Annotated in this window: 57 protein-coding genes, 1 tRNA gene and 1 pseudogene (2 of these 59 running past the window's edge); 32 read left to right on the forward strand and 27 right to left on the reverse strand. The window is 43.6% G+C overall.

Going from position 1 to position 57,671, the window contains the following annotated elements:
- From QQL36_RS30965 to QQL36_RS30990, 6 genes are all read left to right on the forward strand, one after another.
- Positions 1 to 753, forward strand: partial view of an STAS domain-containing protein gene (locus QQL36_RS30965; RefSeq protein WP_083727152.1) — the 3' portion only. 117 nt of this gene lie to the left of the window's left edge; 753 of the gene's 870 nt are visible here — the last part of the coding sequence; its start codon lies beyond the left edge, outside the window; the stop codon is at positions 751 to 753.
- 3 nt (positions 754 to 756) lie between these two features.
- Positions 757 to 1,158, forward strand: a complete 402-nt coding sequence (locus QQL36_RS30970; protein WP_083727154.1) for an STAS domain-containing protein — start codon at positions 757 to 759, stop codon at positions 1,156 to 1,158.
- Positions 1,139 to 1,552 (forward strand): anti-sigma regulatory factor, encoded by a 414-nt coding sequence (locus QQL36_RS30975; protein ID WP_083727156.1) that lies wholly within the window; start codon positions 1,139 to 1,141, stop codon positions 1,550 to 1,552. The genes QQL36_RS30970 and QQL36_RS30975 overlap by 20 nt, the downstream gene beginning before the upstream one ends.
- A gap of 70 nt (positions 1,553 to 1,622) precedes the next feature.
- Positions 1,623 to 2,552: an ATP-binding SpoIIE family protein phosphatase gene (locus QQL36_RS30980; RefSeq protein WP_321567917.1), complete on the forward strand. Its 930-nt coding sequence runs from the start codon at positions 1,623 to 1,625 to the stop codon at positions 2,550 to 2,552.
- 4 nt (positions 2,553 to 2,556) lie between these two features.
- Positions 2,557 to 4,188 (forward strand): ATP-binding protein, encoded by a 1,632-nt coding sequence (locus tag QQL36_RS30985; RefSeq protein WP_321567918.1) that lies wholly within the window; start codon positions 2,557 to 2,559, stop codon positions 4,186 to 4,188.
- Positions 4,189 to 4,199: 11 nt separating this feature from the next.
- Positions 4,200 to 4,607, forward strand: coding sequence for a response regulator (locus QQL36_RS30990; protein ID WP_179091258.1), 408 nt, complete (start codon positions 4,200 to 4,202; stop codon positions 4,605 to 4,607).
- A gap of 3 nt (positions 4,608 to 4,610) precedes the next feature.
- On the opposite strand, the gene QQL36_RS30995 is transcribed toward QQL36_RS30990, so the two are convergent.
- Positions 4,611 to 4,769: a hypothetical protein gene (locus QQL36_RS30995; protein WP_321567919.1), complete on the reverse strand. Its 159-nt coding sequence runs from the start codon at positions 4,767 to 4,769 to the stop codon at positions 4,611 to 4,613.
- Positions 4,751 to 6,109: an alpha/beta hydrolase family protein gene (locus QQL36_RS31000; protein WP_083727162.1), complete on the reverse strand. Its 1,359-nt coding sequence runs from the start codon at positions 6,107 to 6,109 to the stop codon at positions 4,751 to 4,753. Before QQL36_RS31000 ends, QQL36_RS30995 begins: the two co-directional genes overlap by 19 nt.
- 508 nt (positions 6,110 to 6,617) lie before the next feature.
- On the opposite strand from QQL36_RS31000, the gene QQL36_RS31005 reads away from it, so the two are divergent.
- The 3 genes and pseudogenes from QQL36_RS31005 to QQL36_RS31015 all read left to right on the forward strand — a co-directional run.
- Complete coding sequence (locus QQL36_RS31005) at positions 6,618 to 7,388, forward strand: alpha/beta hydrolase (protein ID WP_083727176.1); 771 nt, start codon at positions 6,618 to 6,620, stop codon at positions 7,386 to 7,388.
- Positions 7,389 to 7,515: 127 nt separating this feature from the next.
- Positions 7,516 to 8,280: an IS110 family transposase gene (locus QQL36_RS31010; protein ID WP_321566635.1), complete on the forward strand. Its 765-nt coding sequence runs from the start codon at positions 7,516 to 7,518 to the stop codon at positions 8,278 to 8,280.
- 11 nt (positions 8,281 to 8,291) lie between these two features.
- Positions 8,292 to 8,690, forward strand: a pseudogene (locus tag QQL36_RS31015) (transposase); the annotation flags it as partial.
- A gap of 422 nt (positions 8,691 to 9,112) precedes the next feature.
- Here QQL36_RS31015 and QQL36_RS31020 read toward each other — a convergent pair.
- On the reverse strand, positions 9,113 to 10,570 hold the full coding sequence (locus QQL36_RS31020; RefSeq protein ID WP_083730652.1) for an IS1182 family transposase: 1,458 nt from the start codon (positions 10,568 to 10,570) through the stop codon (positions 9,113 to 9,115).
- 187 nt (positions 10,571 to 10,757) lie between these two features.
- Complete coding sequence (locus tag QQL36_RS31025; RefSeq protein ID WP_321567920.1) at positions 10,758 to 12,647, reverse strand: alpha-L-arabinofuranosidase C-terminal domain-containing protein; 1,890 nt, start codon at positions 12,645 to 12,647, stop codon at positions 10,758 to 10,760.
- 176 nt (positions 12,648 to 12,823) lie between these two features.
- Between QQL36_RS31025 and QQL36_RS31030 the strand changes: the two genes are divergently transcribed.
- The 7 genes from QQL36_RS31030 to QQL36_RS31060 all read left to right on the forward strand — a co-directional run bounded on the left by QQL36_RS31030 (position 12,824) and on the right by QQL36_RS31060 (position 21,502).
- Positions 12,824 to 13,543 (forward strand): hypothetical protein, encoded by a 720-nt coding sequence (locus QQL36_RS31030; RefSeq protein ID WP_321567921.1) that lies wholly within the window; start codon positions 12,824 to 12,826, stop codon positions 13,541 to 13,543.
- A 408-nt stretch (positions 13,544 to 13,951) separates the two neighbouring features.
- Positions 13,952 to 14,185 (forward strand): helix-turn-helix domain-containing protein, encoded by a 234-nt coding sequence (locus QQL36_RS31035; RefSeq protein WP_083729401.1) that lies wholly within the window; start codon positions 13,952 to 13,954, stop codon positions 14,183 to 14,185.
- A gap of 147 nt (positions 14,186 to 14,332) precedes the next feature.
- Positions 14,333 to 14,884 (forward strand): RNA polymerase sigma-70 factor, encoded by a 552-nt coding sequence (locus QQL36_RS31040; RefSeq protein WP_083729399.1) that lies wholly within the window; start codon positions 14,333 to 14,335, stop codon positions 14,882 to 14,884.
- A 60-nt stretch (positions 14,885 to 14,944) separates the two neighbouring features.
- Positions 14,945 to 15,994, forward strand: a complete 1,050-nt coding sequence (locus QQL36_RS31045; protein ID WP_321567922.1) for a FecR family protein — start codon at positions 14,945 to 14,947, stop codon at positions 15,992 to 15,994.
- A 93-nt stretch (positions 15,995 to 16,087) separates the two neighbouring features.
- A complete protein-coding gene (locus QQL36_RS31050; protein ID WP_321567923.1) occupies positions 16,088 to 19,315 on the forward strand; it encodes a TonB-dependent receptor in 3,228 nt (1,075 codons plus the stop codon).
- Between the two features lie 11 nt (positions 19,316 to 19,326).
- Positions 19,327 to 20,853 (forward strand): RagB/SusD family nutrient uptake outer membrane protein, encoded by a 1,527-nt coding sequence (locus tag QQL36_RS31055; RefSeq protein ID WP_321567924.1) that lies wholly within the window; start codon positions 19,327 to 19,329, stop codon positions 20,851 to 20,853.
- Between the two features lie 307 nt (positions 20,854 to 21,160).
- Positions 21,161 to 21,502 carry a hypothetical protein gene (locus tag QQL36_RS31060; RefSeq protein WP_083729391.1) on the forward strand — a complete coding sequence of 114 codons (342 nt, stop codon included), beginning with the start codon at positions 21,161 to 21,163 and terminating at the stop codon, positions 21,500 to 21,502.
- Between the two features lie 72 nt (positions 21,503 to 21,574).
- On the opposite strand, the gene QQL36_RS31065 is transcribed toward QQL36_RS31060, so the two are convergent.
- From QQL36_RS31065 to QQL36_RS31080, 4 genes are read right to left on the reverse strand one after another with little or no spacing between them, the layout of a single operon-like run.
- Positions 21,575 to 22,987, reverse strand: a complete 1,413-nt coding sequence (locus QQL36_RS31065; RefSeq protein WP_321567925.1) for a serine hydrolase domain-containing protein — start codon at positions 22,985 to 22,987, stop codon at positions 21,575 to 21,577.
- A 56-nt stretch (positions 22,988 to 23,043) separates the two neighbouring features.
- A complete protein-coding gene (locus QQL36_RS31070; RefSeq protein WP_321567926.1) occupies positions 23,044 to 23,886 on the reverse strand; it encodes an oxidoreductase in 843 nt (280 codons plus the stop codon).
- Positions 23,887 to 23,940: 54 nt separating this feature from the next.
- Positions 23,941 to 24,888: an AraC family transcriptional regulator gene (locus tag QQL36_RS31075; RefSeq protein ID WP_321567927.1), complete on the reverse strand. Its 948-nt coding sequence runs from the start codon at positions 24,886 to 24,888 to the stop codon at positions 23,941 to 23,943.
- 17 nt (positions 24,889 to 24,905) lie between these two features.
- Complete coding sequence (locus QQL36_RS31080; protein WP_321567928.1) at positions 24,906 to 25,136, reverse strand: WGR domain-containing protein; 231 nt, start codon at positions 25,134 to 25,136, stop codon at positions 24,906 to 24,908.
- 157 nt (positions 25,137 to 25,293) lie between these two features.
- Here QQL36_RS31080 and QQL36_RS31085 point away from each other — a divergent pair, with 157 nt between their 5' ends.
- The gene (locus QQL36_RS31085; protein ID WP_321567929.1) at positions 25,294 to 27,111 is read left to right on the forward strand and encodes a hypothetical protein; all 1,818 of its coding nucleotides are present in this window, start codon (positions 25,294 to 25,296) and stop codon (positions 27,109 to 27,111) included.
- Positions 27,112 to 27,245: 134 nt separating this feature from the next.
- Here the strand turns inward: QQL36_RS31085 and QQL36_RS31090 are convergent, their stop codons facing one another.
- Positions 27,246 to 29,558: an alpha-L-rhamnosidase C-terminal domain-containing protein gene (locus tag QQL36_RS31090; RefSeq protein WP_321567930.1), complete on the reverse strand. Its 2,313-nt coding sequence runs from the start codon at positions 29,556 to 29,558 to the stop codon at positions 27,246 to 27,248.
- Positions 29,559 to 29,782: 224 nt separating this feature from the next.
- On the opposite strand from QQL36_RS31090, the gene QQL36_RS31095 reads away from it, so the two are divergent.
- The 9 genes from QQL36_RS31095 (at position 29,783) to QQL36_RS31135 (ending at position 37,695) form a co-directional block, all read left to right on the forward strand.
- Positions 29,783 to 30,577, forward strand: a complete 795-nt coding sequence (locus QQL36_RS31095) for a Cof-type HAD-IIB family hydrolase (RefSeq protein ID WP_083729377.1) — start codon at positions 29,783 to 29,785, stop codon at positions 30,575 to 30,577.
- A 130-nt stretch (positions 30,578 to 30,707) separates the two neighbouring features.
- The gene (locus QQL36_RS31100) at positions 30,708 to 30,872 is read left to right on the forward strand and encodes an SDR family oxidoreductase (protein WP_321567931.1); all 165 of its coding nucleotides are present in this window, start codon (positions 30,708 to 30,710) and stop codon (positions 30,870 to 30,872) included.
- Between the two features lie 110 nt (positions 30,873 to 30,982).
- Positions 30,983 to 31,819, forward strand: a complete 837-nt coding sequence (locus tag QQL36_RS31105) for an AraC family transcriptional regulator (RefSeq protein WP_321567932.1) — start codon at positions 30,983 to 30,985, stop codon at positions 31,817 to 31,819.
- Positions 31,820 to 31,897: 78 nt separating this feature from the next.
- Positions 31,898 to 32,962 (forward strand): HlyD family secretion protein, encoded by a 1,065-nt coding sequence (locus QQL36_RS31110; protein WP_083729371.1) that lies wholly within the window; start codon positions 31,898 to 31,900, stop codon positions 32,960 to 32,962.
- Between the two features lies 1 nt (position 32,963).
- Positions 32,964 to 34,505: a DHA2 family efflux MFS transporter permease subunit gene (locus tag QQL36_RS31115; RefSeq protein ID WP_321567933.1), complete on the forward strand. Its 1,542-nt coding sequence runs from the start codon at positions 32,964 to 32,966 to the stop codon at positions 34,503 to 34,505.
- A 15-nt stretch (positions 34,506 to 34,520) separates the two neighbouring features.
- Positions 34,521 to 35,819, forward strand: a complete 1,299-nt coding sequence (locus QQL36_RS31120) for a TolC family protein (protein WP_321567934.1) — start codon at positions 34,521 to 34,523, stop codon at positions 35,817 to 35,819.
- Between the two features lie 3 nt (positions 35,820 to 35,822).
- Positions 35,823 to 36,515: a siderophore-interacting protein gene (locus QQL36_RS31125; RefSeq protein WP_321567935.1), complete on the forward strand. Its 693-nt coding sequence runs from the start codon at positions 35,823 to 35,825 to the stop codon at positions 36,513 to 36,515.
- 91 nt (positions 36,516 to 36,606) lie between these two features.
- Positions 36,607 to 36,879, forward strand: a complete 273-nt coding sequence (locus tag QQL36_RS31130; RefSeq protein ID WP_235643965.1) for an aldo/keto reductase — start codon at positions 36,607 to 36,609, stop codon at positions 36,877 to 36,879.
- Between the two features lie 9 nt (positions 36,880 to 36,888).
- The gene (locus tag QQL36_RS31135; protein WP_321567936.1) at positions 36,889 to 37,695 is read left to right on the forward strand and encodes an AraC family transcriptional regulator; all 807 of its coding nucleotides are present in this window, start codon (positions 36,889 to 36,891) and stop codon (positions 37,693 to 37,695) included.
- Between the two features lie 44 nt (positions 37,696 to 37,739).
- Here QQL36_RS31135 and QQL36_RS31140 read toward each other — a convergent pair whose 3' ends face one another.
- Together QQL36_RS31140 and QQL36_RS31145 are read right to left on the reverse strand one after the other, a co-directional pair.
- Positions 37,740 to 38,534 carry an HAD family hydrolase gene (locus QQL36_RS31140; protein WP_083729361.1) on the reverse strand — a complete coding sequence of 265 codons (795 nt, stop codon included), beginning with the start codon at positions 38,532 to 38,534 and terminating at the stop codon, positions 37,740 to 37,742.
- 224 nt (positions 38,535 to 38,758) lie between these two features.
- Positions 38,759 to 39,283, reverse strand: a complete 525-nt coding sequence (locus QQL36_RS31145; protein ID WP_321567937.1) for a response regulator transcription factor — start codon at positions 39,281 to 39,283, stop codon at positions 38,759 to 38,761.
- Here QQL36_RS31145 and QQL36_RS31150 point away from each other — a divergent pair.
- Positions 39,266 to 39,913, forward strand: coding sequence for a DUF1349 domain-containing protein (locus QQL36_RS31150; protein WP_321567938.1), 648 nt, complete (start codon positions 39,266 to 39,268; stop codon positions 39,911 to 39,913). The genes QQL36_RS31145 and QQL36_RS31150 overlap by 18 nt on opposite strands.
- Before the next feature lie 25 nt (positions 39,914 to 39,938).
- Positions 39,939 to 41,888, forward strand: a complete 1,950-nt coding sequence (locus QQL36_RS31155) for a glycoside hydrolase family 97 protein (protein ID WP_083729355.1) — start codon at positions 39,939 to 39,941, stop codon at positions 41,886 to 41,888.
- 27 nt (positions 41,889 to 41,915) lie between these two features.
- On the opposite strand, the gene QQL36_RS31160 is transcribed toward QQL36_RS31155, so the two are convergent.
- The 6 genes from QQL36_RS31160 to QQL36_RS31185 form a co-directional block, all read right to left on the reverse strand.
- The gene (locus QQL36_RS31160) at positions 41,916 to 42,509 is read right to left on the reverse strand and encodes a TetR/AcrR family transcriptional regulator (protein ID WP_321567939.1); all 594 of its coding nucleotides are present in this window, start codon (positions 42,507 to 42,509) and stop codon (positions 41,916 to 41,918) included.
- A gap of 171 nt (positions 42,510 to 42,680) precedes the next feature.
- Positions 42,681 to 43,001 (reverse strand): DUF3817 domain-containing protein, encoded by a 321-nt coding sequence (locus tag QQL36_RS31165; RefSeq protein ID WP_083729351.1) that lies wholly within the window; start codon positions 42,999 to 43,001, stop codon positions 42,681 to 42,683.
- 14 nt (positions 43,002 to 43,015) lie between these two features.
- Positions 43,016 to 43,381, reverse strand: coding sequence for a hypothetical protein (locus QQL36_RS31170; RefSeq protein ID WP_321567940.1), 366 nt, complete (start codon positions 43,379 to 43,381; stop codon positions 43,016 to 43,018).
- A gap of 191 nt (positions 43,382 to 43,572) precedes the next feature.
- Positions 43,573 to 44,619, reverse strand: coding sequence for a beta-ketoacyl-ACP synthase III (locus QQL36_RS31175; RefSeq protein WP_083729347.1), 1,047 nt, complete (start codon positions 44,617 to 44,619; stop codon positions 43,573 to 43,575).
- Positions 44,620 to 45,107: 488 nt separating this feature from the next.
- A complete protein-coding gene (locus QQL36_RS31180) occupies positions 45,108 to 45,833 on the reverse strand; it encodes an SDR family oxidoreductase (protein WP_321567941.1) in 726 nt (241 codons plus the stop codon).
- A 61-nt stretch (positions 45,834 to 45,894) separates the two neighbouring features.
- Positions 45,895 to 46,776, reverse strand: coding sequence for an AraC family transcriptional regulator (locus tag QQL36_RS31185; RefSeq protein WP_321567942.1), 882 nt, complete (start codon positions 46,774 to 46,776; stop codon positions 45,895 to 45,897).
- Positions 46,777 to 47,058: 282 nt separating this feature from the next.
- Between QQL36_RS31185 and QQL36_RS31190 the strand changes: the two genes are divergently transcribed.
- Positions 47,059 to 48,870, forward strand: a complete 1,812-nt coding sequence (locus QQL36_RS31190) for a glycoside hydrolase family 2 protein (protein WP_321567943.1) — start codon at positions 47,059 to 47,061, stop codon at positions 48,868 to 48,870.
- A 71-nt stretch (positions 48,871 to 48,941) separates the two neighbouring features.
- Here QQL36_RS31190 and ung read toward each other — a convergent pair whose 3' ends face one another.
- Positions 48,942 to 49,613, reverse strand: coding sequence for a uracil-DNA glycosylase (gene ung, locus QQL36_RS31195; protein WP_083729341.1), 672 nt, complete (start codon positions 49,611 to 49,613; stop codon positions 48,942 to 48,944).
- Between the two features lie 105 nt (positions 49,614 to 49,718).
- Here ung and QQL36_RS31200 point away from each other — a divergent pair.
- A tRNA-Arg gene (locus QQL36_RS31200) sits at positions 49,719 to 49,792 on the forward strand.
- Positions 49,793 to 49,900: 108 nt separating this feature from the next.
- Positions 49,901 to 51,250, forward strand: a complete 1,350-nt coding sequence (locus QQL36_RS31205; RefSeq protein ID WP_321567944.1) for a hypothetical protein — start codon at positions 49,901 to 49,903, stop codon at positions 51,248 to 51,250.
- On the opposite strand, the gene QQL36_RS31210 is transcribed toward QQL36_RS31205, so the two are convergent.
- The gene (locus QQL36_RS31210) at positions 51,247 to 51,465 is read right to left on the reverse strand and encodes a helix-turn-helix transcriptional regulator (RefSeq protein ID WP_321567945.1); all 219 of its coding nucleotides are present in this window, start codon (positions 51,463 to 51,465) and stop codon (positions 51,247 to 51,249) included. The genes QQL36_RS31205 and QQL36_RS31210 overlap by 4 nt on opposite strands.
- Before the next feature lie 6 nt (positions 51,466 to 51,471).
- Here QQL36_RS31210 and QQL36_RS31215 point away from each other — a divergent pair, with 6 nt between their 5' ends.
- A complete protein-coding gene (locus QQL36_RS31215) occupies positions 51,472 to 51,762 on the forward strand; it encodes a hypothetical protein (RefSeq protein ID WP_321567946.1) in 291 nt (96 codons plus the stop codon).
- A 285-nt stretch (positions 51,763 to 52,047) separates the two neighbouring features.
- On the opposite strand, the gene QQL36_RS31220 is transcribed toward QQL36_RS31215, so the two are convergent.
- The 8 genes in view from QQL36_RS31220 to QQL36_RS31255 are tightly spaced (at most 16 nt apart) and all read right to left on the reverse strand, a layout consistent with a single transcriptional unit that may run on beyond the window.
- Positions 52,048 to 52,551 (reverse strand): glycoside hydrolase family 73 protein, encoded by a 504-nt coding sequence (locus QQL36_RS31220; protein WP_321567947.1) that lies wholly within the window; start codon positions 52,549 to 52,551, stop codon positions 52,048 to 52,050.
- Complete coding sequence (locus QQL36_RS31225) at positions 52,529 to 53,113, reverse strand: hypothetical protein (protein ID WP_321567948.1); 585 nt, start codon at positions 53,111 to 53,113, stop codon at positions 52,529 to 52,531. The genes QQL36_RS31220 and QQL36_RS31225 overlap by 23 nt, the downstream gene beginning before the upstream one ends.
- Entirely contained in the window at positions 53,103 to 53,555 is a 453-nt protein-coding gene (locus QQL36_RS31230; protein ID WP_321567949.1) for a phage holin family protein, read from the reverse strand. The genes QQL36_RS31225 and QQL36_RS31230 overlap by 11 nt, the downstream gene beginning before the upstream one ends.
- Before the next feature lie 16 nt (positions 53,556 to 53,571).
- Positions 53,572 to 55,704, reverse strand: coding sequence for a hypothetical protein (locus tag QQL36_RS31235; protein WP_321567950.1), 2,133 nt, complete (start codon positions 55,702 to 55,704; stop codon positions 53,572 to 53,574).
- 5 nt (positions 55,705 to 55,709) lie between these two features.
- A complete protein-coding gene (locus QQL36_RS31240; protein WP_321567951.1) occupies positions 55,710 to 56,051 on the reverse strand; it encodes a hypothetical protein in 342 nt (113 codons plus the stop codon).
- A 3-nt stretch (positions 56,052 to 56,054) separates the two neighbouring features.
- Positions 56,055 to 56,309: a hypothetical protein gene (locus QQL36_RS31245; protein ID WP_321567952.1), complete on the reverse strand. Its 255-nt coding sequence runs from the start codon at positions 56,307 to 56,309 to the stop codon at positions 56,055 to 56,057.
- Positions 56,299 to 57,000, reverse strand: a complete 702-nt coding sequence (locus QQL36_RS31250) for a hypothetical protein (RefSeq protein WP_321567953.1) — start codon at positions 56,998 to 57,000, stop codon at positions 56,299 to 56,301. Before QQL36_RS31250 ends, QQL36_RS31245 begins: the two co-directional genes overlap by 11 nt.
- Positions 56,972 to 57,671: the 3' portion of a hypothetical protein gene (locus tag QQL36_RS31255; protein WP_321567954.1), read on the reverse strand. 389 nt of this gene lie beyond the right edge of the window; 700 of the gene's 1,089 nt are visible here — the last part of the coding sequence; its start codon lies beyond the right edge, outside the window; it ends in the stop codon at positions 56,972 to 56,974. The genes QQL36_RS31250 and QQL36_RS31255 overlap by 29 nt, the downstream gene beginning before the upstream one ends.

A 57,671-nucleotide genomic window follows, 5' to 3' on the forward strand; every position in this document is an offset into this window, starting at 1 on the left:
CTTAGAGAACAATCCACTGAACTCTTAGACACACTTTTAAAAGTATTATCTGAGAAAAATCTCAGCAATTTTGAATCTACTGAATTTGAACCCGTTCATGAACTCCTGGCCGGGGTATCTCATTCCCGTGCTCAACAAGGATTTACCCCTTCCGAAACTGGTGTTTATATTTTTAGTTTGAAAGATGCCCTGCTATCGACTTTACTCACTGATTTGAAGGATGATCCGGCTACCCTGGTCGATGGTGTGATCAGAATAGGTAAGCTGATGGACTATCTCAGTGTGGTTGCATTTGAAACTTTTATCAAGGGAAGAGAAGAAGTTATTCTGCGCCAGACAGATGAGATCGCAGAAATCTCCACTCCTGTGATTCGTATATGGGATGGCATTCTCGCCCTGCCTATTATTGGCACCCTGGATAGTTCCCGTACGCAGGTAGTAATGGAGAGCCTGCTGCAGGAAATTGTGGAAAGTGGCAGTACAATTGCCATATTGGATATTTCAGGTGTGGCTGCTGTAGACTCACTGGTAGCACAGCACCTGATCAAAACTGTTGCGGCGACCCGCCTGATGGGTGCAGAGTGTATTATTAGCGGTATCCGTCCTGAAATTGCACAAACAGTGGTTCACCTGGGTATCGATCTTTCCAATATTATTACCAAGGCGACACTCGCCAGTGCGCTCAAACAGGCGTTTGGTATGTTGAGACTGAGTGTAAAAAAATTGGAATTCACAAATAAAACAGCTATTTAATATATGGATCGTATTCCTATACTTCGTATGGGGAACCTGTTACTGGTGACCATACAGATAGATCTGTACGACAGGTTAGCGACCAATCTGGAGACAGATCTGGTACAAATGGTAAATAAGACCGAAGCGAAAGGTGTATTAATAGATATCTCCGCATTATCCATCGTCGATTCTTTTATGGGCCGTATTCTTGGCAACATTGGTTCTATGTCCAAAATTATGGATGCCGAAACCGTTGTTGTAGGTATGCAGCCGGCTGTCGCTATTACGCTGATTGAACTTGGGCTGGAACTCAAGGGCGTACATACGGCTTTGAATGTAGAAAAGGGAATGGAATTATTAAAGGGAAAAATTAGTAATTATGAAGATGACCTAACAGAAGACGATGAAGATAGTACTGAATAAGGACCGTATGCTAATCGAAAGAGAACAGGATGTGGTTCCATTCAGGAATCGTGTAAAAGAATATGCGGTGAAAATTGGAATGAGTCTTGTGAACCAAACCAAACTGATCACAGCCGCCAGTGAACTTGTCCGCAATATGCTGAAATATGCCAATGGTGGAATTGTGTTGATTGAGGTACTCACCCAGGGCAGAGATAGTGGGATCCGGCTTGTCTTTACCGACAAAGGGCCGGGGATTAAAGATATTTCGCTAGCTATGCAAGATGGCTATTCCTCCGGCAAAAGCCTGGGGATTGGCCTACCCGGTACCAAACGACTGGTCAATGAATTTGAAATCAAAAGTATAGTCGGCGAAGGCACAACTGTTTCAATTATTAAGTGGAAGAATGGATAAAAACATACACCTTGCGCTCAATGCATCTGAGCGAAGCTATTTTGCTATATTAAAAAAAGAAATCCATACTATGGCAATCGCTGGCGGACTTTCTGAAAAGCGGGTTGCAGAGATCGATATTATTGTGGCAGAAATAGTGACCAATCTGGTCAAACATGCAGGTGGCGGCCAGGTACTAGCTAAACTCATCCAGGAAAACGGCGAAAAAGGCATAGAACTGATCAGTATTGACAACGGCCCCGGTATGACGGATGTGACCCGGATGGTAGCAGACGGCGTATCTACAAAAAAAACACTGGGGCAGGGTCTGGGCGCCATGAAAAGGCTCTCCGATGTATTCCAGATCTATTCTAATAAGAACTGGGGTACCATCATCCTGATCAGGGTATTCAATAAGCCACCGGTCAAAGCCTTTAAAACAGAGATCAGATCCGTAATCATCCCTAAACCAGGCGAAACTGAAAGCGGAGATAATTTGTACTCTATAGTAGACAAAAACCACGTGAAATTATTCCTGGGAGATGGTCTGGGCCATGGCCCCGAAGCGGCGAAAGCCATGCGTGTAGCCGGAGAAGCATTTATGGAATGCACGCATACCAACCCCGTAGAAATCATCAGGTATATTAATTTAGCTGTCAAACGAACAAGGGGAATGGTAGGCACTGTCGCGGTTTTTGACCATGCCGCCAGGAAATGGCGCATCTGCGGAGTGGGTAATATTATCACAAAAGTGTACAATCCGGAAAGCAACAAAAACTACCTGGCGTACAACGGTATCATTGGACTCAATGTTCCCAATACCCTCAATGCCCAGGAAATTCCTTACGAAGATGGTCAGTATATCCTGATGTCAAGCGATGGTCTCAAAACGCGTTGGGAGACTTCAAAGTATACATCCATAATGCGTTACGATCTTTCTATTCTATGCGCTTCTCTCATTAAAGACTTTGCCCGCCTCACAGACGATATGTCGGTAGTGGCGTGCAAAATAAACTTGTAATCTCATGCACGAACTTGCCCGGGTGACCCTTGAGAATGAAATGGATCTCATACTTGCGCATAAGCGCTCTATGAAACTGGCAGAACTGGCCGGTCTCTCCCTGTCGGCACAAACAACTTTTGCTACTGCCGTGTCCGAGGTGTCAAGAAACGCCATCGACAGCGGCAAAAGAGGTAGTCTCATTCTAAGCGTAGAAAGCGATCTGCGGGAAAAATTCATCGTAGCCTGTCTAAAAAATGAGCAACAGAACAACGCCCGGGAAGGTCTTGAACATGCCAAAAAACTGGTTAATAAATATAAAGTATCTACTAATGGTCCGGAAACCAGCATCGAACTCTTTTATACCATCTCCCCTGCTTTCCGTATAGATATACAAAAGCTGGATGAGTGGCGGAGTCTCTTTCGCAATGAACCTTCTATCTCCCCTTACGAGGAACTGAAAAGGAAGAATGAACAGCTGCAGGAACTTTCAGAAAAAGTGCAGAAAAGTGAAGACCAGTACAAGGTGCTTACCAATTCACTCCCCCTTATGATCTTCTCGCTCGACGATCACGGACAATTGCTCTATGCCAATGACTGGCTGTTACACTACACAGGTCAAAACCTGAATAGTCTCAACAACAGCAAATGGAAAACCATCGTGCATGCTGATGATTATGACGCCTTCTGTCTGCTGTTGCAGAATGATATTACACGGGGTGCAACCACCATCAAGATACAGGCAAGGCTGATGAACAAAAGTACCAGCGATTACCTCTGGCACCAGATCTCCCTGTCACCACTCAATGGAGATAAGGAAGAGCCCAGTTACCGTATCGGGTTTATGGTCGACATCCATGCACAGAAAACGGTAGAGGAAACGCTGAAAGATAACTACGAATTAAAACAGGCGGAAAAGAAACTGAAAGATAACCAGCATACACTGGAACAGTATATTGAAGAACTGAACCGCAGTAACCAGGAGCTACAGCAATTTGCCTTTGTAGCTTCTCATGATCTGCAGGAACCGGTACGTAAATTGCTCTTTTATAGTGACTACCTGCTGAATAACTACCAGACTTCTTTTGATGAGAAAAGCCTGCATTTCCTGAACAGTATACAGGGCGCTTCCCGCAGAATGCGATCATTGATTCAAGACCTGTTACTCTTCTCACAAATCAATAAAGAACAGATTCAGTTCCAGGAAGTTGACCTGAATACGGTAGCGACAGATGCCTGCCAGGATCTGGAAATGGCGATTGAAGAAAAGAATGCCGCACTCAATATTCAATCACTGCCAAAACTCTATTGTGACGAACGTATGATGCGGCAGCTGTTTGGCAATATCATCAGCAATTCATTGAAGTATAGCAAGGATGCCCTGGCTCCTCAGATAGATATTTCTTACAAGCAGGAGAACGGGCATATTGAACTTATATTCAGGGACAACGGGATTGGATTTGATGAAAAGTACCTGCCTAAAATGTTCACCCTCTTTCAGCGCTTACATACACGACAAACGTATGAAGGCACAGGATTGGGACTGGCCATATGCAGGAAGATCGTAGAAATGCACCAGGGGAAAATATGGGCTACCTCAGAAGAGGGATTAGGTGCAACCTTTTTCATTTCTTTGCCTACACATCCGATTATTTAATTGCTTACCTTATGAAATGTGGAAAAATACTGGTTATTGACGACGACTCTGAAGATATGGCTATTATCAGAGAAGCCATGGAAATGATCAATGCTGATCATGTGATGATGTTTGCCGAAGGTGGCGAAAAGGCCCTGCAATTGCTGGACACACGCTTTAGCGCAGAACACATAGTTCCTTGTCTGATCGTACTGGACCTGAACATGCCAAAGATGAACGGTACGCAGACACTGGCAAACCTGAAGGCAGATGACCGCTTCAGGAATATTCCTGTTATCATCTACTCTACTTCTATTAATCCTTTTGAAAAAGCGAAATGTGTCACCTTAGGTGCACATGCGTATATTACCAAACCTGTATCTGTCAAAGAAAGTCTGGAAACAGCGCAGGTGTTTCTGAATTTCTGCCAGGCAGATTGATTGTTATCCCAACACTGGCAGCCACACACTCATACCACTCTTCCCCGTATTTGCCCAGGCAACATAAGGTATCAACTTTATCGTAACTGGTTTGGCGTTATCATTCAACTCCTGGTACAAGGTATTCTGCCATTTTGAGTGTCTTAACGTGGCGCATTCCATAGTTTTTCCAGTTGCGTAAATCCGTGAATAGCATGCGCAGGGAGTGTTTCTCCTTTTTCTCCAAACACATACATCGCGGCGGGTTGTTCAATAGTTATTTTGGTTTCGTCTGCGGCGGTAATATTAAGTTGTAGATATTTAGCCATAAATTCATATACTGCTTTGCGCTTGTTGCTACCAAAGTCATGGCCTTCTGCAGGCAGGTGTACATTGGATACTTTGCCGGTCTGGCCGTAGTAGCCGTAGATCTTTTGCAGGTAAGGGAAGTCGTGTTCGGGCATTTTATCTGTCCAGTCGCCGCCATCGCTGACTAACAACTGTGGTCTGGGAGCTGCCATAGCAGCGATTTCTACGTTGTCCGTTCTATTCCCGCAACCATGTATGGGCATCCCACTTTCGCAGGGGCAACCACCATAAAAATAAGAACTGATGGCCACTACAGGTGCACTCACTTTGATACGGTCATCAATAGCTGTCATCAATACCGTATGACTCCCTGCCCCTGAACCACCTGTAATACCGACTCTACTCGTATCTGCATTTTTAAGAGACAATAAATAATCGAGTATCCTGATGGTGCCAAGCGCCTGTACACTCATGGCCAGACTACGACGGTGATCGGCTTCTTCAAATTGCAACTGAGATTCACCCCATGCAAATAGATCGTAGCTGAAAGCCATAGCACCCATGCGTGCTAAGGCAGCACAGCGATATTGACAGTCCGGTCTGTATCGCTGATCTTTCCAATGCCCGTCGGGATTGAGGATCACAGGGATCTTTCCTTTGCTTTTTGCAGGTGCGTACAGTGAACCATTAATATAAACACCTGGCAGTATTTCTATGGCAATGTTACGTACAGTGTATCCATCAAACTTTCTTTCGGCAGTAATGATCGGGGCTGATGCAGGTTTAGGTGGTAATGGAGACAATTGTAATGCCTGTAAGATACAGGGTTGTAGTGTTGCTTTTCTGTTTTCCCATTCCTGTTCGTTATGATATTGCGAAGCGATCCGGTCCAGCTCTGCCCAACCATCGGCAACAGGCCAGCGATAGTATTCATAATTGGTAAGGCGGTATTGCTTATCCTTTTCCTTTCTTACTTTCAGATCGAGTGGTGCGAGTACACGTTCAAGCGTCGCCTCTGCATCCGGTCGATACCGCCAGTCCGCATAAGTCACATACTTACCGGCTACCTCTGCCTCCGTGTATCGGATTTTAATACCATAGCGGTGCTGGATATCGAGTAGTACATCCTGCAAGGGCTTCTTATATCCGCTGTCAGAGTTTTGCTGTGCATAGGCACATTGTACCAGTAACAGGCAGAAAAGCAATCTTATCATGGGAAAACATTAATAACGTGGTCACAACGGTGAATTAAGTGTCAATCAAACGAATATATTTTATTTGCCTGAAAAATCAAAATACAGGGTAAGTTGTAATAAGCGTCCTTTTTATACAAATCGTGTGAATGGTATCCAGGTGTTTTTACATCATATTTTCCGAATCCCTGAAGCTCCCGGTATAGTCATCCATTTGCCGGAATTGGCACCTGCGGTGCAATAAAATGCCCAATTGGTATTGAATTTCGGTTTCCTGGGCAGCCAGACGATATGCGCCTGTCAAAACAATAAAAAGGGGCATAATGGTCTTCTTTATAACAAAAACGTGGAGCCTGACCGGGAGTAGGATAGACAATAAAATGAATAATGGGAATTACAGCCACGGAAGGGCTCCCCATGTATACTTCACCCATATAATCATATTTCTTTCACAGTATTCACTCTTCTCTCATCAGACCGCTCTACCTGCAAGGTTTTTGTCATTACTATTAGTTATAAAATGAAACTTATGGCATCTAAAACGATATTATTTATCCATGGAATGTTTCAAAACCCTAAAAGCTGGTCTCATTGGGTAGACTTCTTTACTGAAAGAGGCTACACCTGTTTAGCGCCTCCATGGCCGTTGCATGAAGGCGACCCTGTATCATTACGCGAGCAACCACCTGCAGGCCTTGGCGAACTGAGTCTCGACACCGTTGTTAAAGCAATGGAAAAGGTAGTTGCTACACTAGCGGAAAAACCTGTGGCTATCGGTCATTCTGTAGGTGGTCTGATTGTACAGTTACTATCAGAGAAAAATTTGATTGCAGGAGGTGTATGTATCGATTCTGTGGCCCCCAATGCCATGCAGACTTTTGACTGGGGATTTTTCAAAAACAGTACACTCATTGCCAATCCATTTAAAGGCGATCATCCTTTTATAATGGACGAACAATCCTTCCATGAATCATTTGCTAATACAATGACGGATGAAGGCGCTAATGCAGCCTTTCGTGCTTTTGCAACGCACGACAGCCGGAATGTATTGAGAGATTGTCTGGGCCGTGCCGGACATGTAGACCTGGATCTGCCGCATTTCCCTTTACTATTTATTGGTGGCAGCGATGACCAGATCATTCCTGCGGAACTGAATAAGAAGAATGCGAAGGCTTATACAGATGATAAGAGTATTACAACATTCCGGGAATTTGCGCACAGGGGGCATTTCATTTGCGGGGAACCGGGATGGGAAGAAGTGGCAACATATGCATATCAATGGATTCACGCAAATATCTAATAATAAAAACCTTCATGAAAGAGGGAATTCACCAATGGGGGATGAAAACCATTTTCAGAAAAAACCCTCATGAACCGGGTTCACAAACGACTATGAAAATGGTGGTACCTTCGACAAAAGTACTACCATGGAACAATCACATATCAGTTTTGAACAGGTTGTGAGTCGCGGCTGTGGCCTCGATGTTCACCAGGAGAATGTAGTAGCCACCATCAGAGGAAATGGGTTGGAAGAACAAACCCGCACTTTTAGCACTTTCACAAGTTCACTTAGGGACCTGGTAGCTTGGCTTGAAGAATCCGGCATTACACATGTCGCAATGGAGAGCACGGGGGTTTACTGGAAGCCTGTTTTTAATATACTGGAACCTCACTTTGAACTTATTCTGGTCAATGCCCGGCATATTAAATATGTGCCGGGGCATAAGACCGATCGCAATGACAGTGCCTGGATTGCAAAATTATTGCTAAGCGGGCTACTAAAGGGAAGTTTTATTCCACCGCAATACACTCGCGAATTACGGGAATTGTACCGATACAAACGTAAAGTAATAGGACAGCGGTCCAGTGAATATAACCGGTTACAGAACATTTTAGAGACAGCCAATATCAAATTGAGCACTGTAGTCAGTGATGTATTCGGTGTAAGTGGCTGGTCAATGATCACTGCCATTATTGAAGGAGAACAGGATCCTATGATATTGGCCAATTTGGCAAAAGGTAGGCTCAAAATCAAAAAACAAGAGCTTATTCTTGCATTAGAAGGCCATCTTAATGAGCATCACCGTTTTATGCTCAGCCTGTCTAAAACTGTTATTTTACAGCTAAATGACCTACTTGGTCAGGTGGATAACCGTATAGATCAGTACTTAAAAAATGGGAGGAAGAAGTAAAATTACTTCAGACTATTCCCGGAGTACAAAAACAAACAGCTACCGCCATCTTAGCCGAAATAGGTACAGATATGCATGCGTTCCCTAATCAGCATCATTTGGCTAGTTGGTGTGGTTTATGTCCTGGTAATAATGAAAGTGCCGGAAAAAAGAAAAGTGAAAGAATCAATCATGGCAACAGATCCCTTAAAACCGCACTCGTGGAAGCAGCATGGGCTGCAGCACATACGAAAGATACTTATCTGAAAAGAAAATATTATACTTTGAGTATACGAAGAGGCAAAAAACGAGCACTTATTGCAATTTCACACAAAATCCTAATTGCCGCTTATTTTATACTCAAAAATAGAGTGCCATATATGGAACCTGATAATCAGGAGTGGCTAAAAAAAGAAAGCAGGCGCAGATAAATAATTATCTCAGACGCCTGCGCGAGCTTGAGGCATTACCCCCATCTCAATAAGATTACTAAGTTACAAAAATCGACCTTTTATTGGTGCTTTTTCAGCCTGTAGAAAAAACTGATTTAAGACTCTAAGTACAAACGATTGTTGCTATAAGCACGAAAAGAAAATTTTAATCCTATAGAGTCATATCAAATTATGGCCTGGACGAACTATTTTCAAAGAAAAAAAGGGGGCATCTTCGGGACGAGGGCACTGAAGAAGTTGCCCTTTTATGAGGGATCTCTTAAAAAATGATCAGGTAGAACACGTTTTTACCTGATCGTTTTTTTTGTACAAGAACTTGTTATTGGGCTTATATGATGATTTGTTGCGCATGATTGGTAAAATCCAAAGTTCTCCGGGCAGTTTTCACCAACTTTCGTCTTTTAGAGGTTTAGTTTGATAATTCTTTTCAGATTTACCGTGAAGATCGCCAATGCACCTTGCATTTGCATGCTATCAATCCCATAGGATATTGCCCGATTATAGCCATGTACATTCTTTAACTCACTGTTTTTTGCCTCGATCTTATATCGCTGTCTGGCCTTTTCTTTATAATATTCACTTTCTTGAAAAATCATTTGTTGCTGGTGTAAGTTTGATTGTATGGATACAGAATAGCTTTTAGTCTTTGCTTCAGGCTTATAACAATTGTCCTTCAGCGCGCAGATCTTACATTTTTCAATGTCAAAAAAATAGGTATCTACCTGATTAGTACCTACATCCTTCCTGCCATTACGGACTTTTTTAATCGCCATATGACCGGCCGGACAAACGAACATATCGGCATCCTTATTATAATCAAACTTATCCTCATCCTTTCTAAAGCCCTGGGTAATGGAAGGGTTCAGCTTTGCTACCACTTGTATATTCTGACCCTGGTTATCTTTTAATTTAAGGTTTTCTTTGCCCGAATATGCGGAATCACCGATAATCGTATCAACTTCAATCCCATTGTTCTGGCTGATCTCCAAAAGTTTGGGCAACTCCGGGCCATCACCTTTTTCTCCTGATGTGACTACCGCCGCGGTTATGATACGCTCTTCTGTCATGGCAAGATGTGTCTTATAGCCAAAGAATGAACTATCCGCAGATTTGTGCCCGATCCTGGCGTCCAGATCTGTGGAGAGTATGTGGTTTTCTTCCGTATCCTCTAATGTTTCCTTTAGCAGGTTTAGCTTTTCTTTAACCGCAGGTATTGAACTTAAAGTCTGCTCTGAGCTAATACGCCTCTCAAGTTCTCTGCAATAAATCAGCTCATCCTGCAGATCATTCGACGTATTTTTCTCAGGCAGATGGCCCTTCATATCCTTATCTATGGCGTAAACTGCTTTGCGAAGTAATTTTGAACGTTCTCTTAACACATCAAGGGCCGAATAAGGATTCGATCTGGAGAGTGAATGGGTGGCATCAACAATGATCGATTTGGATTTAATAATTCCTTTTTCGAGAGCAATAGATACAGTTTTGCCAATCAGCAGATTTAACAGGTCTGTGTCTTTTAAGCGAAGCTTTCGAAATTTAGTCAGTGAACTAGGGTTGATAACAGCTTCCTCGGGAGACATATCAAGAAAGTATTTGAAGGACATATCATAACGGGAACGCTCAACGATATCGACGTCTGAGGCAGTATAGATCGTTTTCAATAATAAGTATTTGAACATACGGATCGGGCTTTCAGCCATGCGACCATTATTCAAACAATACTTATTCACCAGTTCCTGATAAATAAACTGAAAATCGATCAGTTCGTTAATCTGGCGGAGCAGATTGCCTTTAGGTACTATAAGATCGTAAAGACTCGAAAAAGAACTAAGCTGAAGTTGCTGTTGATGAGGTAACATGCTATGATATATTGCTGATACCTCTAAGATAATTGAAAGGGAGCAGTAAACTTGCGTTTGCTGCTCCCTTTAATATTTAAGCATCTTGGGACTTTTTCAGTGCCCTCCTTCGGGACGCCCCTTTTTTTTATTTGGGTACCTTTTTCATACATGCACTTCCTGTTACTTATAATACATCCCCTCTTATCTATTTCCTGTGGAATCGTATCACCTGCATACTCAGTGCATCCAGCGTCATACTTCCTTTTGTTAATGCTGTTTCAATAGAAACAGGCACGCCCCTGTCTTCTTTCAATATTGTCACATTTGCCTTTGATTGCAATGCACCAAAAGCTTTCAGATTGACATTTACTTTAGCGTCTGTACCACCCGCATTTACAATCTTTACAATGATATCTCCTGTCTTTGTATCCTTCACACAGGATGCTGCCAGCGTAGAATCCTTCTTACGATCAAAGGTCACTACATCACTGATATATACATCTCCTGTATTCGCAGAAAACAGCTGCTGTACATAGTAGTTCACCGTTGGATATACACCTGTATTGTCAAAATAAATCAGGTCCGGATTCCAGTTGGTATTTCCTTTCTTTGCCAGCAGTGGTGCATAAGAAGCCATGTGTACCACATCACCGTTTCTTTCCAGACTGGTCATATAAGCAGCTTCAGAGATAGCGTTGATAAACCTGTTGCCTTTAGAAGCATATTCGCCAACATACACTTTTGCTTTTTTCCTGTCATACTTATCATAGCGAAGATTATTCTTCAGGAACCATTCAGGGTCATTATAATAATGCTCATCTACTACCGGTACTTTCAGTTTGTTTACGATCTCCCATCCTTTCTCATAATCTTCACCTTCAGAGAAAGGACCAGCTGTACCAATTACTGTAATTTCCGGATGCTTTGCTTTCACAACATTATAAATCATGGTGAAGCGTTCTTCAAAACCTGGGGTCATTTTATCTTCATTACCAATACCAACGTATTCCAGGTGGAATGGCTCCGGATGACCTGCAGCAGCGCGCCTGGCTCCCCAGGCAGAAGTAACGGGACCATTTGCAAATTCTATCAGATCCAATACATCCTGGATATATGCCTGCATATCCTGCATAGGAATACCTTTCTGACCTGTGCCACCAATCGCCCAGGTACCGCCGGAATTCTGGCAACTCACAGCAGCAGCCAGGATAGGTACGGGTTTAGCACCAATGTCTTCACAGAACCGGAAATATTCAAAATAACCCAATCCCATTGACTGGTGATAGTTCCAGATGTTGCGCTGATCAACACGTGCTTCTAAAGGACCAATGGTATTTTTCCAGTTGTAAATGTTTGCGATACCATCTCCATGTACCAGGCATCCACCGGGAAAGCGCATAAATTTCGGGTGCAGATCTGCAATCGCCTGTCCCAGGTCAGCCCTCATCCCGTTTGGCCTGTCCTTGAATGTTTTCTTTGGAAAAAGCGACACCTGATCCAATGCCAGTTCGCCAATACCTTTTGCGATGATCACCACACAGGCGCTGTCATCGCTTTTATTCACCGTAATACTGGCGGCATATTTCTGCCAGTTTTTATCTTTTATATCGAAAGTGGTTTCGCCGTAAATATCTCCTTTTTTGTTGCGGAGACTTACAGTGACAGGCATGGCATTGCCAGCAAGTCTATTTGCGAAAAACGATACATCGTACTGTTCGCCTTCTTTTACAGAAATACCATTAAAACCGTAGTTAGTTAATCCAAGACCTTCCTGTCCTGCATCCTGGATATCCAGTACTACATAATGCGGATTATTTTCATTGAGTGGAGACTTCGTTTCCACCGATATTTTGCCGTAAGCAAATCCTTTGGGTGTGTACTCCCATGCTGTCATTGGATTCCATCCTCTATGGTCCGATCCTGTATATTCAAAAGAACGGTTCTGGATGAGTTCTGCATACAATCCCCCATCAGCAGCATAGCTGATGTCTTCAAAGAAGATACCGAATAGGTCAGGACTGATAGCCTTCTGCCGTTGGGCAAAGGTAGCCGTGGAATAAAGGGCGATGATAAATGTAAATAATGGACGTTGCATATAAATTGAAATCTACGTTAGTGTTAATATACAACTACGATTTATTAATGAGTATAAAAATCTTTAAATATCATTTTCTTTTTGAATACAGTCTACTTTTCAAGTAATTATTCTGCTCAAAAACTTACATTCATTTACTAATATTTTTAGTATTTTGTGCTAAATTAATTAGTTTTGTGTCAATAGAATTAGAACAGGTTTTCGAAGGTGCTTATTTCTTACAACAGGGAAAAAAGATTAGGATAAAAGGCACGGATTTACCAAATATCCTGCAGGTTATCGATACGCTGGAACCAATATTGATCGAACGCGCTGAATTGTCGCTTTTCCGCTTCTCCACTATGGATGGAAGGACCGGCACAGTTCTTCGTCCAACAGCACTTGGTAACAAGTTTTGGCTGAAACCTGGCATGGGAGGAAAATGGTTTGTAGGTGTAGATGAAGTCCTGACTTCTGCTTACATCTACTACATTCATCAGCTACAACGGCTCTTCTTTTCCCTCTTTGAAGAACAACTCAGGTACCCCAGTGATGAAGTACCCACTGGCAAATCTGCGAAAAAAACCTACTACTATAAACCTCAGCACCAGGTTAGCTCAATAGTAGTAGAAACCAATAATCCGCGCATAAAAAGTGGCTATTCCAGGAAAGCAATCCTGGTGCCTGTGCCGGATGAATTGTACTACCTCACCTCCGACATGCGGTTGCTGATCCGGTCCAAACAATTGGGATACGCCATCTGGGAAGTAGTAGAAAGTCCGCCACTCTTCGTACATGACGGCAAACCCTGGGGCCTCCGACTGGCAGCAGGTAAAACCGTCACCGAAGAGGAGACGGCAAAAGCAGGAAAGTGGCTGCTGAAGCATCTGATAGGAAATGAAGTGAATTTTACTTAAGCAACAACGGGGACAAACTCAAATAACAAAGGGAATAAAACAAACGACCGGTAATAAAGAACTTTTCAGCACCCTCAGACTGTATATCTCAAAATAACAAAGAAATCGCCTTCAACATGAACTATTCAACATCTTCATCGTAAAGCTCGTTTTTGAGCTGCATCCATGCCAACACAAAAGGATGATCAGCATGCATTGTTTCTAAACGACAAGTCTGCTCTCACTGTGTGCAGCAGCTATAGCTATGCCATCACCTCACTTGTGTCAGTTAGGAGTACTCCGCACCCCCGGAGTACCCCTAACTGCGCGGGTGGCTCGCTCACAGCCAACAAGCGTTTTCATTTTTTTCACGAAAGTAGTCGATCGACAACTTTCTATTCTCTAAAATGTGATCATTTTTCACCCGGAATGTCTGAACTAAAAGTAATATTAAAAGAGCTCGGCGGAAAGATCAAAGCAATTCGTAAGCAGAAAAAAATGACCCAGCTGGATCTCGAAGTTTCTTCCGGTGTACATGCCGGAGATATTTCGAAAATAGAAAATGGCATGAAAAATCCCGCTGCGACTACGCTCATCAAATTAGCCGCTGCACTCGAAGTTGAGCTGAATGAATTTTACCCCATCAGGAGAATTGAAAATTAATTGTCTGGCTGACAAATTCCTATATTATTAAGCCTTTTCCCTCAAACGGTCGCTCCACGATCGCAAAACCCTGCTGCTGTCAATGACAACAGCGGGGTTTCTCTTTTCACTCAGCTTTTTATTACATTTGGTCAGCCACGTAATGATATGACTTTACTACCCGAAAGCCGCCAGCAAGACCTTTCATTCCATGACCTCCGCCTGGAATCCAACTTTGAAACCTTCTTCAAGGCTCTTTACCCTCAACTCTGCGTATACTGCAAAATCAAATACAACTTCAACGTGCACCTCGCCGAAGACATCGTAAATACCTCCTTCTCCAAACTATGGGAAGCCCGCCATACCCTCAACCCGACCCTCTCGGCCAAAGCATATCTCTTCAAAATCGTTAACAACCAATGCCTTAACACCCTCAAACACCAAAAGGTACAGGATCAGTATACCCAGGCCCAGCTCAATATAGCTGATCCTTTGTCCGCCACGGACGATCTCGACCTCAAACAACTCCGCGACGCCATCAACATGGCCATTGCCGAACTACCTGACCAGATGCGAAAAATATTTGAACTCAACCGCCACGACGGACTTAAATACACCGAAATAGCCGCACTACTACATCTATCTGTCAAAACTGTAGAAACCCAGATGAGCCGGGCACTGCTCAAACTCAGGAAAAAACTGGCCGCCTTTATCCGCTAAAAAATATTTTCACCCCTTGTAGGGGTAAAATTACTTTCACTTGTATTAATACCCGAGCGCATGGAAAATACAATCAACGATGAACTCCTGACCAGGTACCTGGCAAATGAGGCCACCGCCTCAGAAAAAGCCCTCGTCGAGCGCTGGATAGCTCTCAGCGCGGAAAACTGCCAATACCTGGATACCCTCCGCCAGGCATGGCAACTCGCCGATGCCAGGCAAACGCTTGATTATGTGCTGGATGAAATGAACATGGATGAAAAATGGGTGCAGTTCAAACAGGCAGGAGAAAAACCGGTGTCATCAAAAAGACCGTTCGCTATACTGGCTGCCGCAGCTGCCATCTGTCTGCTTATGATCGTTAACTGGCAATGGATCGATAAAAGACCATCTACCAATATTGCGCTGTCAACCAGACCTGCTTTGCATGACAGCCTGCATCATGCTACAAACACCACGGGTGTGCCCATGAAACTCACCATGGGAGACGGTACCGGCATCCTGCTGGCTGATCAAAGCGCACTTACCTGGCGGGAACCATTTACCCACAACCGCGCGATCAGTATGACAGGGAAGGCATTTTTTCAGGTAACAAAAGACGACCAACATCCATTCACAGTGATCAGTGGAGAAATCACGACGACAGTATTGGGAACGGGTTTTGAAGTCAATTCATTTCATGATATCAGGGTCAGATTATACACTGGCAAGGTGATGATCTCTTCTTCCAACACAGGAAGAATGAAGAACAAAGTATACCTCTCTCCCGGACAGGAATTTATTTATGGCAACCGGATCATCGTGCACTCTTTCCTGCAGAACACCGCTTCTGCTAAGAGAAACAGTCATCCTGCAGAAGATCCGTACATCGCCAATAGCGAAGAGAACAACTGGTATATGTTCAACAACCAATCGCTGGAAGAAGTGCTGAATCAACTCGAAGCACTCTATAAGGTGAGAATTATTTATAACAGATCCGATATAAAGGACATCTATTTCACGGCCAGATATGAAAGAACAGAATCACTTGTATCTATCTTAGCACGAATTGCAAAATTGAACAACCTTAAGATGACCGACAATGATAGCGTTATGATAATTAGAAAGTAAAACCCGTATACATATTTTCCACGTATAGCCCATCGTATCAGTCATACCGATTGATAACAGGGCTGTTGTTTCCTGATAAAACTACAATGCTGTATGAAATGTAAGCAACCCTGGACCCGGGCGTCCATGATAGCCCTGATCTTCCTACCCTTATGGACCTTTGCGCAAACAAAAATGAGCGACGTAAAAGGGATCGTACACAGTGAAGATAATCATCCCGTAATAGGCGCCACTATTGTGATCCGCAACACACAAAGCAATTTCACCACCGGCGCAAAGACTGACACCGCCGGTCTGTTCTATGCCAGCGTACCAGCAGGTGGCCCTTACCATTTTACCATTACCAGTATCGGCTTTGAGCCAAAGAATTATTCCGGTTATCAGCTCAGACCCGGTACTACCTTTACGCTGGACGTATCACTCAAAGCTGCTGTCGGCTCGCTGGACCAGGTGGTGGTAGTAGGTTATGGCACCCAGCGCAAATCCAGTCTGACCGGTGCTGTGGCCTCTCTCAATACAGAGAACCTGCAACAACGTCCTGTGACCCGGGTAGATCAGGCACTCATCGGCCAGATGGCCGGTATCTCCGTTAAACAAACAACTGGTACACCCGGCAAGGCTTTCAGCGTACAGGTAAGAGGCGCTGCTTCTATCTCTGCCGGCAATGAGCCTTTGTATGTGATAGATGGTTTTCCATTGTCTACTGCGGCTCCCGGTTCTGCGGGCAGCTTTGGTAGCGGAAATCCACTGGATAATATCAACCCTGATGATATCGAATCTATACAGGTATTAAAAGACGCCGCTTCTTCAGCCATCTACGGATCCAGAGGCGGCAATGGGGTAGTGCTCATCACCACCAAAAGAGGAAAAACAGGTAAGGCAGAAATCAGTTTCAATGCCAACGCAGGTTATTCCAAAGCTGTAAAAAAACTGGATGTGCTCAGTGGCAAAGAATGGATAGACAGGGCAACTGAAATGATCAATCAACAATGGGTGAAGTCAGGCGCTAACAGGACTGCGGCACAGAGCAACGATGAGAGAAGAACACTCCTTGGCTTACCTGCAAGTGGTATTGACATCAACTATATGACGGATGATCGTTGGACACAACCCAACTACGGTGGTTTGAAATTCATCGACTGGCAGGATGAAGCATTCAGACAAGCGGCTTTGCAGAACTACCAGTTATCTGCCAGAGGTGGTACAGGCACGCTGAACTATTTCCTCTCCGGTAACTATACCAAAACAGATGGCCTGGTGAAAAAGACGGATTATACCTTGTACTCCGTGCGGGCCAACTTCGAAGTAAAGGCGAATGACAGACTGAAACTGGGATTGAACATCAACCCCTCCTACTCTATCACCAATGATCCCGGTGTAGAAGGGAAAGACAATATACTGCATCAACTGGTATCAGCCACCCCCGTACAGCTATTCGATGCAGAAAATGTAAACGTATTCACCTACGACCGTTATCCATGGGCCGTTTCCAACAATAGTCCGGTTGCTAAGCTGCTGTACTTTATTGGCGCGACCAGGCGTTTCAGAACATTGACCAGCCTGTATGGTGATTATGAAATAATAAAAGACCTGCACTTTAAAACGACCGTAAACCTCGACAATACGGATAACACATCAAAGACTTACCAACCCAATGGTGTCACTGTATCCTCTTATTCTACAAGGCTTGCATCTCCCAATGCCGGTACTTATGGAGCACTGTCTCAATACCGTCGTCAGACATTCGTCAATGAAAATACATTTAACTACAATCACAACTTTGGGCAAGCGCATGATGTATCATTGCTGGCAGGTTTCTCCTACAACAGTGATTACCTCTACGCCAACCTGGAAAGATCTTCAGGTGGCTTCAACTATAGTAACATCACCACACTGAATGGCGCTGTAGCGATCACAGGTAACAGTACAGAAACGCAGAACAAACTGCTCTCCTTCTTTGGCAGGGCACAATATGCATACAAAGGGAAATACCTGTTGTCTGCCAGCTTGCGTCGTGATGGCTCCTCCCGCTTTGGTAATAATACCAAATGGGCCTTATTCCCCGCTGCTTCTGCAGGATGGAATATAACAGACGAACCATTTCTGCGCAATGTAAAACCATTGAATAACCTGAAACTCCGTGTGAGCTATGGTGAGACCGGCAACTACAACATCGGGGATTATGCCAGCATTGCATTGCTCACTGCCGCCAATGCATCACTGAACAATACATCGGTAGCAGGACAAACACAGGGTTCAATTGTGAACCCTGATCTTACATGGGAAAAGAGTCAGACCATCGATGGAGGTATTGATTTTGGTCTCTTCAATAACCGGCTCACAGGTTCCATCGATTACTATAACAAAATTACATCCAGTCTGCTGCTGAATGTGCCCATTCTCGCCACCACAGGGTTCCAGACATACCTGAGCAATGCAGGAAGAGTGAAAAACAATGGATGGGAGTTCGAACTAAATGCGAAAGTCATCAACACGAAAGACTTTAGCTGGAACCTGGGCGGGAACCTGACCCTCACTAAAAATAAACTGGTGGCATTGCCAAACGGACAAACACAAATCGTAATTCCATCCAGTCTGGGCGATGCAGCAGTACATAGCATACTGAAAGTAGGTGAGCCGATCTACAGCATCTATGTATTAAAAAGGACCGGCGTACTTAGCCAGGAAGATATTGACAAAGGCGTACCCCTGTACACCAGTGAAACAGCCGGCGATCCAAAGTATTTTGATGCCAATGGCGACGGTGTGATCAACAGTAGTGACCGTGTGATAGCAGGTAAGCCCAGCCCTGATAAGATATGGGGCATCAACAGTACCTTCCGGTACAAAAACTTTGACTTCGCCTTCCTCGTACAGGGACAAAGTGGTGGCACTATTTACTCTTTACTGGGCAGAGCCATCAACCGGGTCGGTATGAGCTCCCTGGAAAATACCCTGGGCATTATGCGGGATCGCTGGCGCTCTGCCGAAGAACCGGGTAATGGCATCACCAGCAAGGCCGTGACCAGTACAACCTACATCGCTAATACCGACTGGTTATATTCCTCTAACTACTGGAGAGTACGCAGCATTACACTGGGTTATAACCTGGGCAAGGCATTGAAAGCAAAACAGATCAATGCCGCCAGGATATACATCACAGCCGAAAACTACTTTGGTCATGACAGATACTACGGAGGTTTTAACCCTGAAGCTGCCAACACCGATGTAAGCGGAAGTACCTCCTTCCCCGAAGCGGGCGACTATGGCGGACTACCACTGCCAAAATCACTGATACTCGGTTTAAACATCACCTTTTAATCGCATTCCACATGAGAAACATATTGATATTACTGGCGATATTCATCATTGCTTCCTGTAAGACCGACCTGGATTTACAACCTGTTTCGTCCGTAACGACAGATAACTTCTTCGCTAATTCAAATGACTTTGTACAGGGGACGAACGCTATTTACAACGACCTGCTCAGGTATCCTGACAGACTATACAACCTGTCAGAAACCCGCTCTGACAACCTGTATGCCGTATCAGATGGCGGAGTAAGGGACTGGGAAGGCGTAAACGACTTTTACAATGACCTTTCCACCAATGCGTATATGTCTGAGGCATGGGTCACAAATTACAATGGTATTTTTCGGGCGAACCTCGTATTAGAGAACCTCGCTGACAGAGGCAACCTTGTTACAGACACCATTCTGCGCACCCGCCTGCAGGCAGAGGCAAAGTTTCTCCGTGCCTTCTTCTACTTTGACCTGGTGAGACTGTTTGGCAAGGTCCCTCTTATAGACAAAACCGTACTGGCCGCAGAAGCAGCCACGATAGGCAGAAGTCCGGTCTCCGACATCTATGACCTCATCATCAGTGATCTGAAATACGCCGCCGATCATTTACCATCTACGAATGGCACCACCTCTTCAGCAGATACATATGCTACGGCAGACAGGGGCCGGCCTACAAAATATGCAGCCAAAGGGATCTTAGCTCTCGTATACATGACCCGCTCCGCTCCTACCTATAGCATGGATGGCCCGGGACTGGGACTGAATGAATGGCAGCAGGCAGCCGATCTGCTCAACGAGATCATCAATAGCGGGAACTATGCCTTCCTCTCTTCCTTCACCGATATCTTTTCGTATAGCAACGAATACAACAAAGAGGTCGTTTACAACATCGACTATACTTCCGGGGCCTCTCCCTCAGTCGGCGCCTCTTACCCCGGCATTTTAGTTCCTGATACCTATTTTTCGGCTATTTCAAAAAACACACAGGGAGGGCTCACCATTCGTCCGGTGTCAACAGACCTGCTGAATAGTTTTGAGGCAGGCGATATCCGGAAGACCTTTACCATCCAGACAGGATATACCAATACCAACGGACAGGTAGAGACCCGCTCCTTCCTGAAAAAGTATGTAGACATCACAAAGGTGCCTACAGTGACACAGGACTGGTCCATCAACTTTATCGTGCTGCGGTATACAGATGTACTGCTGCTGAAGGCAGAATGTGTTTTACATGGCGCTTCGGGTTCACAGGGGGCAGATGTAGACGCGATCGTGAACCAGGTGAGGGTAAGAGCAGGGTTGACAGGCGATAAGGCAAATGTGACCCTCGCAGAACTGATGGAAGAAAGAAGAAAAGAGTTCGCCGCCGAAGGAACCAGGTGGCATGACCTCGTAAGAAGTGGGTTAATCATCTCGATAATTTCAGCCTGGATCACGTCCGAAGACGTCCAGAATAAGATTCAGACGTTCACACCGGACTACATTATTTATCCTGTTCCAAAATCACAGCTGGATATAGCACCAGGGCTGTATACACAGAACAATGGGTACAACTGACTATTAATGGAAAGTATCACCATGATTTGCAAACATACCATGGTGATACTTTCCATTTCAGTTTGTCATCCAAACAATTTCAAAACTATTTTTCATTACTACAGTACCTACAACATTGGAAATTATTCAAAAAAACGACCCTCCTTTTTTGGTCGGAGAAAAAAAGTTGCTTTTTTCTATCGTTATATTCAAAAGGAGTCCTAATTTTTCACCAGGAATTGAACGAAACGTTTCCCCAATTAACATTCTAAAGACTCATATTTCCTAACCAAAAACGTTATTGTTCAATTAAAACCAGATTCCTTCTATGAATCGAAAACGATCAAAACAGATCCACCTGGAGCAGCCCGAAATGGGAATTAAGAAAGCCGCAGCGAATGGCCTCTATCCGAATCCCTTTGCAGAGATGTTCTGGAAGGTGAATAACATTCCTGTCGAAGCGAGGGAATTAATCTGTAAACAATGTGATTGGAGTATTCCCACATTTTACAGAAAACTGAGGGCGGCGACCCGACCTCCGGAAGGAAACGATGGTAAGGTACGTGGTGTAAGCAGCGCGGAATTAGCCAGCATTAAAGCTATTTACGTGCAGGTTTTTGAAGACACATTAGCAAAGCTTAAAGCTACGGATACACGTCTTCCAAAATAAAGTACGCCTGTTTATCCTAACGTACCCCGCCGAGCTTTTTTTATAACGCTGCTGCTAAATGTGGCAGCAGCGTTATTTTTTCTTATTTTTCAGGTTCTGTACAATCTGTGCACCTACAGCTTCCACACCATTGACTGAATTCACCAGTATCACCACAGCCGTATTGTTCAATGTGTCAGCCAGCAAAAATGAGCGGTAACCACCTGTCGCACCATTGTGGAATAAGTAGTCATCCTGATGCTGGAAGCGTACCCACGCAAGACCGATCTTAGTAGCACCGTCATCATATGTCGCCTGATGTGCCAATGCACATGCCTGCTGCAAGGGGTCTTTACCCTGTTGTAACTGAAGGCTCGCATACTTCAACAGATCTGCTGCATCTGATTTAATGGCGCCGGCACTCTTCATCGCATTCAGATCCCACATAGCTACAGGACTCAAACCACCATCATATCCCTGGGCAATTTTGCCATACACGCTGATACCTGTATGTTTCAATCCCTGTGGACCTGTAATGTATTTTGACAGCAACGCTGCATAGTTCATTCCATAGATCCGCTCCAGTATCACACCCAGTAATCCAAATCCAAAGTTACTATAGGAATGTACTTTCCCCGGTGGGTTCTCTGGTGCTGCCGACTTCAGATAACTAAACAGGTGTGCCTGGTCATAGTTTTCATAAGGCTGTTCAGCTCTTGATGTAGATAGATTGGATGGCAGACTGGGAAATCCGGCTGTATGATTTGCCAGTTGTTTCAAGGTGATACCTTTCAATGCAGGATTCTTTGCAACAGAATCAGGAAGGAATTTAGTGATCGGCTGATCCAGGGTAACTTTTTTCTGGATGACAGCCAGCGCCAGCAAGGTACCGGTGAATGTTTTTGTAATAGAGCCGGTTTCATAAATGGTATGATTGTCCGGCAGCGTATCTGTGTTCAGTCTGACAGTACCATAGTTATAAAAATAGTCCTGCCCGTTATAGCGTACGCCAGCACTCAGGCCCACATTCCCGGCCAGGTTAATGTAGGGTCTTACGGCTGATTCAACGATACTATCCAGGTGGCTTTTTAACGGATTGTCAGAAAGGGCGGTAGTGGTTTTCTGCGGTAGATTCACCTTTACCGGCTGAAAAAAAAACGTTTCCAGTTTGCCCGAAACATCCAGCTTTGCATAGAGATTTAGCGGCATTACACCTTTCATCATATAGATGTTCATTCCATCATGACTACCGGTATAAGTGATGTCCGAAAAAGGCAGGAAAGGCGAAAGGTTGCCTTTGTATACATTTCGCCATGACTCAGGTGTAAATTGCTTCCTTGCGGCTTCACCCCAGTAGGCATAAGCACTGTCTGGTTTGGATTCATTCAGGTAGCGTATCATCAGTCTTGTGATACTGTCGGTTTGCTTTTCGGTTTGGGTTGTCTGGGCGGAAACGGACCGGGAGAACAACAGTAACAGTAACAGGTAAAAAGGGGTGTGTCTCATAAAGCTAACTTAGTGCTTTTTATGAGAATATAAAAGGTCACACCCCTGGCTGTATATTAACTGAAGTCAGTCGATAAGGTCATGGCCTTATTCGCAGCAATACCTTCCTGCAATAGCTGTATTTTATAATTTGCGAACTGCAATGCATCAGAGCCCATCAACACACGCAATGGTGGTTCGATCATCTGACTCAGACTGATAATAGCTGCCGCTACCTTTTCAGGATCACCTACCTGTGTGCCGGGTACATCTTCCCTGTGCTTACGACGCTCTTCTTCCAGTGCTACATATGCAGCAATAGGATGTGCAGGATGTGCAATGGAGCCGCTGCTCAGGAAGTTCGTACGTACATATCCCGGCTCTGCAATGGTTACATGAATACCGAATGGCTTTACTTCCTGTGCCAGTGCTTCAGTAATTCCTTCCACGGCGAACTTGGTGCCGCAATATACGCCCCACCCCCCACCGGAGATCAAACCAAATACAGAAGACATATTGAAGATATGACCGGATTGTGCTGCCCGCATATGTGGCAATACTGCACGGGTGACATTTAAAAGCCCAAATACGTTTATATCGAAGCTGTTCCTGACTTCTGCGTCAGTTGTCTCTTCGATGCCGCCAATGAGGCCAAAACCTGCATTATTTACTAAATAATCGATGCTGCCGAATTGTGCGATTGCTTTATTGACCGCTTCCCCTACACTTTTTTCATCTACAAGATTGACCTGTAAGGGCAGGAATTGAGGAGTATCATTATCTACCGCCTTTCTGAGGGTGTCAGCATTGCGTGCAGTAGCGGCTACATTATATCCGGCTGCTAATAATTGCTTTGCCAGTATCAAGCCAATACCCTGTGATGCGCCGGTAATAAACCATGTTTTTCTTTGATTGCCCATTTGTTTAAAATTTTATGGTACAAAGGAACAAACATTGGTCCGGCCCGTATTTATTCAAACAACAGGGATAGTTGTGCGTTTCAAATTTTCCCTGAACTTAGAGGGGGAGAGCTGTTCTTTCTTATTGAATAACGCTGTAAAAGCAGCCTGTTCAGAAAAACCCAGTACATAACTAATGGCCCTGATATCCCAGTCGGTTTGCTTCAGCAATACCTTAGCTTCGTAGAGGAGTCTTTCCTGTATATGCTCTCTCACGGTTTTACCTGTCTGGTTCTTTACAAGGGTATTAAGGTAGTTGGGGTGCACATGAAGTTGTTCGGCAAACTCAGTCGCCGTTTTCATTTTCACCACATCGTCCGGATGCTGTACCTGGAAGGTGGCTTCCAACAGTGAGAGGAAACCATGGATATAACGATAGCTATCAGGCACCGCTTCATCAGCCAGGTTTTTCCCGGCACGCTGCGCCTCGAGCAGAATTAACTGTAAATGCAGGAAGATGGCTTGCTGCTTATCATCATTGTTCCCCTCCTCTTCTTCCAATATCGCCTTGAAGTACTGATCTGTCTTTTCAGACTGTGCCGGCAATAACTGCACAACTGCTTTCGCTGGCTGGAAGTAAGGATAATTTCTAAATAACTGCACCAGGTGACTGGCCCCTTCAAAGTAATCAGGGTGTATGAGGCAGAAATGTCCCTCCGTTTCTACTGATGTCGTTTGCCATGACATAATCTCATCCGGGTGAAGAAATGAAATATCGCCCGGGTTCATGAGATATTGATGTAAGCCTACTGTAAGTATGCCTGTACCGGCTGTAATATGGAATATTTTGTAAAACTGTCTACGGTTAGGAGAAATGTAATCCTTCACCGGGGCCGTCTTCCGGTCTTTGATTGTAAAGAGGCTTGCATCTACAGGATAATTTTCAACATTCAGAAATGGTTCTTTGAAATTTACCTGTGTGAAAGTTGTTAACTCTAAACGAGGAATATTCGTTTTTCCCATAAATACAAAGGTACATGTTACAGCCTGTACTCATCCCCTAACCGGAAATAAAAAGCATCATCTTCTTTCTTCTCCTGGATCAACCGGTCGAATTCCTCGGCAGCCGTACTGGCATCCCTGAATACTTTTTCTGTCGCAACACCTTGTGTGCCTTTTTGTCCTGACCTTGTTCTCACTATTCTGTCCTCCAAAGTAATTTCTATAAAGCACGATACATGCTCTTCCTGAAATTCAAAATACTGCATCATTTTTACCCTCGCGATTTTATCTTCTTATATTATATTTATACCCACTTGTGTGTCCTCAAAAATAGTTATAGTGGGCAGCGAAAATGAAAATCTGGTATCTACAAATGCTCTACATGGGCTAAAAAATGCCAACTACAAACACCCTACAGAAAGACATATGTTGCAGTTAATCAATAAGATAACCATATCCATTATTGTTATCACCTTACAGGTGTTTTCATGTGCAGCCCGTACCCCCGCTGATTCTCTCAGTACAGTGTTAGCTCAAAAAAATATTACACCTGAACAAAAAGTGATCACCCTGGGCCTACTGGCAAGGGCTAAATCTATTACAGAAAATAAGCATGCGATAGACCTCGGACTACAGGCTGTGGCCCTGAGCCGTACCCTTCCTGATGCACAGTACACTTCGATTTCATATGCCATATTGGCACAGATCTATATCCAGGCAAATGACCTTTCGAAGTCTGCCATGGTAGTGGATAGTGCTGTGTACTATGCAGAAAAAACAGCAAGCCAACTGGCAAAAGGCATCGCCTGGTACCGTAAATCCTGGATGGAAGATATTAAAGGGAATACTAAAGAAGCACTACTCAGCGCCCAGCAGGCATTAAAATACCTGGAGAAAACGGGATCGGCCAATTATGAGGCGGCAGTATATTATGAAATTGCCAGCATCTATGCCAATCAGGAAGATAACCCCCTGCATAAGAAATATGCACAGCTGTCTCTACAGGCCTCATTGCTAAGTAAGGACTACGATAATATCCTTCTTGCCTATCAGACATTGGGTACCTACTGGCAATATTATCACATGGCGCATACACAGGACAAAAACGCGCTGGACTCCGCTATATATTATAATAAGATCGCGCTCACTACTTATTTAAACAATAAAGACCGCATCATATTCCATAGCACCACGGCGATCATAGCGCTAAATCTGGCTGACCTCTATGCACAAAACTTCCCTGCTTCTTACAGAGATACAGTGTTTCATTACCTGGACTTTGCACAGAAGATCGGTTTTGAAACCCACCACCTGGAAGTGATTTCCAATTGCTACGGCATGAAAAGTGATTTTGAAGCTGCTGCCGGCCACTATGCGCAGGCAGAAGACCTGCTGCAAAAAGGACTGGCTGTTGTAAATAAAGACAGTACCAAAAACCTGGCGACGAAAATACAGTTCATGTCTGCCCTTTCATCCCTGGCAGAGAAACAGGGCAATTATAAAGAAGCCCTCCAATACCAACAGCAATTTGCAGTTTTGTATACTGAACTCTACAATGAAGAAAAGCTAAACATCACCAAAGAACTGGAAGCCAGATATCAGGCAGAGAAAACGGCGATTGCCCTCAAAAATCTGCAACAGACTGCCAGCCTGCACAAGACACTGGGCTATCTCTATATAGGACTGGCACTGGCATTGCTGACTGCCGCCATCTTCCTGTTCCGATCCTATCATTTCCGGCTCAAACAACTGGGCATGCAGGCACGCCTGAAAGATGAAGCAGCCATGCGCCTCATTGCCGAACAACAACTCATGCAGGAAAGACAGGAGCGTATGCAAAAAGACCTGTTGGCAGGCACCCTACAGGTAGAACAGAAAAATGCGCTGGTGCAAACCTTACAAAAGAAAATTGCCGAGCATACCAACAATAAAACAGTGTTGACGCAGATCAACAGGATCATCGATCACGATAAACGACTGGATGATTCACTGGCAGAAGACAAAGCAGATTTTGACAATGTGAGCCAGGAAGTATTTGATAAACTGAAAGAGCGATCTGATAATACGCTTTCCAGGCTGGACCTGAAACATTGTGCTTACATCTACATAGGCCTTACCAACAAAGAAGTATCTCAACGACTAGGTATTGCACCAAAGAGTATCCTGATGTCGCGGTATCGTATCAAATTAAAACTGGGCCTTGGCAAAGAAGAAGAACTGGATGAATACATCCGTTCTCTGTAAGAGCTACCAGGCAAAGTATACAACCTTTGCCTGGTAGCTTTGTTACTCAGGTGTTTGAAAGCATTTTACAATACGGGAATGAACGTTATCAGTACTGTTTGTCATCCTCTCGTATATATCTGCAAAATCATAAACTATGCCTGCAACCTGATTTTATTATTCCCGGCTTTGATGACATAGGACTTGCCTTTCCAGATAAATACACCTGCCGTATTGGCGGGCAATTGCACATCCAGGTTCCATTGGCCTGCTTTGTATAAATAACTCACACTGATCTTACCAAAAGGATGCGGCATTTCGCCATTTACATCCTTCAGATTACCTAAGTGTGGTTCGATCTTTATTTTGCTGAAACCCGGCGCGTCGCTGTCTATGCCGAGTACAGTCCTGAAAAATTCAATATTAGGACTACTTCCCCATGCATGACAGTCAGAACGGGAATACCCTACATCAGAATATTCTGCCCAGGTAGTCAATCCCATAGCAATATTCTCTTTCCAGATACCCAGCCAGTTGATATAATCATCTCCCATACCCGCCTTTACCAGTGCCTGATGCAGGTAGTATTTAAAGTAGATAGAGCACTGAGTGAGCGTAGTATCACTCAGCAGCTTTTTGCTGAATGCAGGCAGATCCGCTTTATTTACAAGACCCGTCAGAATAGCCAATGAATTAGCGTGTTGAGAAAAATGATCCTTCTCTTTTGTATCCGCAAAAATACCTTTACCTGCATCCCAATATTTCTGTTTGATGGTCTTTGTTAACTGTGCTGCCTTTTGATTGTACAATGCGATATTGGTAGATGTAGTTTCCATTTGTGCCGCCCATTGATACGCCCATAATAATTGCATATCTACAATAGCAGAACTGCCATCGCTACCTTTGGGAGGCGCCCCTCCATTCCAGTCTTTTCCAGAGGCCCAGTCTACAAAGTTCCAATAAGGAGTATTGGCGAGAGAGCCGTCTGCCAGTTGATATTTGCTGAAGAAGTCCAGGATACCTCTTACACCCGGCAGCTTATCTTTAATAAAATCATTATCATGTCTGTACATGAAGAAATCATGAAGCATGCCAATATACCATAACGAAAAAGTTGAAATAACCTGTGTGGTATGTGTGGGATAACGGCTAAGCGTCACCCCTTCGGGCAACCGGGATTGATCCATCAGATCGAGGGCATGACGGGCCAATCTGTCATCACCACTATAGTAATAAGAGATCATAGCCTGAATACGGGTATCTCCGATGTATTGTAACTGCTCGTAGAAAGGGCAGTCTGTATACGTTTCGAAGGCATTGAGCCGGGCTGTACGCCAGCCAATGTCTAGAATTTTTGGAATAACAGTATCTTCTGATTTAAAGAGAGCAGTTTGTTTGAATGGATACCCCGTGAAGGTACCATACAGACTATCTATAACTATAGGCGCATCTTTGGTATGTACAGATAGCCGGATGTACCGGAAAGTACGGAAATTAAAAGGCGTAAAAGTCTGGCCTTTACCGCCATTACTGGTCAGACTGTCTTTGACACCGAAAAAGTCTTTCCCTTCTACATCATTTCTATTGCTTTTGTGGGAACCATAAGGCGCCTGATGATCATAAAGCGCTTCGGCATAACTAAGAGAGATACCGGCATCTTTACCGCCACTGAAACAGATAGTTGGATATGCATTGGTTTCGTAGGTCTGATCGAGTAAGATAGTGGTCTCCGTATTGGCAGGAATAGTGGCCGGCAGAGCGGCTCCTTTGCGGATAACGGTGACAGGCTGGTAAGTCAGTTCCCTTGCCGGGATGGTACTGGGTACAAGCATGTAGCCAAAACCATCCCCAGCTCCTTTTAACTGGCCCTGGAATAAGTTGCCAGCCGGCGGCCAGCCACTGTCATCAAAGTCTTTTGCCTGCCAGTTGGGGATAGTTTTATTCATATCGACAATTTCACCATTGGTAGCGGCAAAGAAGCCCCATAGTGGCGAGAATGCCTTGTCCTGCACACATTTCCAGGTGTCGTTGGTATTTATGATGTCTTCAGCAGGTGTATTCCCCTGTATAATAAATGCGGTTCTTAAAGTCATTTGCCATTCCGGGCGGAACTCGGCTTCGTTCCAGACGATGGCGGCAATGCTGTTTTCACCTTTGGTAAGGTAAGGCGCCAGATCGATGGTTTCATAGTTCCAGTTGTAAAAATCCCCTTTGGCAGGACCGATGGATACGAGTTGGCCATTTACGTACAACTTGTACCTATTATCGGCGGAAGCGTGAATAATGAAACTTTGCGGCCTTTCAGACAGATCAATAGACCTTCTGAAGTAATAAACGCCATAGCTTTTGCCATTATCAAATGGTGCTTTCAGCCCTATCCACTGGGAGTTCCAGGAACGGGTATGCTGACCAAAACAGAGCTGACTGCATAGTACAGTAAGGGAGAATAAGGTATAAAGTAACTTCATAACGTGAATTTGCTGAATCAATTTAGCAAAAAATTATTTAGTGGGTGTCCTGGTCTTTCATAGAGCTTCCTGGAGCACTCCCCCCTGATCGTCAACAGGGCTCCCCAGTACCCCCTGGCGTCTTTTCCTGGCCTGACATTGGACTACCCTCTTTTTTTCACTTTGGACTATCAGAATGAAAGACTATTTATCTAATTTTGCCGATTCAACCTGAAACAAGGCTCATGGATAATGCTACAACTGTTAAAGCCGTTTTTTTTGATATTGATGGTACACTCGTCAGTTTCAAAACGAAAACCATTCCGGATTCTACCACACGTGCACTTGCGCACCTGCGGGAAAAAGGGATCAGGGTTTTTATAGCCACCGGCCGCTCTATCAATGCCATCAGCCATATTCAACACCTGGAATTTGACGGTTATATCACATTTAACGGAGGTTGTTGTGTAGCAAGAGACAAAAGCGTCCTGTTCAAACAAACACTGGATCCGCAGGATATTCAGCAATTACTGAACTATACCAGCAAGCAGCCACTGAATTTTTCACTGATGTATGAAGATTGCCACTTTGTCAATGAGGCAACACCTGAGATTATCAATATGTACGCTTACCTGAACCTGCCCGTACCTCCGCTGGTAGACCGTAACAATCCGGATATCGCCAATATCCTGCAGGCGAACATCTTACTGAATCCTGAAGATGAACTTGATTTCATGAGCAATATCATGCCCAATAGCATCGCTACCAGATGGGCACCACACTCTGCCGATATCAATCCTAAAGGGATCAGTAAAAAAGTAGGTATCGAAGTCTTTTGTCAGCACTTCGGGTTTCATATATCAGAGACCATGGCCTTTGGAGATGGCGGGAATGATATCGAAATGTTAAAACATACAGGTATCGGCATTGCTATGGGAAATGCTACGGATGATGTAAAAGCAATTGCAGATTATGTGACGGACGATATCGACAATGATGGTATCTGGAATGCGTTAGTGTATTTCAAAATGACTTCCTGATCCGCCAGTTCGTTAAATAGGTTAACGGCGTCTCCCATAACAATGTTTTAAACCTGTTAAAAAACAAAGTTCCCGACATCCCCACCTGCTTACCAGGCGCTTCCGCTGTCCAGTCCTGTGAAGGCTGATTATGCACCAGAGCCAATTAGCTTCTTACCAAAAAGGGAATGCGCTTGGCCGTGCAGGTCTTGCTGCAGAAATTGCCGGTACAGCGCTGTTTCTGGCATCCAGCGATGCAGGCTATATCAATGGCCAATCTATCTCTGTAGTTGGTGGAAGTTTAGGGTTACAATAGTATAAGAAAAGCTACCGGCTCCTTATACTATTGTATCTCCCGTGAATAGTCCATACTTACCCCGGATTTGTCTATATCTAAATATACCAGGTCAATGTAGCTTTATCATCATGAAACAGAAACCAGCCATACCTGTATATCACTTCCTTGAAAGAGCGAATAAAACCTTTGAGATGTCATCACTCTCCGATTTGAACCACATCACTCACTGGAACCAGGCCCATCGTGACGATAACTATCTGCTATATTTTCAGCTGGAAGGCAATACCAAATTGATAGTTGACTTTCAGGAAATCAATATTCAGGACTGTGCAATCTATTGCCTGATGCCGGGACAAGTACATTATGGTCTCTCTATGATGAACGCCACTGCATGGGTACTGGCCATGGATTCCGTTCGCATCAGTGAAAATCACCGGGCCATACTGACTGAATTTGCCATCCGGAATCAAGCAGTCGCACTACATCCTTCAAAAGGAAAGTTACTCAGAGACAGTCTGCTACTGCTGGGAAAATTGAGCGATGAATATCCTGAAGATACCGCTATGCTGGAAGTCTGTATCGGTCAGTTTGTAGCCGCCTGCCAAAGTGATCATCTTTTCTCTGAACAGGCGGCCCTTCGCCCCCTGCTCATTACCAGACAGTTCAGAAGTCTGTTGATGGTAAGCTACCGGGAAATGAAAGGCCCCTCTGAATACGCATCAGCGCTCAACATCTCTCCTTCTTACCTCAATGAAGCAGTAAAAGATACCACTGGTCATCCTGTGAGTTACTGGATTCATCAGGAAATCATGCTGGAAGCAAAACGCATGCTCTTCTACACCAACAGCACCGTGAAAGAGATTTCCCATCTGCTCGGTTATACAGATACCTTTTATTTTACCCGGCTATTTACAAAGACCGCCGGTATGCCTCCCCTTCAATTTCGCATCAGTTCCCGCAAATAGTCCAGACATTCCCTGCATTGGTTCATTGTTTCGCCCTCACTTCCTTCCGTCCTTTGTGTTGATAAATCAAGACAAAAAATGGAAAAAAAGAATAGGACCAAATGGGTCATCGGAGCGTCGGTTGCACTCCTCGCCCTTGGCTATGGCATCAATGCATATATCGCTGGCAAAGCTTATGAAACCACCGACAACGCGCAGTTGGATGGTGATCTCTTACCTGTCAGAGCAGGTATCACAGGCTACATTGCTGATATCCGTTTCAGAGATAACCAGGAAGTAAAAAAAGGGGATACCCTGATCGTATTCGGGACCGCTGAGTTAAAAGCAGATACCAGCCGTATTGCCGCTGAACTGGAAAACGCCAGACTGAATGTCGCCGTTTCGCAAGGCATGGCCGCCGCAAGTCTCCAAAATGCAAATGCAGCGATGTTTGAATCACAGTCTGATACACAGGGTATAGAATCTGCAAAAGCCACTTACGACAAAGCCGTTACGGACTTTAATCGCGCCAGGCAACTGCTGGCTATTAAAGCTATTACCCAAACTGATTATGAACACTACTCCACACAGGTAGATGTGACCAAAGCGGCTTACCTCAAAGCTAAAGCGATGGAACAGTCTTCTGCAAGTAACAGCGTTAGCCTGAAAACCCGTGCTTTGACGGAAGAGAAACAGGTATCTCTCGCACAAAATGTCATCCTTCAGAAACAGGCAGCACTGGACGCTGCAAAGGAACGGCTTCGTCATGCTTACGTAATCGCGCCATTCGATGGCATCGTTACCAAACGCAATGTGCAGACGGGACAGTTTATTAATGCAGGACAGGCGCTCTGCGCTGTTATCAATCACAGGGAATTCTGGGTCACTGCCAATTTCAAGGAAACACAGATGAGCAGGATTAAAGCCGGGCAGCCAGTCAGCATTTCTGTAGATGCCTATGAAGAAATTAAATTAACAGGCACGATAGATTCCTATGGCGGTGCCACAGGTGCGCGCTTTGCACTGGTACCACCTGATAATGCTACGGGCAATTTTATCAAAATCGCCCAGCGGTTTCCTATACGGATCAAACTGGATCCGCAAACTGTAAAGGAACAATTGTATCCAGGCCTTAGTGTTTTCGTAAAAGTTAAAGTAAACTGATATGACTGCGGAAACTCAATATCCTACCGGCACGGCGAAGTGGATACTCGTATTAACCTGTGTTGCCTGTGCAGTGATGGAACTGATCGATAGCACCATTGTGAATGTGTCGCTCAGGGAAATCAGCGGAAATATCGGCGCCAGTGTCACTGAAATTGGCTGGGTCTCTACCGCTTACGGTATTGGAAACGTGATCGTCATTCCACTCTCCGGAATGCTGGCGAACCTGATTGGTCGCAGGTTGTATTTCACCAGTTCTGTAGTAGTTTTCACATTAACCTCATTGCTGTGTGGCCTATCATCCAACCTGTGGATCTTAGTGCTGTGGCGGTTCATTCAGGGCGTGGCCGGCGGTGGATTGTTATCAACAGCAATGTCTATCGTGCTAGGTGCATTTCCTCCTGAACAGGCAAAAACCGGCTTTCTCACCTTTGCACTCGGCATCATGATAGGGCCCATTTTTGGTCCTGTGCTGGGAGGTTATATTACCGATACACTTTCATGGCACTGGATCTTCTTTGTGAATGTACCCCTGGGTATGATTGGCGCCGTACTGTCCTGGAAGTATATCACCGACCTGCCCGACGCTGTCCGGCCTCCGAAGATCGACTGGGCAGGCATTGCCTTTATAGCCATGGCATTAGGTTCCCTGCAGTATGTGCTAGAAGAAGGCTCTATTCACGACTGGTTCGATAGTGCAGAAATACGCATCTTCTTTGCCATCTCTATCTGCTCATTCATCGCCTTTGTATGGAGAGAACTCACTACTGATCATCCAGCAGTGGAACTACGCTTATACTCGAACTTCAATCTGGTACTTGGCAATGTGATCGGTATGATGTATGGCATTATGGCGAATGGTACCCTTTTCATTTTCCCACTCCTTGCCCAGGTATCACTTGGATGGACAGCTACGCAAACTGGCGCCTTCCTGATCTCTGGCGGAATAGTGGGCGCTGTCGGGATGATTGCAGGTAAGAAATTACTGGTCAATGTAAGTCCGAAAATCCAGATGATTGCAGGCCTGATCATAGTGATCATTTCCCTGTTGCCCATGGCCTTAATTTCTCCTGATGCTTCCAAAGATGACTTTTTCTGGCCGTTCATCATCCGCAATATCGGAGTGGCTTTGGTAGCACCTAATATGATCGGTATTGCTGTAGGCACACTCCGTGGTAAAGACCTGGCACAGGCAACCGGCCTGTCAACAATGACACGGCAACTGGGTGGCGCCATCGGTGTGGCGCTCATCAGTATATACACGACAAGGAACAGTGCATTTGTACGAAGTAACCTTGTCGCACATATTTCGGAGTACAATACCGCCACACAGGAAAGAACAGCATTGCTAACACAAAACTTTATCAGTGCAGGTTATGCCAGCGACGAAGCCAGGACTGCCGCATACCAGATGCTGGATCACAGCATCATCAGTCAACAAACACTGCTCAGTTATAATCATGGCTTTATCACCTTCGCATTTCTCTTTGCGCTTTGCATCCCGGTCATCATGCTGATCAAAACGACCAAAAGTGCACACTAATTAACAATCACAACGATGAAAAAGAATTTTCTCCTAATAATACTCCTGACAACGGCGGCGATTAGCTATGCACAGACAACCCTTTCGCGTAGTGAAGCGATTCAACTCGGGCTAAAAAACAGGTTTGACGTTCAGGCGATTCAATATGATGTAGCCATCGCAGCCAGTAAGGTAAAACAAACCACCAACGAGTGGTTACCAACACTTAGTGGTGACGGACACATAAAGTATAGCCCGCAATTACAGAATACCGTTATTCCAGGCGGGATACTACCAGGATACGATGAAACAACACTATTACCACTCATGGTTAAAAATGAAACAGTCTTCGGATTAAATCTAATCCAACCACTGTTCAATCCAATGTTAAAAACCGACACCAAACTGGCACAAACTGCACTCGCCCTACAGGAAGAAAAGAACCACGCCGCGCAGATAGATATCATGCTGCAGATAAGCCGGGCTTACCTTGACGTTCAACTAAAAGGTTTACAAAAACGCATAGCCGCAGATATCGCGGAACGCAATCATGAATATGAAATGATTGCAACGGGGATGTATAATAATGGTACGCTGATTGAAAACTATTATCTCCGGGCCATACTGGATCGCGAGAATGCTGACCAGCTGAGCAAACAGGCAGATCAGAATTATGAACTGAGTGTAATGAACCTTCGCTACCAATTGAATGTACCAGCTGAGACGACTCTCCTGCTCAGCGATTCACTGGATGCCATTACCCTTGCCTATGATAAAACAAATGACGAGCGAACAGAAATCAAACAACTAGCCTTGCAACAGGAAGAAAATAAAATCAATCTGCAAAAATATAAACAGGAGCTGCTTCCTACCTTATCGATAAACGCAAATTATTCCCAGCTTTTCCTCTCGGATAAATTCAATTACGGTACTGGCAGGTGGTGGAGTCCCTTTAGCTATGTTACCCTCAATTTGCACATTCCTATTTCCGCCCATGTTAAAAATAAAGCCGTCTTAACTGAATACAGGCAAAAGATCAGTCAACACGAACTACTGCTACAACAGCGGGAAGCAGATATCAATTACGAAGTACAACAGGCTCGTACCTTACTGGCCAATGCCCTGCTGAACCAAAAAAATGCGAAGAATAGCTATGAATTATCAAAGACCATCTTTCACAATCAACAGGAGCAATACCGCCTTGGGGCCTTTGACTACAGTGCACTATTAGACACAGAGAAAAGCCTTAGCACTACCGAACGAAACTATATTCAAAGCGCATATGAATTAATGCTGGCACAGATCCAGTTACAAAAAGCAACAAATAATTTTTGAGTTATGCCAAATGTACCTAAATGGGTAGCCGACCAAATGGAAAACCTGCTACCTTCAAAATTTATGAATATCGAAGTGGGCGATATTTCCCAATACAGTAGGGAAATTAAAGTGATCACCTTTCACACAGATCTTTCTAAAATTGATTGCTTTCCGGGTAGTGCTATTAATTTCCGGGTGAGTGATACGGAAATAAGACACTACACACCTGTTGATTTCAACAAGACAAACGGCACCTTTGATATCTACTTTCATATTCATGGTAATGGCCCGGGTAGTCATCTGGCAGATCAGCTTACACCCGGCGATCATCTGAAAGTATCAGTTCCTGGCGGCAGGAAAATATATGATCCAGGTAAACATACTCACTTCTTTTTTGGAGATGAAACAAGTCTTGGATTCTATATCAGCCTGCTCGGGGAGATCAATAAAAACAATGGTAAGGCATTCGGCATATTTGAGTTGAATGAGCCAGATCTTCCTACTCCCTATAATATCAGAATTGTTCCCAAAACGCCGGATGCAGCGCTGGCAGAATTGGACAAGTACATAAATGAGTACAGGGAAGCCATATTCTACCTTACAGGTAACGTAGCTTCTGTACAGCAGTTTAGAACTGCTTTAAAAAAGCATGATGTCAGTTCCAGGAATATCAAATTACAAGGGTATTGGGCAGAAGGAAGTGTGGGGCTGTAAAATGAGCCATTCAGTCAAGTTTTTTGAGCCATCAGGGAAATATACCATCCCACATTACCACCGAGCTTTGTACCATCAAAAAACGAAAACAATGAATCAAATAGCTTTAGGTAATAATGGCCCGCTGGTATCAAAACTGGGACTTGGCTGTATGCGTATGTCAACAGCCTGGGGCGGCACAAACGACGAACATGAAAGCATTGCTACCATCCAACAGGCACTCGACAGCGGCATCAACTTCCTGAATACCGGCGATTTCTACGGCCATGGCGCCAACGAACTACTGGTAGGCAAAGCCATCAAAGGCAGAAGAGACGATGCCTTTGTCAGCCGGCGGCACCTATCTGCAACGATAATTTTGTAATTTCATGCCATGCTGAACCCGATCGAAATAATTCCTGGTGTTATCTTTTACTCTCACCTTACAGCTTCACGAAAGGAAGTAGCAGCATTCCTGGGGCATAGTACGCTTATCCTGATGGTAAACGGACAATTGACATTTGAAACATCCAGCCAGAAAACGACCCTTCAAAAAGGCGATATATTGCTGGTAGGCAAGAACCAATTGGCACAACTCAGGAAAACCCCTTCAGACGAAGGCAGCTATGAAACAATCGTCATCATCCTGCAGGAAGAGCTACTGAGAAAAATCGCATTGGAAGAACAAATAGAAATCACTGAAAAATACATCGGTCCGGTAAATATGCTGATTCCTTCAAATGATTTTATGCGGGGGTATTTTCAATCCGTGATACCATACGTACGTCATCAGGATGAAAAGATAAACAATGCCATGGGCATGATAAAAGTAAGAGAGGGTGTGCAATTGTTATTGCATACCCTCCCTTCATTACGAAATCTATTATTTGATTTTTCGATACATCATAAGATCGATCTAAGAAAATTCATGCTTAGCAATTATCATATCAATGTACCCATAGAAAAATTTGCACAGTTAACAGGAAGAAGTCTGGCGGCATTTAAACGTGATTTCAACAAAGTATTTGATGCAGCTCCCCGGCATTGGCTCCTTGAAAAACGACTCACCGAAGCACGCCATCTCATAGAGAAAAAGCATAAAAAGCCATCCGCCATCTACCTCGATTTAGGCTTTGAAAGCCTTTCTCATTTCTCCCGCACCTTCAGGAAGATGTTTGGCAAAGCCCCCTCTGAAATATGAAATATTGTATTTTCGCAGTATGAATAAGCAGGGTTAACTAACGCCTACTCATCATTGAGACACAATGCCTCTATCACATCCAATACCCCTTCCTCATTATTATCCTTCTCTGTTACAAAATTAGCCACCTCCAGGATCTTTGGATATGCATTCTTCATCGCATAACTATATTTGGCCGCCTTCATCATTTCATAATCATTCATAAAGTCGCCAAATACCAGCGTTTCATCAGGAGTGATCCCATTCACCTGCTGTAACATCTGCACAGCTTCGCCCTTATTGGCATCCATACGTGTCACATCAACCCAGAGAGTTCCACCCAATGCGACTTTCAGCCTATCAGCAAATTGTACATAATGAGGATAGCTGTTTTGATCGGCACCTTTTAAATCGAGTACAGACATCTTCAATATTGGCTCTTCCACCTTTGTCAGGTCTTCCACAATTTTGATATTCTTCTGGTAGATCAGTACTTTTTCCAGCAATACTTTATCCTCGCTTTCCAGGAACCAATAATCCTTTCCGCAAAGCACAGGATAGGTATTGGCAATACCACGCGATGTATTCACTAATGCAGCTAATTCAGAATGCGGCAATGGCTTCGCCATAATCTCCCTTTTATCATGCATGATAAAACTACCATTGTCTGAAACGGCATAAACATGCGCCATCAAAGGTGGAAAATTTTCAGTAATACTGAAATGTGGTCTGCCAGTGGCAATGCCGAGCTTGATTCCTTTCTTAAACAGGCGGTTGGCTATATCCCAAAAGCGTTTAGGTACTTCATGCTGATCATTTAACAAAGTACCATCCAGATCTGTAACTACTAACTTAATCATGTTGCAAAGTTACTATCTATTATTGGGAAATCGGGTTTAACGAAAGGTGTGATCGAAAAATGATAATCTATCATTTTGAATTTAGTCAAGCCGGCCGCTGGCCCCTGCGCGGGAGATTCGGGTGATTTTTATAAGAAAAGAATTGTAGAAAGAACAGGCGCTACAGGTAAAATAAGATCAGTATATTTCCGGGACCCGGACGATAATTTACTGGAAGTAAGTAACTATTTCAGCAATCCCATATGAGAGCAGGTTTTAATAGCCTCCGAAGTATTTGCTACGCTTAACTTATTTAATATATTCTGCCGGTGCCTGCGTACTGTATATACAGAAAGATTTAAGAGGCTGGCAATCTTACTGCTGTCAAGCCCTCCCGCAATATGATTAATCACTTCCACCTCCCGGCGGGTCAGGATCTGCTTTCCGAATTGTTTATAACGCTCAAATTTGATGATCTCCCCCGTTTCACTGTTTATTACCCTGCCATCAATATCAGGTGAAGGGCTTGAAGAGGTGGCAGGAGAATACAGACATAGCGCCAGCCACACACTGCCATCCTGGAAACTACGCAGGTAAATGGTACGGTGTGTCACATAGACATATATTCCCTTATCATTTTGAATCCTCAACCTGCAATGTGTACTATAGGCAGGTCGATTTTCCGGCGCCATGGCCTTTTGCAGCTGGAAATAACTCAGTTCCAGGATATGTCGTTCTAAGATATCATCCGGATGTATTTTATCAAACACCCCTTCTTCAAAAGCAGAATTGATAGTACTATAGCCTGCCGGCAAAGAGAACATTCTGCCAAAGACGCTGACTCACTCGCATTCGTAAAGGACTCAGGGAAAATTGAATTCCGGGTAGGCGAAAAAAAAGATTACTTCAATGACCCTGACGGAAAATTGTCTGATAACACCGCCCCCCTACTGCTTTCACAGGTTGATAATACCAAACCTTTTACATTAACTGTCAAAGTTACACCTAATTTTACCCAAACAGGTACTTATAATGCCGGTGTTTTGTATATTTACGTCAATGATAGTCTCTATCAAAAGCAATGTTTTGAACAGGACGAACGTGGAAAGCACCGTGTGGTCACTGTAAGAACAAAAGGTACTTCCGACGATAATAACCATGATATCGTGGAACAGGGCTTCGTTTACATGAAAATATCATCTGATACCAAAACGGTGGCCAGCTATTATTCCCTGGATAACCAAAACTGGCAGATGGTACGATTGTATAAAAACGATTACCCGCAAACGATATGGGTGGGCATTAGCACACAATGTCCTATCGATACAGGTACCACAAGCAATTTTGAAGACATCAGGCTCGATCAGCACAGTGTAAGCGATTTTAGAATGGGAAACTAAATTACAGGTCAATAATTTCCATGATATGATAAAACGTACGTTGCTATGCCTCTTAGCTACCGCATTTGCCGGTACTGAAGCCTTTTCTCAGAAAAACGATGTTCTTGTTAAAAGTCCGGACAACCAACTACTGGTCAATGTTCAGCTCCGGGAAGGAAAAGCTTATTATAGCGTTACCTATGCCGGCAAACAGGTATTGGAGCCATCGCAATTAGGACTGGTGAGCAGTATCGGCGATTTCTCCCAACAACTACAATGGGCTGGTAACAAAAAGCAACCCGTGCAGGAACAATACACTCTTAACAGATCGAAAGTAAGCAAGGTAGATTATAAGGCGAATGAACTGCGTTGTGCTTTTACCAATGCCGGCAAAGATACAATAGAGGTGCTGTTCCGTGTGAGCAACCGGGACCTGGCCTTTTCCTACCGCATTCCTCAGAACGGCAAAGGCCCCCTCACCTGTACGGTAGAAAAAGAAGTAACCGGTTTCGACTTCCCCGCAGCAACGACTACGTTTATCACACCACAGGCATTGCCCATGAGCGGCTGGATGAAAACAAAACCCTCCTACGAGGAAACTTATACACTCGATGAGCCTATAGGCACCGCCTCACAATATAAAGCAGGATATACCTTCCCGGCATTGTTCCATGTAGCCGGCCAGCAATGGGCATTGGTTTCCGAAACAGGCGTGGCGGGCAACTATGTGGGTACACACCTGAGTGATGGTACTGCTGATGGTCTGTATACGATCGCTTTCCCCCAAAGCGGTGAAAACAACGGACAAGGGCCGGTAAGCGCCAGTGCGCCCCTACCTTTACAGACTTCCTGGAAAACCATTACCGTAGGTAATGACCTTAAACCCCTTGTTGAATCTACAGTAGCCACTGATGTCGTAAAACCGGTGATCAGTTCTAAAAAAATATTTACTCCCGGCCGTGCTGCCTGGAGCTGGATTGTATGGCAGGATAGCAGTGCCAATTACAATGACCAGGTGACTTATATCAATATGGCTGTTCAACTGAAAGCGGAATATGTATTGATCGATGCATTCTGGGATACACAGATCGGTAAGGAGAAAATGGAAGAATTAGCACGTTACGCAGCCTCAAAAGGGGTTGGGCTGATACTCTGGTACAATAGCAATGGATCCTGGAATGATGCCCCACTTACGCCCAGGAACCGCATGAATGAAAGAGACGTGCGCAGAGAAGAAATGGCCTGGTTACAAAAAATAGGTATTAAAGGATTAAAAGTTGATTTCTTCGGCGGAGATAAACAGGCAACGATGCAATTGTACCACGATATTTTAGTGGATGCGGCTGACTTCGGCCTGGTCATTAATTTCCACGGCGCCACCCTGCCAAGGGGCTGGGAAAGGATGTACCCGAACTATGTAACCAGCGAAGCCGTACTGGCATCAGAAAACCTCGTCTTCCAGCAATCATTCTGTGATAACTATCCGCAAACCGCTACCATCTATCCATTCACACGCAATGCAGTGGCGCCAATGGATTTTGGACCGGTATTCCTCAATAAACGCTTAAGCCGTACCCAACAAAAAGGTTCTATCAGACGTACTACAGATGCATTTGAAATGGCAACTGCCGTACTGTTCTTTTCATCAGTGCAACACTGGGGTTTAACACCCGATAATATGACAGGAGAACCGGAATACCTGCTGGACTTTATCAGGAATGTACCCACCACCTGGGATGAAACCCGCCTGATCGATGGCTATCCGGGCAAATACTGTGTAATAGCAAGACGCAAAGGTACCAAATGGTATGTAGCCGCAGTGAACGGAGAACCGAAAGAGAAGACATTGACAATCGCACTGCCCATGCTGGCAAATAAAGAAGTATCTATCATTAAAGATGGGGATGGGCAATCCTCCACACTACAAAAACAAAAAATAGGTTCAACGATCACGCTTACCTTGAAAAAAGCCGGTGGCGCTGTACTGTTTAACTAACGACACGGGGCCTAAAGCCCCGTTTTTTTATGCCTTCAATGTGTCCAGGTAGTATTTAAGCTGCTTCAGATATAGCGTATACGGACTCCTGCTATTCGCCAGCTTCCCAAAGTTGCGCACCCCCCAATAGCCAGACATTACAAACATCGTCACCTGCTTTGCATTCACATCCTTTCGTATTGTCCCGCTTTTCTTTCCCCTCTCAACAGTAGCGGTCATCAACTTTGTCCACTGCTCGGTCACTTCATTCAATACATTGTTAAAATCCTCATTCCAGGGGCACATTTCACTAGCCAGATTAGCCACAGGACAACCATACTCAACTTTCATAAATTCATCCTTCATCAACAAATGATACATCAGGTTATAAATAGCATCCAGTGCTGATCCTTCTTTTTCCAAAGGCGCTATAAAACTACTCGTAAGCGCAGGTTTCATCAGTTCATTGATAATTGCCACCCCCATTTCGTCCTTATTTTTGAAATGGTAATAAAAGGCGCCTTTTGTTACCTGGGTAGTTGCAATAATATCATCAACACTGGTTGTCTTATACCCTTTCACATAAATTAACTCAAATGCTTTCTGTAAAATATTTATCCTTGTTGCCTCCGCCTTTTTCATCTGGATGTTTATTTTAATCGTTCAGTTCCTCACATTCAAAACCATTATCTTCCAGGAGTTGAATGATTGACCCTGCAATTTCGGATTTAATTTCTATACGTAGCACATTATCACAATCCTACAGATCAAAACTCCATCTGGCAAAGGAATCACTTTGAGACAGATAACTACTTACCTGTTTTCATTATTGGCTTGTGGCGCAAGTATGTATTTATCAACATAAAAAGTTCCGAATGGTATAATACAGGCAACTAACACCTTCCACGAAACCTCGGAGAACTTCCATTTGTACGTCACACCTACGCTGAGTGTCGTGATGACAAATAAGGTAAAAAGCAACCCATGAATAGGCCCCATCGTCTTTACCATGGCTGGCTGCCCACCCCAATACTTTAATGGCACAGCAATAAACACCAAAATCAGCAGGGAAATACCTTCGAAAAATCCAATGATCCTGAGGCGTCCTATGGGCGTCTTGAAAAGTTGTAACATAACACTAAATAAGATTAAAATGATCTGAAATAAGGCCGGTGAGCCAATGGTGAAAAAGGCCATGGTATGGCGATCAATATGATCAATAGCGCCAGTGAAAACCATAGCAGTATCGTCATGAATTTCAATTTATCTGTTTCCATCCGCTTTGCTTTGGCGGAGCCTATTGTGATTATGATAATAGCAATTACCATCAATGCAATGTGTAAATAACGAAAGAATGTATACTCTTCAAACACATTATATCTGATAACAGGACTAATAATATAGAGGTAAAGACCAAGCATCAACTGTATATGTGCAATAGTCGCAGTCAAATGTCTGAAAGTATTGTCAGTAGAGGAAAAAACCTTGTTTTCCCGCACGCCGTTCCAGGCCATTATTATACAATAAACAAGACTGATAAGTACAAGGTAACGGTTAATAGAATGTAATACTAAAATCGTCTGATACATAGTTAATCACTTGAACAATGCAAAAGTAATACAAAAACATACTAGTTAGTATGTTTTTGTAAAATTAAATAAAAAAGGCAGCGTTTCCGCTGCCTGCAATATTGTAATATCAGATCTTATATTGTTACGCTTTCTGGTAATGCATATTCAAATTGCTCCTTTTTTGCGATTAACTGTCCCCACCTCAAACAGGTAGCTCCCCACGAAAATCCTGCACCAAATGTAGTGATCAGCAAATTCTGACCTGGCTCAAAATCTTCTGCAAAATCCCACAATACTAACGGTACTGTTGCCGAAGTAGTATTCCCGTATCTTTCTATATTGATCTTTACCTTTTCAAATGGAATATTGAGTCTGTCGCTCACAGCCTGGATAATTCTCATATTTGCCTGGTGTGGAATGACCCAGTCAATTTCGTTTGCATCCAGGTCATTGAGATCCAGGGCTTCACCAGAGGCTGTAGCCATGGACTCTACCGCATTCTTAAATACCAATGCACCATGTTGTTTGATATAGTGCGCTCTGTTCTGTAAGGTTTCATTCGTAGCAGGCAGTCTTGACCCACCGGCTGGTACCAGCAGCGCGTCATTTCCTGCGCCATCAGTTCTCAGTACACTATCCATTACCCCGTAGTTTTCAGTGGTAGGTTCGAGCAAAACGGCTCCTGCACCATCTCCAAAGAGAATACAGCTGTTTCTGTCATTATAATCAACGATAGAGCTCATTTTATCCGCCCCCACCACAATGACTTTCCTGTACCTGCCGCTTTCGATCAGACTAGCCCCCATAGTCAGACCAAACAGGAAACCACTGCAGGCCCCATTGAGGTCAAAACCAAAAGCATTGCTAAGTCCGCTTTTTTTACATACCAGGCTACTGGCTGGTGACAATAAGTGGTCCGGAGTAGCAGTGGCCAGAATGACCGCCTCAATCTCTTCTGGTTTTACCTGGTAGGTATCCAGTAAGTTCCTGATGGCTGATGCTGCCAGATCCGAAGTAGCTTCATCTTCTGCGGTTGCAATACGTCTTTCTTTAATACCAGTACGCTGTTTGATCCATTCGTCGGAAGTATCTACGATTGTCGATAAAAACTCATTTGTCAAAATATTCGATGGTACATAGCCTCCTAGTGCGCTGATGGTAGCTCTGATATCCTTTCTCATTTACATTAAATCTATCACAGAAAATTGGGATGCGAAGGTAACTCAAAGTAAGAGCAGTTGAACTTTTTTTTCGCCAAATTTAGTTGGGATATGACAAACTCATTGATTTTAAGTATTTATATATATAATATATCATCTAAAACCGTTCAATATCGAAATATTGCGATACGGGAGTAACAAGTCAGGTATGTCTACCAAATATGGCAAAAGCCATCTCCCGGATTGCCATTTTGCAGTACCTGCCTGCCATAAAGTAGTGTACCTTATGATTATCCATTATTTTCGCTTTTGCATAAAACTGGCTTTACAAATGGATAACTATATCATAACAACCCCAGGAATGGCGACTTAACAACCTGGTTTGAATAAAAAGAGGGTGTATCTAACTTTGATACACCCTCTTTTATTCGGATACCTGATGGAGTCAGATTCCATTTTATGCGATTCCCAGGAGTTTCATTTATTTATAATCCCCCCTCCTATTCTAATTACCATGGACAATTAGCCGGCGCCGGATAATATTCCTCACTGAAATATTGCCCTGTCGGACCATCCTGCCCTATCAACGCATATTTAGCAATCCTTTGCCCTGCTTCTTCAGGTGTACTGGTACCCTGATGCCCCGTAAAATCAGTTTGCGTATACCCCGGACAAACAGCATTCACTTTAAACGCAGTATCCCGCAACTCATACGCCAGATTCACCGTGTACATATTCAACGCTGACTTGGAAGACTGGTATACTACATATCGCTTAGGATAATTTCTATTGTAAATATCCGCTGCTGCAGAAAGCGAAGCCATAGCCGTGCTTACATTTACAATACGAGGCTCGGGGGAGTTTTTTAATAAATCAATGAAAGCCTGTGTCACCCTTACTACACCAAATACATTGGTATCATATACTTTCTGATACTGATCCGCTGCCGTCTCTAATGCAGATTGCGCTGATACACCGGAAATACCAGCATTGTTGACCAGTACATCTAAAGCACCGATTGCTTTTCTTGCCGCATCCACAGATGCCTGGCTGGTCACATCCAATTGTATTGCTGAAACATTGGTCAATCCTTCGGCTTTCAGTTTTTCAACTGCCGCCTGGCCGTTTTCAGGATCACGGCTACCTAAATAAACAAAGAAACCTTTTTGCGCAAGTATTTTTGCTACTTCAAAGCCAATACCTTTGTTAGCGCCTGTTATTAATGCTGATTTCATACCTTCTGATTTATGCAACGAAGGTAGCAGGCAGAAAAACATCCGATGGGGACAAATCGTTTTAATTGTGGGACAAATCCTGTAATTCGGACAGATAGGTGCTTACACTCTTCCCTGTACTCTTTTTGAAAACACGGGAGAAATAACGGGGGTCAGTAAAGCCCAGCTCATAAGCCAGTTCCTTCACTGATAATTTTGAATATTGTAATTTCCGCTGTGCTTCCAGCATGAGCCGGTTAGTGATCCACTCTTTGGGCGAAACGCCTGCAAATTCCTTTACAATACCGTACAAGGTGCTTGAAGTTAAAGCGAGTCTATCCGCAATACCCTGCACATCATGCTGCTCAGACAGGTTCGTTTCTACAGCCAATTTAAAGGCGATATACTTTGATAACTTGGAACCGGTGTTCACCTCCTTACGTTCATACCGCTCAAAATAGGCGGTATTAAACTCAGTCAGTACTGCATGCAAATGCGCAAGGATCACTTCAGACTTCTTCTGTTTACCAGGCGCATGCAAAAGCTGAAATAGTCCGGCCAGAAGATTCTTTACCCGTTGCTGAGCAGCCTCGTCAAAAGAGATAGTATTGGCATTATAAGGATTGACAAGGAATGGATAAGAACCTGGCAACAGCATCAGCGTGCTTTCATCAAAAGAGAGCGCATACTGCTGCATATTTTTATCGTAAGGCAATTTGGTAAAGACCTGGTTAGGCAAACCGTAGACCAGTCCGCCATCCCCAACAGTAAATTGCTGCATGTCAGCCACAAAAGTGGCGGACCCCTTCACCATGTATTGAAAATAGTAAAAGGAGAGTCTGTGAGGTTTTACCAAAATTGCTTTCACATCATCCGGTAGTTGGATAGCACAGTTTTCATTCAACGCGATAGCTAATTTATCGTGATGCCTGATTTTGTCCATCATGCCCCTCGTATCTTCCATAGATGAAATAGTTTACTGCAAAGATACAAATAGCTGGTTGAGTTTTCTACGTGACATGGCCTCTTGCTGGAATATCGCAGCATCGCCTGTTCCAAGAAACACCTGTGCTGCTTTTGCTACGGCCTGCTATGCCTCCTGTACCACATTGGCGCCGGCGCTTAATCTCTTCACACTCAGTTCTGCCAGTTTCTCAGCTTTGGCCAGTCCTGGCATCGCCATCACATTCAATGAAAAATAGCTACACGCTATAATGCGGCTATTTTTATTTGTATTTTGTTTATTATGAAAACAAAATACTGCCTGCTATATTTGGGCATCATATTATTCCACGGACTCTCCGTAAAAGCCCAAACAGCCAAACTACCTACCCAATGGACGAAAGCTGCGATGGCAGCAGCGGTTCCTTTTCCTGACTACCCACGTCCGCAGTTGGAGCGGAAGGAATGGATGTGTTTGAATGGGAAATGGGATTATATAGGTGGTAAAGAAGTGGCGAGTGCATTTGCCCCTGTTAAACCGATTGCTTTTAGTGATAAAGCGGAAAAGATATTGGTGCCTTACTGTCCGGAGTCTGTGCTGTCAGGTATTGCGCGGAATCAGGAAATCAATATGTGGTATCGCCGTACATTTGAAATGCCTGCCGCATGGAAAGGGAAGCAAATCATCATCAACTTTGATGCAGTAGATCATGATGCGACCTTATTTGTCAATGGAGAAAAAGCCGGGGTGCATGCTGGTGGGTATAGCTCCTTTCATATCAATATTACAAAATTTCTAAGAGCTGGTACCAACACAATTGTCGTTGCAGCACATGATCCTAACGATGGCAGAACACCTTCCGGTAAAAACGGTCCACGGGGCGATTATACCTTTACATCAGGTATCTGGCAAAGTGTATGGCTGGAGCCAGTCAGTGAACATTATATTAAAAGTATCCGGCTATTACCTGACCTTGTCAACAACAGGCTTCAGGTATTTGTGGATGCAGATCAGGCAAAGGTAAAGGCTGTTGCATTGAATGGTTCAGACGTAGTGTCTGAAATTTCAGGGCGCTCCGGCACGCTTTTATATATGCCAATAAAAGAGCCAAAATTATGGTCGCCCGATGATCCGTTTTTATATGATCTGAAAATAACCCTGACGGATAATAAAGGGAATATCAAAGATGAAGTCAGCAGTTATTTTGGGATGCGTGATATAAAACTGGGTAAAGTAAATGGAGTGATAAGACCACTGCTAAATAATAAATTTATCATGCAGGTTGGCTTACTGGATCAGGGTTATTGGCCGGATGGCATTTTGACGGCACCTACAGAAAAAGCGTTAAGATCTGATATCTCGTTTACAAAAAAAGTTGGTTTCAATTTAATCAGGAAACATATGAAGACTGAGCCTAAGCGGTTTTACTATTGGGCAGACAAGCTCGGCCTGCTAGTATGGCAGGATATGCCGGCTATCTGGTATCAGCATGAAGATACTGCAAAGAATAGAAGTGCTTTCCGGAAAGAATTAGTAGATATGATGGATGATCTTTACAACTCCCCTTCTATCATTACCTGGGTACCATTCAATGAAAACTGGGGGGCATTTGATGTAAAAGAAATGACTGATTGGGTAAAGAAGCTGGATCCTTCGAGGCTGGTAAATGGTAATTCAGGATTTAATAATAACCCTGGGTATCAGGAGGCTGCAGGTGATCCTGGAAATGGAGATTTTTTAGATACACATATTTACGTGGGGCCTTATGGGGCTTCTGTACCGGATGATAAGCGGGCGGCATCGTTGGGTGAATTTGGAGGTGTTGGTTTGTTTGTACGGGGGCATATGTGGCCCGTGGAGAATAATGCATATGCTTATGAACCGACTAAGGAGCGATTAACGGATAGTTATGTGCTTTTGATGGACCAGGTGGAGCAATTGATGAGGTATAAAGGATTGAGTGTAGCTATATATACGCAGACGACGGATGTGGAGCATGAGGTGAATGGAATGTTGACTTATGACAGGGAGGTGGAGAAAATGGATATTGAGAGGGTGAAGGCGGTAAATGAAGCGGTGATTAGAGCGGGTAATGAATTAAAAGCAGGTAAATAATAGAAAGTATATAGCTATAATGGGTACTCGTTATACAGGGTGTAACGGGTACCCATTATAGCTACATATTGTTATAAACTCCAATCCACAGGTTCAATACCCGCTTTTGCCAGTAGTTCATTTGTCTTAGAGAAATGCCTGCAGCCAAAGAATCCTTTATCAGCACTGAAAGGCGATGGATGCGCCGCTTTCAGAATATGGTGTTTGGTTGCATCTATCAGTACCTGTTTGTCCTGGGCAAACCGTCCCCAAAGAATAAATACCACATCTTTTTTATTTTCTGACACCTTTCTGATTACCGCATCCGTAAAGTTTTCCCAGCCGACTTTTGAGTGAGAAGCGGGTTCATTGGCGCGGACAGTGAGGAATGCATTAAGGAGCAATACGCCATGATCTGCCCATTTGGTAAGGTTCCCTCCTTGTGGAATAGGCAGGCCGAGGTCGGCATGCAGCTCCTTAAAAATATTCACAAGGGAAGGTGGAGGTTTAACGCCATCCTGTACAGAAAAGCATAAACCATGTGCTTGTCCGGGACCGTGATAAGGGTCTTGTCCTAATAAAACAACTTTAACTTTATCGAAGGGAGTCTTGTCGAAAGCATTGAAAATAAGGTTGCCAGGAGGGTAAATGGTGCGGTTCAAAGCCTTCTCCTGCTTGAGATGGAGGGCGATTTGTTCAAAGTAAGATTTCTGAAATTCATCTTTTAAAACTTCTTTCCAACTTGCTTCAATTTTAACGTCCATAAATTTTTTTAAATTTTGAATGGCAAAAATTTGTTTTATAAAGGGAATTTTCACTAGATTTGCACTCCCAAATGAAACAGTAAATATACGGGAAATTTGGAAAACGGATCGGTAGCTCAGCTGGATAGAGCAGCTGCCTTCTAAGCAGCAGGTCATTGGTTCGAATCCAATCCGGTTCACAAGTGAAAGCCTTATCCAGTAAGGCTTTCCTTAGATCTCTCTCTCGTTAGTCTTGTAGCAATAATTGCAAACGTTAAGCTAAACGTTAAGCTTAAATTTTAGCTACAATGAACACTTTACCCTCTAATTGCAGGTACACTGATTTCAATTTACATCCCGCTAATTGGAATACGACAAGGGCTTCTCTGAAGAAAAAATGGCGTATTGAGTATTGGTTTCATGATCCTAAATACAAAGATCAGTATCCAAAAGGCTATCCCAAGGTTATCAAAGCTGGATTAAACCGGTTAAAGGACTTGGCTGCCAGGCAACAGCTAATGCTGATTCTGATTGAAAATGAAAAGGATTTACTTGAAAACCAGGGATACAATCCAATAACCAAGACGAAAGTTAAAGTAGTTATTGAAGAAAAGGGTCCCGATTTGGTAGAAAATAATAGTATTGTTGATGAGAATACCCCATTTATTAAGGCGCTGGAACTCGGTTTGGAGTCGAAACGGATGGACCCTGAATCTAAAAAGGATATAAAGAATAAAATACCCCATGTAGAAAAAGCTGCGAAGAGCCTTAAATATAAAGGTCAAATAGTCGCAGATATGCCTATTTCATCAATTTCCAGAAAAATAATACGGTTAGTCCTAGATGAAATTGGTAGGAATAAGGGAGATAAGTGGACCGCAAATAACTACAATAGATACCGCACTGATTTGAGAACCATCTTCATTGAATTAAATGAATTAGAGGCAATGGAATCCAATCCAATGGACGGTATCCGTAAGCTAAAGGGTATAAAAAGGGAACGGGAGACTTTAACCCCGAAAGATCGTATAAGGGTTAACCAGCACCTGAAAGATAAGTATTATACATTTTGGCGCTTTAGCCAGGTATTTTTTCACTCTGGCTGCAGGGAGGTGGAGTTGCTTGGACTTACTTTTGAAAACGTTAACATCAGCGAAAGATGGTTCAAGGTGCTAGTTAAGAAAGGTACAAATTACAGATGGGATAAAAAGGCAATAGAGCCGGGAGTAGTCAAACTTTGGGAAGAGATAATGCACGAGGCTGAAACGCTCTATATGAAGGCTCTACCTAACATACCAAAAGATAAACAACCTGGTAAGGGGAAAGATATTCCAACCTTGTATATTTTCTCCGAGGACCTCAAACCCATGTTTAGAGGTGGTCCCATTCGACAGGAGCAAATCAGCAGACGCTGGTATAGCCATGTCAAAAAGCAATTAGGTATCACCGCGGACTTCTATTCTTTAAAGCACTCTCGTACATCTGAAGACATTAACAGTGAAGTCAGGAAAGCAATAAGAAAGGCCACTAAAAAAGCAGCGAGGAAAAACGGTCATACCTCATCAAAGATGGTAGAACAGGTGTATGATACACAATTTAAAGACAGGTTATTCCAAATAAAGAAGCAGGCAAAGGCACAATTTGCAGGAAATATCTAAGACTCCTTTATAGAATACAGCTCATTTAGTTCAACATTGAGCGCCATTGCAATCTGAACAAGTTTAACAATGCCAATATCAATCTGCCCTTTTTCAATTTTAGCTAAATTGGAGTCATCAAACCCTGTTTTGACCGCTAAGTCTAGTAAAGTCATGCCTTGCTTTTTTCTGGCCGATTTGATATTAGCACCAAGCTTTTTAAGTATTTTTTCCATTTTGGGATGGAAAATGGAAGAAAATACCAGACTAAAAATGGTATAATTATACCATTTTTAAATAAAAATGCTATATTGGTGCATCATTTTAAGAATATGAACGGCCCCCAACAGATTATTTACGAGCTTATTGAGCTTGGCATAAAGAAAAGATATCACCACACCTGTCTTCTACTATGGGACAAAATCCTGTTTTCTTACAACATGGATTTGCAAAAAACAAGGATATATATGAGGGCATTGGTAGACAGGTTGGAAATACCAGCATATTACGATAGGCAAACTGCCGAAGTATGATAATATGAAACAAATCCACGGCTTTTCCAGGCTGTGTAGGACTTTGAACTATCAACAAGAGCCAGGCTAAACCCCTGGCTCTTAAATCAATTTCCTATATCTTAAAAAGATTCCATTTTGAGGGGGTACACTTTAAAATTTGATATGGGACGGTTAATCCTTTAAAGGATTGGACATGTATTAGTTGAGTCGAGCCTGGTTAATAGCCAGGCTCTTTTATTCAAGCAAAAAGCCGGGTAAATACCCGGCTCGTTATACATCAACCAAAATCTATACAAAATCAGGTTATTCCCTTTTAGGTAAGTATTCAGCCAGTCCGTTAATAATAGACTTTAGAGTCTTCGCATAATTGGGATCCGTAGCATATCCTGCAGCTGCGACTACCTCCACAAATCTCCCAGGATCAGAAATGCCGATGGCATTTTTATACCTTGGATTTTCCAGTATAAATTTTCCATGGTCAATAAATGATTCTGCAGCATTATCATATGCCCTGAACCAGTCTTTTACCTTGTAATCAAACTTGCCGTCGGTACGTGGAGTAATACTAATGATCTCAGGGTATTTAACGGTTTTGGTTGAATGTACCTCACGTGTGGTAATCAGCTGGCGCTTCCCCCGCCAGGTTACCCCAGCTTTGATACCGAAAAACATATTACCAGGTGCTTTATCACCCCATCCTGATTCAAGAGCTGCTTGGGCAAGAATGGCAAGTGCGGGTATCTTTGTTTCACGTTCGCACAATACTGCTGCAGGATAGTATAGCTTAAAGAATGTTTGTTTTTCCATTGTTAGGTTTTTGAATAAAATGTTTTAAATAGAAGTATAAGAGCAGAAGTACCACAATAACTACAACCGTTATTATACCTGCTACATTGAAGCGAAAAACATCCTTATTAGTCTTTGTAACAGAGGTTGTATTTATCTCAGATTTACCCACCTTCTGTTTGTCTGAAGACGATTCTTTGGTAGTAGTCTTACGGGTGACTGGCGCATTAATGGTTTGTGGCTTGGATACAGCTTTACTATTGATATCATATCCTATGACCTTGCCATCCTTCAATTTGGGCTTTACAACAGTAGTCAAGCTTTGAGTCTTGGTATCTACTGTCTGCCGATATTCAGAAGTATCAGTGGAAGACATTGTACCGGATGTTTGAGCAGAATCTGCTTCCGTGATCACCGGAGTGGTCGCCCACTCTTCTGTAACTGTTTCCTTTTCATAGGAATGATCCTTTGAGCTGGTATCAATGGATTGAGAATTGCTGACAGATGTTTCTTTCATTTTCCTGACTGTTGCACAGGAACATAGGATAGCCATCAAGGCTACAATCAAAATTTTAATTTTCATCTAATAATTTTTGACCGGTTAACGAATCGAATTTTTGCAAGTATTTTAGGATCCAGCCAGGCAGTACCCCTGGGTCAATCTCAGCTATATTCTCAAAGATGCTGATTGCCTCACGGACCATGATAGCAGAGAATACCACATTGCCTAAAAAGCTAAACGCCACCTGTGGAGCACCAGCAACAGTAAATTTTGTAAGAGCTGATGTTGTAATTAGCGCTGAGGTATAAATAATGATCTTTTTCAGTACCATCCCAAACCCTTTACTGCTAACCTTTCTCTGCACAACAGCTTTCACTAAACCAAGGAAGGTGTCAACACTGACTATTACGAACAGGAACTTTAAGAACTCCCAATCAGAATAGATATACTTTTCAATCCACCCTACCACCGGTGCTGTAAACCATCCTACCAAGAGATATATTATAATTGCTTTTACTTGCATCGATTTAGTTTTATGCCTATAAACCCATTAAAAAAGACTGCGCCAGATTGGCAAGTAAGGCTGTAGCCTGTCCAGTTGTATCCGCACCGGGATGTATGTTATCAGGCAGCCAATTATTAAGTATCGTCAAGCCGGTGCCCGGTGCATAACGTTGAGACCAACCGGTGCGCTCCCAAGTTTTGAATATGTAACAGCCCCAATAATCAGCTATTGACTGTTGCGCTTGAGATATCGGGAATCTATACACATTCTCGTAGTGACCGAATATTGCAAAACGCGCTTTAGGCTTAGCCTGTAGCAACATAGTAATACAATAATTCATCGATCCGATAAAAGTATTCCTGTCCCGTGGATCAGTTGGGAATGTGCTGAAACTAGTATTATCCGCACTATAATCATTATAACCAAAATCGAATACAAACAGATCAGCATCCAGATGACCAAGCATTTTAGTTTCATAGCTATTAACCGCATAAGTACTCCCTTGTGCCGCTGTCAATTCCGCGCCTGTCATCCCAAAACACACCTGCTGAAAGTTGGTTGCCAGTGCCCCTCCCGTACTTGTAGCAATACGGACCAAAGAACTGGCCTTGGATTCGTTAATGATAGTTGCTCCCAATGCCTTGGCGGCCAGATTAGGATAACTTGTAGTTATATCGGTATTGGGGTAGTTAGCTGGAATGCTGGTTCCCATCCAGCATATCTTCTTACCATACCATTTCTTAGTTGCATTTATCTTAACGTCTACCTTTGCCAGGGTTGCAGTATCATCTGCCTGTACAGCGGAACCATTTACTTTAGCGATAGCATTATATCCACTATAGGCTATGTACGCACTTGGTGAAGTTCCGGCTTCTATCTGCTCTACCCCACTGGACGCGACAGTAGAGAACGCGATAGTAAACTGAATGTAGTGGGTGTCTGCAGTAGTAGTGTAGGTGCCATTTAACGGCCCATCTCCCCACGTACTTGTACCGGTTGGAGTGTTTATGAAAACTCCATTTGCATCGAAGTATCTTACACCACGAGTACCTGAAGACGATGCGCGACCGCTAATGTAATATGTAGTGGACGGCTTAACGGGTATTAGACCGGTTACCTGGCTACCCGATGTAGCAGCCAAGGCACCATTAGTATAATTAATGTGATAGCCTGATATGATTTTAGTTCTGTCGAACAAATTTATGGTACCAGGTAGTTCCTGCACAGTTACAGTAGCATAGCCTTTTGCTGCGAGATAAGCTAAAGGCGTCATAGTCCCTAATTCCGTCTGAATTAAGGAAGGCGCCATGTTTAGCGTAGCTAGCGTATTAACTACTGTATAGTAGGCTTCATATGTGGTGGCTGTGCTTCCTGCCTCCACCTGAATTACGGAGTTATCACCGGTGCCTGAGTACTTGGTTGTGATGCGCATATAGGCGGCACCCGTTGGTGCGGTGTATTGGCCATTCAGCGCACCATCACCCCATGTAGTTGAACCTGATGGGGTATTTATAAGTGTTTTAGCGCCGTCGTAAAAAGCTACCCCGCGCGTACCACTGGATGTTATACGACCGCTGATTGTGTAGATGCTGCCCGCTGTAACCGGCATATAGTCAGATACTGCGCCATTAGTATTGGCTACAAGCGCCCCATTTGAGTATTGTATAATATAACCAGAAGTAACCGCGGCCAGATTGAACATGTTCTTACCGGCTATTTTACCAAGTGCAGGTATTAAATCCGCTAGCACTTTCCCTTGATTTGCCGAGAGTGGAGCGGTAGTACTGGTACTTGTTAGGTTATCTATAACAGATGATGGTGTCAAATAGTTACTTGAATCTATTGGAATCAATACTTTTACATAATTGCTTCCAGAATCCACCAAAAAGGCAACCTCATTAGCATTTATCACTATTCCGCTGAAATAGGTATATGTGCCTGCGGTGGATGTTACCCACATCCTACCTCCAACCGCAGAACCTGGATTCGTAGTAGGAGTGGCTACTCCTTTAAATCCAATTGAGCCTAAGGCATTTAGGGAAAGCATAAGATCCACAGCATCATAAAATCGTTGGGCAATATCAGTATTGATAATGCTACCCTCTGCAGTTTTATCTCCAATTGAAGCTTTGACCGCTGCTTTGAAAATTTCTATAGCTGTTGCCATGTGTTTTAATTAAATTCTGAACCGAATGAGTTAGAAAATATTCCCTCGAAAATATCTACAGGATCACCAGTTACTTTTGAAGGGATTGATTGTCCTTTTTTGAGTTCTAAAACAAAGGAGAAAGGACCGGTACCGCCCGTTAATTTGCCAATATCTGTATTTGAGGCATTCCATAAAGAGATATACGCAGCTTTACTTTCCGCCGTACCAACGCTTATATTATTCCCATCAAGTACACTTACTGGATAGTGAGATGGTTCAATATTTGATGATGAAAGCATCTTAACTGCAATTTTGGTCAAAGGTGCAGTAAGGTATAATTGATAGTAGTCATAGTTCCCTTCCATGGCTTACCATTTTCCAATTGGACAATGTTCATTTACTACGAGGCTTTTTTCCAAACAAGGACACCCACACTTATCACATCCAAGCTGATTCTCGTAATTGCCTTCACCATTAACGATTTTAAGTATCTGAGATACTTTTGATTCATGACAATTTCCACACTGTTTCAGACGCAATTGGGAAAGCCTTTTTTCGGCTTCAGAGGTGGGTAAAAATCCTATTCTCTTTCCCCAGCCAATAAATATGTTTTTAATCTTCATAGCAGCCACAATTTGAAGGGTTATCGATATCATCATAGATGCCCAGTACAATGTCAGATTTGCGTTTGTATGCGACTCCTTTACTGTCACACCCGCATTCCTTCTGGTATGATGGATATTTGATTTTATTCCGGCATATCCACTCGTGCATTGCCTGAGTAAGAGGATCAATACGGTCCATCATCTTTTTATCCATCAGCCATTTTACTGAGCGCAGCTCAGGGGATACTTCACCCGCCGTATTCATTGGACCGGAAGCAGGCACAGTGTGTATCACGCCTGCAGATCCAAATTGAACGAATGATTCTGGCGTTGCTCCTAACATCACGACTTCAGCTGTCAATTTCCACAGGTGTTGCTTCCATAGCTTCAGGTAATCTTCGTTTAAGAACTCAAATGCATTGACAATATCACCAATAGACAAAACAACAGGGTCGCTTCCCTCCGGAAGAGAGTCATTGACCTGTTGCTCCAACGCTTCTTTATTAGCTGTTGTGACAGTTTGGTTTTTCTGCTCAACCATGGCATAATACAGATCATCCGAAAGTGCAGGTCGAATTATCCTTTCCTCCGCAATGATTATAGATTGTTCGATCGTCCTCGGATCAAGTGTATGCTTGGTTGGAGCGTGGAAGATTACCTCATCAGAGGTGATCAACACATCACGCATTAGTGGGTTGAGTCTGTACATCTTGGTTGTTGTTTTGTTGTTTCCCTTTCAATTCTCCCAGGTACATGCTTCCCTTTTCTGTTGGATCATCTGGCAGTCCCTTCGCCTCTCTAACCTCATTCACTGTTACGGCAGGAGTAATATCCACATCCGTTAAACCAGATATATCAACATTGCTTTTGATTGCCAGCTTGTATTTTGACAAATCCCACCCCATCCACTCTCCTGCAACTTTAAAAATAGTCGTCCATACATTATCCATTAGGTCCTGTTGAGCAGGTAGAATTACTGTTTTATTTATGTGCTCAATGATCTTGGTCAGAAAGCCGGATCCTTTCCCCATTGTGCTGGATGATTGAATACCAGCCAGCACCGCATCCCATTCATTGGCCAGGATAATCTTCTGAGTCCATTTATCGTCCGATTCAGAAAAACTACCATCCTTTGCTGTATCAAAAGTGTGTAAGTCAGACCCCTCTATCCCTTCCTCGCTGGCCACCACCATTACACGACCACGTTTACCATCACCAGTATGTGTCTGGATCGCCTTCTTCCCAATTCGGTCAGCTTCCTGCTGGCTGAGATTTCCCTTCAGGGCAAGCAATGCGCTTACCACCATATTGTTATCAAAATTGTCAAGGTTGTACCTGGCCCCCTTGTATTCTAAAATCTGGTAAATCATACCGGCAATC

Source organism: Chitinophaga sp. LS1 (genome assembly GCF_034274695.1).
In the GTDB taxonomy this organism is placed as follows: domain Bacteria; phylum Bacteroidota; class Bacteroidia; order Chitinophagales; family Chitinophagaceae; genus Chitinophaga.

Bases quoted from the DNA above. Each gene is read 5' to 3' on its own strand.
- QQL36_RS31070 (WP_321567926.1), bottom strand. From the start codon at position 23,886: ATGGGCAATCAAAGAAAAACATGGTTTATTACCGGCGCATCACAGGGT.
- QQL36_RS31160 (WP_321567939.1), bottom strand. From the start codon at position 42,509: ATGAAAAAGGCGGAGGCAACAAGGATAAATATTTTACAGAAAGCATTT.
- QQL36_RS30990 (WP_179091258.1), top strand. From the start codon at position 4,200: ATGAAATGTGGAAAAATACTGGTTATTGACGACGACTCTGAAGATATG.
- QQL36_RS31090 (WP_321567930.1), bottom strand. From the start codon at position 29,558: ATGAAGTTACTTTATACCTTATTCTCCCTTACTGTACTATGCAGTCAG.
- QQL36_RS30985 (WP_321567918.1), top strand. From the start codon at position 2,557: ATGCACGAACTTGCCCGGGTGACCCTTGAGAATGAAATGGATCTCATA.
- QQL36_RS31185 (WP_321567942.1), bottom strand. From the start codon at position 46,776: ATGGAAGATACGAGGGGCATGATGGACAAAATCAGGCATCACGATAAA.
- QQL36_RS31235 (WP_321567950.1), bottom strand. From the start codon at position 55,704: ATGGCAACAGCTATAGAAATTTTCAAAGCAGCGGTCAAAGCTTCAATT.
- QQL36_RS31075 (WP_321567927.1), bottom strand. From the start codon at position 24,888: ATGGGAAAAACGAATATTCCTCGTTTAGAGTTAACAACTTTCACACAG.
- QQL36_RS31005 (WP_083727176.1), top strand. From the start codon at position 6,618: ATGGCATCTAAAACGATATTATTTATCCATGGAATGTTTCAAAACCCT.
- QQL36_RS31240 (WP_321567951.1), bottom strand. From the start codon at position 56,051: ATGGAAGGGAACTATGACTACTATCAATTATACCTTACTGCACCTTTG.
- QQL36_RS31040 (WP_083729399.1), top strand. From the start codon at position 14,333: ATGACTTTACTACCCGAAAGCCGCCAGCAAGACCTTTCATTCCATGAC.
- QQL36_RS31000 (WP_083727162.1), bottom strand. From the start codon at position 6,109: ATGATAAGATTGCTTTTCTGCCTGTTACTGGTACAATGTGCCTATGCA.
- QQL36_RS31230 (WP_321567949.1), bottom strand. From the start codon at position 53,555: ATGCAAGTAAAAGCAATTATAATATATCTCTTGGTAGGATGGTTTACA.
- QQL36_RS31155 (WP_083729355.1), top strand. From the start codon at position 39,939: ATGATAAAACGTACGTTGCTATGCCTCTTAGCTACCGCATTTGCCGGT.
- QQL36_RS31245 (WP_321567952.1), bottom strand. From the start codon at position 56,309: ATGAAGATTAAAAACATATTTATTGGCTGGGGAAAGAGAATAGGATTT.
- QQL36_RS30970 (WP_083727154.1), top strand. From the start codon at position 757: ATGGATCGTATTCCTATACTTCGTATGGGGAACCTGTTACTGGTGACC.
- QQL36_RS31055 (WP_321567924.1), top strand. From the start codon at position 19,327: ATGAGAAACATATTGATATTACTGGCGATATTCATCATTGCTTCCTGT.
- QQL36_RS31250 (WP_321567953.1), bottom strand. From the start codon at position 57,000: ATGTACAGACTCAACCCACTAATGCGTGATGTGTTGATCACCTCTGAT.
- QQL36_RS31065 (WP_321567925.1), bottom strand. From the start codon at position 22,987: ATGAGACACACCCCTTTTTACCTGTTACTGTTACTGTTGTTCTCCCGG.
- QQL36_RS31115 (WP_321567933.1), top strand. From the start codon at position 32,964: ATGACTGCGGAAACTCAATATCCTACCGGCACGGCGAAGTGGATACTC.
- QQL36_RS31025 (WP_321567920.1), bottom strand. From the start codon at position 12,647: ATGCAACGTCCATTATTTACATTTATCATCGCCCTTTATTCCACGGCT.
- QQL36_RS31135 (WP_321567936.1), top strand. From the start codon at position 36,889: ATGCTGAACCCGATCGAAATAATTCCTGGTGTTATCTTTTACTCTCAC.
- QQL36_RS31190 (WP_321567943.1), top strand. From the start codon at position 47,059: ATGAAAACAAAATACTGCCTGCTATATTTGGGCATCATATTATTCCAC.
- QQL36_RS31215 (WP_321567946.1), top strand. From the start codon at position 51,472: ATGGAAAATGGAAGAAAATACCAGACTAAAAATGGTATAATTATACCA.
- QQL36_RS31100 (WP_321567931.1), top strand. From the start codon at position 30,708: ATGCACCAGAGCCAATTAGCTTCTTACCAAAAAGGGAATGCGCTTGGC.
- QQL36_RS30995 (WP_321567919.1), bottom strand. From the start codon at position 4,769: ATGGAATGCGCCACGTTAAGACACTCAAAATGGCAGAATACCTTGTAC.
- QQL36_RS31085 (WP_321567929.1), top strand. From the start codon at position 25,294: ATGTTGCAGTTAATCAATAAGATAACCATATCCATTATTGTTATCACC.
- QQL36_RS31095 (WP_083729377.1), top strand. From the start codon at position 29,783: ATGGATAATGCTACAACTGTTAAAGCCGTTTTTTTTGATATTGATGGT.
- QQL36_RS31120 (WP_321567934.1), top strand. From the start codon at position 34,521: ATGAAAAAGAATTTTCTCCTAATAATACTCCTGACAACGGCGGCGATT.
- QQL36_RS30975 (WP_083727156.1), top strand. From the start codon at position 1,139: ATGAAGATAGTACTGAATAAGGACCGTATGCTAATCGAAAGAGAACAG.
- QQL36_RS30980 (WP_321567917.1), top strand. From the start codon at position 1,623: ATGGCAATCGCTGGCGGACTTTCTGAAAAGCGGGTTGCAGAGATCGAT.
- QQL36_RS31175 (WP_083729347.1), bottom strand. From the start codon at position 44,619: ATGAGAAAGGATATCAGAGCTACCATCAGCGCACTAGGAGGCTATGTA.
- QQL36_RS31220 (WP_321567947.1), bottom strand. From the start codon at position 52,551: ATGGAAAAACAAACATTCTTTAAGCTATACTATCCTGCAGCAGTATTG.
- QQL36_RS31170 (WP_321567940.1), bottom strand. From the start codon at position 43,381: ATGGCCTGGAACGGCGTGCGGGAAAACAAGGTTTTTTCCTCTACTGAC.
- QQL36_RS31080 (WP_321567928.1), bottom strand. From the start codon at position 25,136: ATGATGCAGTATTTTGAATTTCAGGAAGAGCATGTATCGTGCTTTATA.
- QQL36_RS31045 (WP_321567922.1), top strand. From the start codon at position 14,945: ATGGAAAATACAATCAACGATGAACTCCTGACCAGGTACCTGGCAAAT.
- QQL36_RS31125 (WP_321567935.1), top strand. From the start codon at position 35,823: ATGCCAAATGTACCTAAATGGGTAGCCGACCAAATGGAAAACCTGCTA.
- QQL36_RS31225 (WP_321567948.1), bottom strand. From the start codon at position 53,113: ATGAAAATTAAAATTTTGATTGTAGCCTTGATGGCTATCCTATGTTCC.
- QQL36_RS31210 (WP_321567945.1), bottom strand. From the start codon at position 51,465: ATGGAAAAAATACTTAAAAAGCTTGGTGCTAATATCAAATCGGCCAGA.
- ung (WP_083729341.1), bottom strand. From the start codon at position 49,613: ATGGACGTTAAAATTGAAGCAAGTTGGAAAGAAGTTTTAAAAGATGAA.
- QQL36_RS31020 (WP_083730652.1), bottom strand. From the start codon at position 10,570: ATGTTACCTCATCAACAGCAACTTCAGCTTAGTTCTTTTTCGAGTCTT.
- QQL36_RS31140 (WP_083729361.1), bottom strand. From the start codon at position 38,534: ATGATTAAGTTAGTAGTTACAGATCTGGATGGTACTTTGTTAAATGAT.
- QQL36_RS31060 (WP_083729391.1), top strand. From the start codon at position 21,161: ATGAATCGAAAACGATCAAAACAGATCCACCTGGAGCAGCCCGAAATG.
- QQL36_RS31205 (WP_321567944.1), top strand. From the start codon at position 49,901: ATGAACACTTTACCCTCTAATTGCAGGTACACTGATTTCAATTTACAT.
- QQL36_RS31165 (WP_083729351.1), bottom strand. From the start codon at position 43,001: ATGTTACAACTTTTCAAGACGCCCATAGGACGCCTCAGGATCATTGGA.
- QQL36_RS31150 (WP_321567938.1), top strand. From the start codon at position 39,266: ATGTATTTTATCAAACACCCCTTCTTCAAAAGCAGAATTGATAGTACT.
- QQL36_RS31105 (WP_321567932.1), top strand. From the start codon at position 30,983: ATGAAACAGAAACCAGCCATACCTGTATATCACTTCCTTGAAAGAGCG.
- QQL36_RS31010 (WP_321566635.1), top strand. From the start codon at position 7,516: ATGGAACAATCACATATCAGTTTTGAACAGGTTGTGAGTCGCGGCTGT.
- QQL36_RS31050 (WP_321567923.1), top strand. From the start codon at position 16,088: ATGAAATGTAAGCAACCCTGGACCCGGGCGTCCATGATAGCCCTGATC.
- QQL36_RS31130 (WP_235643965.1), top strand. From the start codon at position 36,607: ATGAATCAAATAGCTTTAGGTAATAATGGCCCGCTGGTATCAAAACTG.
- QQL36_RS31110 (WP_083729371.1), top strand. From the start codon at position 31,898: ATGGAAAAAAAGAATAGGACCAAATGGGTCATCGGAGCGTCGGTTGCA.
- QQL36_RS31180 (WP_321567941.1), bottom strand. From the start codon at position 45,833: ATGAAATCAGCATTAATAACAGGCGCTAACAAAGGTATTGGCTTTGAA.
- QQL36_RS31035 (WP_083729401.1), top strand. From the start codon at position 13,952: ATGTCTGAACTAAAAGTAATATTAAAAGAGCTCGGCGGAAAGATCAAA.